The organism is Lacinutrix sp. YIN62 (assembly GCF_057219185.1).
The window spans coordinates 1-57,140 of record NZ_JBXVVH010000006.1; the positions used below are offsets into that span (position 1 = coordinate 1).

At 32.3% G+C, this 57,140-nt stretch carries 58 protein-coding genes, 1 tRNA gene and 3 pseudogenes (1 of these 62 running past the window's edge); 18 read left to right on the plus strand and 44 right to left on the minus strand.

The window, feature by feature from the left end; genetic code table 11:
* The first annotated feature begins 201 nt into the window (after positions 1–201).
* The gene (locus tag AC2D8I_RS05200) at positions 202–681 is read left to right on the plus strand and encodes a hypothetical protein (RefSeq protein WP_484704936.1); all 480 of its coding nucleotides are present in this window, start codon (positions 202–204) and stop codon (positions 679–681) included.
* A gap of 48 nt (positions 682–729) precedes the next feature.
* Here the strand turns inward: AC2D8I_RS05200 and AC2D8I_RS05205 are convergent.
* Positions 730–1,133, minus strand: a pseudogene (locus AC2D8I_RS05205) (transposase); the annotation flags it as partial.
* Positions 1,134–1,780: 647 nt separating this feature from the next.
* Between AC2D8I_RS05205 and AC2D8I_RS05210 the strand changes: the two are divergent.
* Complete coding sequence (locus tag AC2D8I_RS05210) at positions 1,781–2,092, plus strand: hypothetical protein (RefSeq protein WP_484704937.1); 312 nt, start codon at positions 1,781–1,783, stop codon at positions 2,090–2,092.
* On the opposite strand, the pseudogene AC2D8I_RS05215 reads toward AC2D8I_RS05210, so the two are convergent.
* Positions 2,078–2,371 (minus strand): annotated as a pseudogene (locus tag AC2D8I_RS05215) (transposase); the annotation flags it as partial. The gene AC2D8I_RS05210 and the pseudogene AC2D8I_RS05215 sit on opposite strands and share 15 nt — an antisense overlap.
* 432 nt (positions 2,372–2,803) lie before the next feature.
* Here AC2D8I_RS05215 and AC2D8I_RS05220 point away from each other — a divergent pair.
* Positions 2,804–2,980, plus strand: a complete 177-nt coding sequence (locus tag AC2D8I_RS05220) for a hypothetical protein (RefSeq protein WP_484704938.1) — start codon at positions 2,804–2,806, stop codon at positions 2,978–2,980.
* A 223-nt stretch (positions 2,981–3,203) separates the two neighbouring features.
* Here AC2D8I_RS05220 and AC2D8I_RS05225 read toward each other — a convergent pair whose 3' ends face one another.
* From AC2D8I_RS05225 to AC2D8I_RS05245, 5 genes are read right to left on the minus strand one after another with little or no spacing between them, the layout of a single operon-like run.
* Positions 3,204–3,905, minus strand: a complete 702-nt coding sequence (locus tag AC2D8I_RS05225) for a DUF4369 domain-containing protein (RefSeq protein ID WP_484704939.1) — start codon at positions 3,903–3,905, stop codon at positions 3,204–3,206.
* 52 nt (positions 3,906–3,957) lie between these two features.
* A complete protein-coding gene (locus AC2D8I_RS05230; RefSeq protein ID WP_484704940.1) occupies positions 3,958–5,268 on the minus strand; it encodes a DUF819 family protein in 1,311 nt (436 codons plus the stop codon).
* Positions 5,269–5,327: 59 nt separating this feature from the next.
* Entirely contained in the window at positions 5,328–5,513 is a 186-nt protein-coding gene (locus AC2D8I_RS05235; RefSeq protein WP_484704941.1) for a type II toxin-antitoxin system antitoxin, read from the minus strand.
* Positions 5,514–5,537: 24 nt separating this feature from the next.
* The gene (locus tag AC2D8I_RS05240; RefSeq protein WP_484704942.1) at positions 5,538–5,708 is read right to left on the minus strand and encodes a DUF4177 domain-containing protein; all 171 of its coding nucleotides are present in this window, start codon (positions 5,706–5,708) and stop codon (positions 5,538–5,540) included.
* Positions 5,709–5,719: 11 nt separating this feature from the next.
* Positions 5,720–6,580 (minus strand): SPFH domain-containing protein, encoded by an 861-nt coding sequence (locus AC2D8I_RS05245; RefSeq protein WP_484704943.1) that lies wholly within the window; start codon positions 6,578–6,580, stop codon positions 5,720–5,722.
* A 608-nt stretch (positions 6,581–7,188) separates the two neighbouring features.
* Here AC2D8I_RS05245 and AC2D8I_RS05250 point away from each other — a divergent pair.
* On the plus strand, positions 7,189–8,004 hold the full coding sequence (locus tag AC2D8I_RS05250) for a DUF6503 family protein (RefSeq protein WP_484704944.1): 816 nt from the start codon (positions 7,189–7,191) through the stop codon (positions 8,002–8,004).
* A 235-nt stretch (positions 8,005–8,239) separates the two neighbouring features.
* Here AC2D8I_RS05250 and AC2D8I_RS05255 read toward each other — a convergent pair whose 3' ends face one another.
* The 3 genes from AC2D8I_RS05255 to AC2D8I_RS05265 all read right to left on the minus strand — a co-directional run bounded on the left by AC2D8I_RS05255 (position 8,240) and on the right by AC2D8I_RS05265 (position 13,708).
* A complete protein-coding gene (locus AC2D8I_RS05255) occupies positions 8,240–9,538 on the minus strand; it encodes an amidohydrolase family protein (RefSeq protein WP_484704945.1) in 1,299 nt (432 codons plus the stop codon).
* 34 nt (positions 9,539–9,572) lie between these two features.
* A complete protein-coding gene (locus AC2D8I_RS05260) occupies positions 9,573–12,551 on the minus strand; it encodes an amidohydrolase family protein (protein WP_484704946.1) in 2,979 nt (992 codons plus the stop codon).
* A gap of 86 nt (positions 12,552–12,637) precedes the next feature.
* On the minus strand, positions 12,638–13,708 hold the full coding sequence (locus AC2D8I_RS05265; protein ID WP_484704947.1) for a DUF3810 domain-containing protein: 1,071 nt from the start codon (positions 13,706–13,708) through the stop codon (positions 12,638–12,640).
* Positions 13,709–13,899: 191 nt separating this feature from the next.
* Here AC2D8I_RS05265 and AC2D8I_RS05270 point away from each other — a divergent pair, with 191 nt between their 5' ends.
* Positions 13,900–15,363 carry an aminoacyl-histidine dipeptidase gene (locus AC2D8I_RS05270; protein WP_484704948.1) on the plus strand — a complete coding sequence of 488 codons (1,464 nt, stop codon included), beginning with the start codon at positions 13,900–13,902 and terminating at the stop codon, positions 15,361–15,363.
* A 129-nt stretch (positions 15,364–15,492) separates the two neighbouring features.
* On the opposite strand, the gene AC2D8I_RS05275 is transcribed toward AC2D8I_RS05270, so the two are convergent.
* Genes AC2D8I_RS05275 through AC2D8I_RS05285 form a run of 3 tightly spaced genes read right to left on the minus strand, consistent with a single transcriptional unit; the run spans position 15,493 to position 18,185 of the window.
* The gene (locus tag AC2D8I_RS05275) at positions 15,493–16,623 is read right to left on the minus strand and encodes a peptidylprolyl isomerase (RefSeq protein WP_484704949.1); all 1,131 of its coding nucleotides are present in this window, start codon (positions 16,621–16,623) and stop codon (positions 15,493–15,495) included.
* A 10-nt stretch (positions 16,624–16,633) separates the two neighbouring features.
* Positions 16,634–17,173 (minus strand): gliding motility-associated peptidyl-prolyl isomerase GldI, encoded by a 540-nt coding sequence (gene gldI / locus AC2D8I_RS05280; RefSeq protein WP_484704950.1) that lies wholly within the window; start codon positions 17,171–17,173, stop codon positions 16,634–16,636.
* Positions 17,166–18,185, minus strand: coding sequence for a DHH family phosphoesterase (locus AC2D8I_RS05285; RefSeq protein WP_484704951.1), 1,020 nt, complete (start codon positions 18,183–18,185; stop codon positions 17,166–17,168). Before AC2D8I_RS05285 ends, gldI begins: the two co-directional genes overlap by 8 nt.
* Before the next feature lie 178 nt (positions 18,186–18,363).
* On the opposite strand from AC2D8I_RS05285, the gene AC2D8I_RS05290 reads away from it, so the two are divergent.
* Together AC2D8I_RS05290 and AC2D8I_RS05295 are read left to right on the plus strand one after the other, a co-directional pair.
* Positions 18,364–18,783: a nucleoside-diphosphate kinase gene (locus AC2D8I_RS05290; protein ID WP_484704952.1), complete on the plus strand. Its 420-nt coding sequence runs from the start codon at positions 18,364–18,366 to the stop codon at positions 18,781–18,783.
* A 97-nt stretch (positions 18,784–18,880) separates the two neighbouring features.
* Positions 18,881–21,448 (plus strand): M4 family metallopeptidase, encoded by a 2,568-nt coding sequence (locus tag AC2D8I_RS05295; RefSeq protein ID WP_484704953.1) that lies wholly within the window; start codon positions 18,881–18,883, stop codon positions 21,446–21,448.
* 190 nt (positions 21,449–21,638) lie between these two features.
* On the opposite strand, the gene AC2D8I_RS05300 is transcribed toward AC2D8I_RS05295, so the two are convergent.
* From AC2D8I_RS05300 to recF, 5 genes are all read right to left on the minus strand, one after another.
* Positions 21,639–21,830, minus strand: a complete 192-nt coding sequence (locus AC2D8I_RS05300) for a cold-shock protein (protein WP_484704954.1) — start codon at positions 21,828–21,830, stop codon at positions 21,639–21,641.
* Positions 21,831–21,984: 154 nt separating this feature from the next.
* Positions 21,985–22,176: a cold-shock protein gene (locus AC2D8I_RS05305; protein WP_452222424.1), complete on the minus strand. Its 192-nt coding sequence runs from the start codon at positions 22,174–22,176 to the stop codon at positions 21,985–21,987.
* Positions 22,177–22,305: 129 nt separating this feature from the next.
* On the minus strand, positions 22,306–22,602 hold the full coding sequence (locus AC2D8I_RS05310; RefSeq protein ID WP_484704955.1) for a DciA family protein: 297 nt from the start codon (positions 22,600–22,602) through the stop codon (positions 22,306–22,308).
* Positions 22,603–22,606: 4 nt separating this feature from the next.
* The gene (locus AC2D8I_RS05315) at positions 22,607–23,026 is read right to left on the minus strand and encodes a hypothetical protein (RefSeq protein WP_484704956.1); all 420 of its coding nucleotides are present in this window, start codon (positions 23,024–23,026) and stop codon (positions 22,607–22,609) included.
* Complete coding sequence (gene recF / locus AC2D8I_RS05320) at positions 23,026–24,105, minus strand: DNA replication/repair protein RecF (RefSeq protein ID WP_484704957.1); 1,080 nt, start codon at positions 24,103–24,105, stop codon at positions 23,026–23,028. The genes AC2D8I_RS05315 and recF overlap by 1 nt, the downstream gene beginning before the upstream one ends.
* 124 nt (positions 24,106–24,229) lie before the next feature.
* Between recF and AC2D8I_RS05325 the strand changes: the two genes are divergently transcribed.
* Both AC2D8I_RS05325 and ribH read left to right on the plus strand, forming a co-directional pair.
* Positions 24,230–25,000, plus strand: a complete 771-nt coding sequence (locus AC2D8I_RS05325) for a tetratricopeptide repeat protein (protein ID WP_484704958.1) — start codon at positions 24,230–24,232, stop codon at positions 24,998–25,000.
* 27 nt (positions 25,001–25,027) lie between these two features.
* Positions 25,028–25,513, plus strand: coding sequence for a 6,7-dimethyl-8-ribityllumazine synthase (ribH, locus tag AC2D8I_RS05330; protein WP_484704959.1), 486 nt, complete (start codon positions 25,028–25,030; stop codon positions 25,511–25,513).
* A gap of 231 nt (positions 25,514–25,744) precedes the next feature.
* Here the strand turns inward: ribH and AC2D8I_RS05335 are convergent, their stop codons facing one another.
* Entirely contained in the window at positions 25,745–25,888 is a 144-nt protein-coding gene (locus AC2D8I_RS05335) for a hypothetical protein (protein ID WP_484704960.1), read from the minus strand.
* A gap of 48 nt (positions 25,889–25,936) precedes the next feature.
* Here AC2D8I_RS05335 and AC2D8I_RS05340 point away from each other — a divergent pair, with 48 nt between their 5' ends.
* Genes AC2D8I_RS05340 through AC2D8I_RS05360 form a run of 5 tightly spaced genes read left to right on the plus strand, consistent with a single transcriptional unit; the run spans position 25,937 to position 30,769 of the window.
* Positions 25,937–26,218, plus strand: coding sequence for a riboflavin synthase subunit beta (locus AC2D8I_RS05340; protein WP_484704961.1), 282 nt, complete (start codon positions 25,937–25,939; stop codon positions 26,216–26,218).
* Positions 26,219–28,072, plus strand: coding sequence for a DNA mismatch repair endonuclease MutL (gene mutL, locus AC2D8I_RS05345; protein WP_484704962.1), 1,854 nt, complete (start codon positions 26,219–26,221; stop codon positions 28,070–28,072).
* A 6-nt stretch (positions 28,073–28,078) separates the two neighbouring features.
* The gene (locus tag AC2D8I_RS05350) at positions 28,079–28,828 is read left to right on the plus strand and encodes a rhomboid family intramembrane serine protease (RefSeq protein ID WP_484705082.1); all 750 of its coding nucleotides are present in this window, start codon (positions 28,079–28,081) and stop codon (positions 28,826–28,828) included.
* Positions 28,828–29,688: a rhomboid family intramembrane serine protease gene (locus AC2D8I_RS05355; RefSeq protein WP_484704963.1), complete on the plus strand. Its 861-nt coding sequence runs from the start codon at positions 28,828–28,830 to the stop codon at positions 29,686–29,688. The genes AC2D8I_RS05350 and AC2D8I_RS05355 overlap by 1 nt, the downstream gene beginning before the upstream one ends.
* 58 nt (positions 29,689–29,746) lie before the next feature.
* Positions 29,747–30,769, plus strand: a complete 1,023-nt coding sequence (locus AC2D8I_RS05360) for an endonuclease/exonuclease/phosphatase family protein (protein WP_484704964.1) — start codon at positions 29,747–29,749, stop codon at positions 30,767–30,769.
* Position 30,770: 1 nt separating this feature from the next.
* Here AC2D8I_RS05360 and AC2D8I_RS05365 read toward each other — a convergent pair whose 3' ends face one another.
* From AC2D8I_RS05365 to AC2D8I_RS05435, 15 genes are all read right to left on the minus strand, one after another.
* Positions 30,771–31,091 carry a DUF6122 family protein gene (locus tag AC2D8I_RS05365; protein WP_484704965.1) on the minus strand — a complete coding sequence of 107 codons (321 nt, stop codon included), beginning with the start codon at positions 31,089–31,091 and terminating at the stop codon, positions 30,771–30,773.
* On the minus strand, positions 31,092–31,709 hold the full coding sequence (locus AC2D8I_RS05370; protein ID WP_484704966.1) for a WbqC family protein: 618 nt from the start codon (positions 31,707–31,709) through the stop codon (positions 31,092–31,094).
* A 19-nt stretch (positions 31,710–31,728) separates the two neighbouring features.
* A complete protein-coding gene (gene lepB, locus AC2D8I_RS05375; RefSeq protein WP_484704967.1) occupies positions 31,729–33,456 on the minus strand; it encodes a signal peptidase I in 1,728 nt (575 codons plus the stop codon).
* 67 nt (positions 33,457–33,523) lie between these two features.
* Positions 33,524–34,228: a 4-hydroxy-tetrahydrodipicolinate reductase gene (gene dapB, locus AC2D8I_RS05380; protein ID WP_484704968.1), complete on the minus strand. Its 705-nt coding sequence runs from the start codon at positions 34,226–34,228 to the stop codon at positions 33,524–33,526.
* Between the two features lie 62 nt (positions 34,229–34,290).
* Positions 34,291–34,887, minus strand: a complete 597-nt coding sequence (locus tag AC2D8I_RS05385) for a DUF5683 domain-containing protein (RefSeq protein WP_484705083.1) — start codon at positions 34,885–34,887, stop codon at positions 34,291–34,293.
* Positions 34,877–35,788, minus strand: a complete 912-nt coding sequence (locus tag AC2D8I_RS05390) for a ParB/RepB/Spo0J family partition protein (protein ID WP_484704969.1) — start codon at positions 35,786–35,788, stop codon at positions 34,877–34,879. The genes AC2D8I_RS05385 and AC2D8I_RS05390 overlap by 11 nt, the downstream gene beginning before the upstream one ends.
* Before the next feature lie 2 nt (positions 35,789–35,790).
* A complete protein-coding gene (locus AC2D8I_RS05395; protein ID WP_484704970.1) occupies positions 35,791–36,555 on the minus strand; it encodes a ParA family protein in 765 nt (254 codons plus the stop codon).
* Between the two features lie 426 nt (positions 36,556–36,981).
* Positions 36,982–38,409 (minus strand): hypothetical protein, encoded by a 1,428-nt coding sequence (locus AC2D8I_RS05400; RefSeq protein WP_484704971.1) that lies wholly within the window; start codon positions 38,407–38,409, stop codon positions 36,982–36,984.
* Positions 38,410–38,645: 236 nt separating this feature from the next.
* The gene (gene scpA / locus AC2D8I_RS05405; RefSeq protein WP_484705084.1) at positions 38,646–40,778 is read right to left on the minus strand and encodes a methylmalonyl-CoA mutase; all 2,133 of its coding nucleotides are present in this window, start codon (positions 40,776–40,778) and stop codon (positions 38,646–38,648) included.
* 1 nt (position 40,779) lies between these two features.
* Complete coding sequence (locus tag AC2D8I_RS05410) at positions 40,780–41,466, minus strand: hypothetical protein (protein WP_484704972.1); 687 nt, start codon at positions 41,464–41,466, stop codon at positions 40,780–40,782.
* Positions 41,467–41,489: 23 nt separating this feature from the next.
* Positions 41,490–42,851, minus strand: coding sequence for a methylmalonyl-CoA mutase subunit beta (locus AC2D8I_RS05415; RefSeq protein ID WP_484704973.1), 1,362 nt, complete (start codon positions 42,849–42,851; stop codon positions 41,490–41,492).
* On the minus strand, positions 42,844–43,146 hold the full coding sequence (locus tag AC2D8I_RS05420; protein WP_484704974.1) for an FtsB family cell division protein: 303 nt from the start codon (positions 43,144–43,146) through the stop codon (positions 42,844–42,846). Before AC2D8I_RS05420 ends, AC2D8I_RS05415 begins: the two co-directional genes overlap by 8 nt.
* On the minus strand, positions 43,146–43,754 hold the full coding sequence (gene udk / locus AC2D8I_RS05425) for a uridine kinase (protein WP_484704975.1): 609 nt from the start codon (positions 43,752–43,754) through the stop codon (positions 43,146–43,148). Before udk ends, AC2D8I_RS05420 begins: the two co-directional genes overlap by 1 nt.
* Before the next feature lie 49 nt (positions 43,755–43,803).
* Entirely contained in the window at positions 43,804–44,223 is a 420-nt protein-coding gene (locus AC2D8I_RS05430; protein WP_484704976.1) for a c-type cytochrome, read from the minus strand.
* Positions 44,224–44,226: 3 nt separating this feature from the next.
* Complete coding sequence (locus AC2D8I_RS05435; RefSeq protein WP_484704977.1) at positions 44,227–45,330, minus strand: PQQ-dependent sugar dehydrogenase; 1,104 nt, start codon at positions 45,328–45,330, stop codon at positions 44,227–44,229.
* A gap of 111 nt (positions 45,331–45,441) precedes the next feature.
* Between AC2D8I_RS05435 and AC2D8I_RS05440 the strand changes: the two genes are divergently transcribed.
* A tRNA-Pro gene (locus tag AC2D8I_RS05440) sits at positions 45,442–45,516 on the plus strand.
* 360 nt (positions 45,517–45,876) lie between these two features.
* On the opposite strand, the gene AC2D8I_RS05445 is transcribed toward AC2D8I_RS05440, so the two are convergent.
* From AC2D8I_RS05445 to AC2D8I_RS05475, 7 genes are all read right to left on the minus strand, one after another.
* Positions 45,877–46,707, minus strand: a complete 831-nt coding sequence (locus AC2D8I_RS05445) for a carbonic anhydrase (RefSeq protein ID WP_484704978.1) — start codon at positions 46,705–46,707, stop codon at positions 45,877–45,879.
* A 24-nt stretch (positions 46,708–46,731) separates the two neighbouring features.
* On the minus strand, positions 46,732–48,135 hold the full coding sequence (gad, locus tag AC2D8I_RS05450) for a glutamate decarboxylase (protein ID WP_484704979.1): 1,404 nt from the start codon (positions 48,133–48,135) through the stop codon (positions 46,732–46,734).
* Between the two features lie 15 nt (positions 48,136–48,150).
* Positions 48,151–49,572 (minus strand): APC family permease, encoded by a 1,422-nt coding sequence (locus AC2D8I_RS05455; protein WP_484704980.1) that lies wholly within the window; start codon positions 49,570–49,572, stop codon positions 48,151–48,153.
* Positions 49,573–49,626: 54 nt separating this feature from the next.
* Entirely contained in the window at positions 49,627–49,956 is a 330-nt protein-coding gene (locus AC2D8I_RS05460) for a hypothetical protein (RefSeq protein ID WP_484704981.1), read from the minus strand.
* Between the two features lie 12 nt (positions 49,957–49,968).
* The gene (locus AC2D8I_RS05465; RefSeq protein WP_484704982.1) at positions 49,969–50,196 is read right to left on the minus strand and encodes a hypothetical protein; all 228 of its coding nucleotides are present in this window, start codon (positions 50,194–50,196) and stop codon (positions 49,969–49,971) included.
* A 71-nt stretch (positions 50,197–50,267) separates the two neighbouring features.
* Complete coding sequence (locus tag AC2D8I_RS05470) at positions 50,268–50,495, minus strand: universal stress protein (protein ID WP_484704983.1); 228 nt, start codon at positions 50,493–50,495, stop codon at positions 50,268–50,270.
* A 212-nt stretch (positions 50,496–50,707) separates the two neighbouring features.
* Positions 50,708–50,902, minus strand: a complete 195-nt coding sequence (locus AC2D8I_RS05475) for a hypothetical protein (RefSeq protein WP_484704984.1) — start codon at positions 50,900–50,902, stop codon at positions 50,708–50,710.
* Between the two features lie 184 nt (positions 50,903–51,086).
* On the opposite strand from AC2D8I_RS05475, the gene AC2D8I_RS05480 reads away from it, so the two are divergent.
* Both AC2D8I_RS05480 and AC2D8I_RS05485 read left to right on the plus strand, forming a co-directional pair.
* Positions 51,087–52,523, plus strand: a complete 1,437-nt coding sequence (locus tag AC2D8I_RS05480; protein WP_484704985.1) for a hypothetical protein — start codon at positions 51,087–51,089, stop codon at positions 52,521–52,523.
* A 7-nt stretch (positions 52,524–52,530) separates the two neighbouring features.
* Entirely contained in the window at positions 52,531–52,998 is a 468-nt protein-coding gene (locus AC2D8I_RS05485) for a hypothetical protein (RefSeq protein WP_484704986.1), read from the plus strand.
* Positions 52,999–53,421: 423 nt separating this feature from the next.
* On the opposite strand, the pseudogene AC2D8I_RS05490 reads toward AC2D8I_RS05485, so the two are convergent.
* The 3 genes and pseudogenes from AC2D8I_RS05490 to AC2D8I_RS05500 form a co-directional block, all read right to left on the minus strand.
* Positions 53,422–54,244, minus strand: a pseudogene (locus AC2D8I_RS05490) (IS3 family transposase).
* Between the two features lie 85 nt (positions 54,245–54,329).
* Positions 54,330–55,040, minus strand: a complete 711-nt coding sequence (locus tag AC2D8I_RS05495; RefSeq protein WP_484704987.1) for a LytR/AlgR family response regulator transcription factor — start codon at positions 55,038–55,040, stop codon at positions 54,330–54,332.
* Complete coding sequence (locus tag AC2D8I_RS05500; protein ID WP_484704988.1) at positions 55,033–56,100, minus strand: sensor histidine kinase; 1,068 nt, start codon at positions 56,098–56,100, stop codon at positions 55,033–55,035. The genes AC2D8I_RS05495 and AC2D8I_RS05500 overlap by 8 nt, the downstream gene beginning before the upstream one ends.
* Before the next feature lie 248 nt (positions 56,101–56,348).
* Here AC2D8I_RS05500 and AC2D8I_RS05505 point away from each other — a divergent pair, with 248 nt between their 5' ends.
* Positions 56,349–57,140: the 5' portion of an MBL fold metallo-hydrolase gene (locus AC2D8I_RS05505; RefSeq protein WP_484704989.1), read on the plus strand. Its footprint extends 180 nt past the window's final position; only the first 792 of its 972 coding nucleotides appear in the window; its start codon is at positions 56,349–56,351; the stop codon falls past the right edge of the window.

The following is a 57,140-nucleotide window of genomic DNA, read 5'->3' on the forward strand; positions in this document are numbered from 1 at the left end:
GACTTATACTAAACCAATTTTTAGCTATATTTGAAAACAGGATTAGGATATAAATAACCTAACCCTGAAATTTTGAACTTACACACTTTTTAGGATAGTGTCAATGGTTGGTATGGATTTAATAATTTCAACCCAGCTAATAACACTTTTAATTACCAAGTAAAAATGGTATATAATATTAAACCTTAAAAAATGAATACTATGAAATCTTTAATTTTAATTTTAACATTTATCACTTTGTTTAGTTGTAATTCAGATGATGACAATGAACAATTTAACTATGACGTTGGTTTTGAATTTAGTGTAAAAGATACTCAAGGAAATGATTTACTTGATACACAAAATCCAAATTCATTTAATCATTCTGAAATAAAACTGTATTATAAAATAAATGGAGAAATAACAGAAGTTTATAATAGCAGTTTAGATAACCCAAGAAATTACTTGATTTATGAACACGAAAGTGAATATAGAATAAGAGTTTTTGTGAATAATTCAGAAACTGAAGAATTGCCTGAAACTTATATTCACTGGAATGATACCGAAATTGACACAATTATTTCTGAAATTACAAGAACAAGTAACTTGGTTAGAATCGATAAAATTTGGTTAAATGACATTGATAATTCAATTTGGGATTCTTCTAATAATACAGAACCTTATTATGAAATAATTAAATAAAAAACTACAGGTAACAAAGCACTGAGGTAAAAACCAAATAAAACGCAATTAATTACACCTCAAAACATTGCTATATTTATCGTTATAAGGCACCCCATTTTTAACAATAGAAAACGCTTGTTTTAGTAACTTATTACACACTGCTATTAAAGCCAGCTTTTTCCTTTTGCCACTATTCTATCGAAAAGGGCTTTACATGCTCGGTTATATTTACAGGCATTAAAAGGGCACATAAATAATAAATTTCTAAGTTTTGGGTTCCCCATTTTACTAATTCGCGGGCGTCCTTTTACACGGCTTCCACTTTGTCTTATTATTGGAGTTAATCCAGCATAACTACATAACGCTTTTGAACTTTCAAAACGATGAAAACCATCTGTAAAAACCAATAACATTAAAGCCGTTTTGTTGCCTATTCCTGGAATACTTTGTAATAAAGTTAATGATGATTGTCTGTGCTTTAGTTCTTTATGATTATGTGTCTAATTTAATAAAATGCTAACTTAAGTCGTATAAAATTAATGTGGGTTTTTGTGGTTTAGCCCGAAGTTTTGGTTTATTTATAAAGTCCGTTTAAACTTATTTATCTATTTTTAGGTCGACAAAAATAAAAACACAAAATAAGTATAAGCTCAGTAGCTCGGTTGACAAAATAAAGTTTGTTTACCTCCCACACTAATCTTATACAAAAACGTTGTACACAATTTGAGAAATGAACAGAATTGACAAAATTGGAATAGCATTATTGATTCTTGGATTTTTAATTCCTTTTTTCATTTACTTTGGTTTTATAATCGGACTTCCAATTTATATTATTGGAATTATAACACTTCTGTTTGGGAATTTAAAAATCAAACAAAAATTGTTTTGGATTTTAATACCGGCAATTTTGTTTATTCCGGTTTCAAAAGCATATCATTCTATTTGATTTTATTATGCAGACATCCAGAAATTCGACATAATACTACCAGCAGAATTTAAAGGAACTGCTATAATAATAGACAATACAGACTTTGGTCAAACTTTCGAAAAAAAAAATAGGCGTGAACAAATTATATTTGATGAAAACGGAATTGCATTTTATCCAACCGAATTAGAAATGGATAGATCAAGGTTTAGAGTTTTTACTAAACAAAAAAATGGAGAATTAAAACAAATATTATTGAGTTCGGAGAGTTCTGACAAAAACACTCTTTTGGCTTACGGAGAAAGTAGTTTTAAAAAAACTATAGAATCTGAAATCAAACATATTCCTTATGATTTTGTGAGAATTGGAGAGAATTTTAAAGAACAGAGTGGTTCGGAAAAAAGATGCGAACTGATTGAAAAAATAAAAGAAGGGAAATTAAAAACTGTGTACAACAAAGAACTGTGGATAAAAACAAGTGAAAACTCATTAATTTTTCACTAACGTACTTCTGTAAGTCTCATCATATATTAATCCTGATTTAGCAATTGCGAAGGCCTGTTTTAAAAGTTTATTACACACTGCTATTAAAGCCAGTTTTTTACTCTTTCCTTTGGCTACAATTCTCTCATATAACTCTCTGCAAGCTTTGTTACATTTACAAGCATTAAAAGAGCACATAAATAATAAATTACGTAGCTTTTGATTTCCTACTTTACTAATTCTTGGTCGTGAGTTTAGACTACTCACACTTTTTCTTATTACTGGTGTAAGTCCTGCATATTATTAGGTATATATCGGCTGCTTTAAAAGGAAGACATATTGTAATTGAAGACATAGGAAGCAGTATTTGGAAAGTATTTTATAGAAACGTATTCTTGAGTTTCTTTGATGAAAAGCAACTTAGAAATAAACAACAATCAACAAGGTTAGAAACTAATTTAGTGTAAACTCTAATCTTTAACTGATGTAAATTATAAGGTTGTATAATTGTATTCGGTTTAATATTATAAACTGAATAGTTATTTTAGTACGGGACATGCAGATGCTTAGTTAATGTTTACTTCATAGATACTCCCTATTAAAGCCCTATTAAAGCCCTATATAGTTGCGGTTAATTGCGGTTAGTTAACCTTTTTAGCTAAAACCCTATGTAGTTTAGCCCCAAAATAGATCGGAGTGGTATTTTAAATTTCAAACTAATATATTAGAGAGATGAAATACAAGAAATGGACCTTAGAACAAAAGTTAGAAATACTAAGCAGTTCTGAAGAAATAGGAGTCGTAGAAATTACCGTAAATACGGAGTCAGTACAGGTACTTTTTATAGTTGGGGAAAGAACTCTGATAGCCAAGGAAACACTGTCTTTGGTAACATCAAACAAAATATGAACTTCAAACGTTTTATGTTAAGAGAGAGGGAAAGGCTAATGTGAAAATAGGGCTAATTGCAATGGCTCATAACCTTAAAAAGTATAAACTAACTTTACTTTTTTTAGTTAAGGATTTTAACGCAAATATTCATAGCTAAAATCTATATCTAAAAATAATAAAAAAGATAATCGCCTAAAATTTACTTTTTAGACGATCTCTTTTTATGATATATGCAAATTAGTTACTGTTTTTCGTCAATTTTAATCTTATCTATAAAGCTTTGTAATTTTTCTCCATAGAAAGAAGATTTTATTGCAGGAGTTAAAGAGTTATTAATGGTATCCAGTAGTTTTATGTTTGCATCATATAATTCTGTAAGCGCTAAAAAAGGAGCAACTTCACTGTCCTTATTATAAATGGCAAAATTTACTGTATATAAATATTTACGTTTTTGCATTCCATCATACATTTTTTTTGTTTGATTAGCTAAAACGGTATCATTAGCTTTAATAGCATCAAAGTTTGCTTTAATAAGTTCTAAGTTCTTATCATTAAATTTAGACATCATCGCTAAATGCTTTTCCAAAACCTCTTGCTGTTTAGAGCCTTTAATTTTGGCATCATAAGCAAAGTTTTCTAAAGAAGTGTGTATTTCTGTAATGCCTTTATTAGCAAAGAATGAAATACGTTCATTATCGTTATCATTTTTATCTAGATACAAAAAATATAACTCTGGTGTTTGAATATTACTTTTTAACTCAAACTGAGAAGATCCGTTTAGATTTACAGAATCTAATGTAATAAAAATTGAATCTTTAGCTTTTTTTAAGTAAAGCGTTCCTTTTTTTAAGCCTTTTACATTTCCTTTTACAATGAGTTTATCATTATCGTTTCCACAAGAAAAAATAAGAAATAAACCAAGAAGTACTAATAATTTTTGCATTTGTAGTATTGAAATTAATTTCCGCAAATATGCCATAAATAATTATTAAAAACTAACTAGCGGAAGCCAATTGCATTAAAATAGTACAGCCTATTGCGGCAATGGTCCCTACAGCATATCCAAAGACGGCTAATAAAACACCTACAGTAGCTAATGAAGGGTGAAAAGCAGAAGCTACGATAGGAGCAGAAGCAGCCCCTCCAACATTGGCTTGACTCCCTACTGCTAAGAAAAAATATGGAGCTTTAATTATTTTAGCAACACTAATTAATAGTACAGCATGTACGGTCATCCAGACAAGCCCAATAGCTATTAACCAAACATTATCGAATATAAGTTTTAAATCCATTTTCATGCCTATTGAAGCAACGAGTATATAAATAAAGACACTCCCAAATTTACTAGCTCCAGCGCCTTCGTAATTTTTAGCTTTTGTAAAAGAGAGGAGAATGGCTATAAGGGTTGCTATACTAATCATCCAAAAGAATTTGGAACCTAAGAACGTAAATATATTACGCGTAGTTTGTGATTCTATTCCAGAAACAATTTCATTAAAGAGTGGAGCTAATAGGTTAGAACATAAATGAGCGATACTTACAGTTCCAAAGGCAATGGCTGCCATAATCATTAAATCGGAAAGTGAAGGGTTACGTTTTACCTTAGCAGTAAAAGTAGACATTTTCTCTTTTAAACTTTCAATGGAAGCGGTATCTGCTTTAAGCCAGGCATTAATACGTTTACGCTTACCGATACCTATTAATAATAAGGCCATCCAAATATTAGCAACAACGATGTCTACAAAAACCATTCCGCCATAGAGTTTTTGATTGTAACCATAAATTTCTAACATAGCCGTCTGGTTTGCACCACCTCCAATCCAGCTTCCCGCTAGTGTAGATAAGCCTCTCCATACAGCATCTGGACCTATTCCTCCAACGGTTTCTGGAGAAACTATAGCGATTAATAAAATGGCTATAGGGCCACCAATAACAATACCTATGGTTCCTGTAATAAACATAATAAGTGCACGCCAACCTAAATTAAAAACGGCTTTTAAATCAATACTTAATGTCATTAATACTAATGCTGCTGGTAATAAATAACGACTGGAAACATAGTAAAGGTTAGATTTATGGGTTACAATTTCTCCTGAAGCACTTGTCGTTACCCATTCAGGCGAGATTAATCCCGATGTTGTTAAAAATGCAGGAATCATATAGGCCATAAATAAACCTGGAACAATTTTATAAAATCGAGGCCAGAAACCTGTTTTTATAGATTCAGTATAGAATATAGCTCCTAAAGCTAACATAAGCAGTCCAAATACAATAGTATCGTCTGTAAAAAGAGGTGTGTTTTCCATTTAAATTATTTTTTCAATTGCAAAATACTATAATTAATGGCATAAAAAAAACAACGCTTTTAAGAGTCGCTTTTATCTTTAGTTTTATGGATTGGTTTAGGGGCACGCTTAGCTTGTTTTAAGCTTTGCATTAGCATCCATTCAATTTGACCATTGGTACTACGAAATTCATCCCCAGCCCATTTTTCTATGGCTTTGAGCATGTTTTCATTTATTCGTAATGCAAAGGCTTTCTTTTTTGACATCTTGTTATTTTCTAAAATGGAATTTTATCTGTTTTTATGGCGTTCAAAAATAAGATATGCTATACCACCGTGTTGGTTTGTTGAAATGGTATTTACTACCCATCCTTCTTTAGCATATTTATTTAAAAGGGCTTCTAGTTTTTTTGCCTTGTTTCTAAAACCAAGAACTGGTGTTACGACTTTGTATTCTTTCATTTAAATAAGGATTAATGATTTAAAGTCCCAGTGTTTAACACTGGAGAGGCATCTTTATCTCCACATAAAATAACCATTAAATTACTTACCATTGCGGCTTTGCGCTCTTCATCTAAATCAACAATACTTTTTTTATTAAGTTCTTCTAAAGCCATTTCTACCATACTAACAGCACCTTCTACTATTTTATGTCTTGCGGCAACAATAGCCGTTGCTTGTTGTCGCTTTAGCATTGCATTAGCAATTTCTTGTGCGTATGCTAAGTAACCAATCCTAGCTTCAAGAACTTCAATACCTGCAATAGATAAACGTTCATCTATTTCCTTTTCAAGAGCTTCACTAACTTCATTGACACTAGAGCGTAAAGTGATGTCTTCTTTATGACCTTCATCTGCAAAATTATCGTAAGGGTACATACTCGCTAATTTTCTTACAGCCGCATCAGTTTGTACGCGAACAAAATTCTCATAATTGTCGACATCAAAAGCCGCTTTGTAAGTATTGTGTACACGCCAAACTAATATTGTACTAATCATTATTGGGTTCCCTAATTTATCATTGACTTTTAAGCGTTCACTGTCAAAATTACTGGCTCTAAGTGAGATCTTTTTTTTAGTATAAAAAGGGTTTACCCAATAAAAACCATTTTTTTTAACGGTTCCAACATACTTTCCAAAAAGAAGTAATACTCTAGAGTTATTAGGTTGTACCATAATAAAGCCAGGTGCTATAAATAAAGCTATAATTATTAATAGAATAAATTCAGGATTATTAGTAAAGACTGCAGAGAATATGCTTCCGAAGAATAATAGTAAAAATAGTAATAGTGTTAAATAGCCATTAGCAGGTGTAATGATTTTCTCTTCTTTCATAGGTTTTGATTTAAATTGATATTATGATGATATCATAAAGATATGATTTAATTTTAAGTAAAAAAAATATAATTAAAATTAAGTTTGGTATAATGTTTGGTTTGAAAATCTCATAATTATTAATAGCGAAACATTTAAAGCGGAATTACTTTAAACGATAAGCGCTCATTATCATAATTTTGATTGGTCGGTAAAAAAAAAGCATTTGTATTTACAGGTGCTTTTTCTATTTATTACTGAATTAGGAATTTAAAAAACGAAAAAGCTGTCCTTTAGACTGTTTCTTTGTGAAAAATAGCATTAAAAAATAACATTTGGCACGATGATTGCTTTATGTAATCGTAATTATTAGCGTAGATTAGTTTTTAAAGTGTGGTTACTTTATAATTAGGAGCTATAATTATCATATTTTTGGTTGGTTAGTATGGAAAAGCATCTGTTTTACAGGTGCTTTTTCTATTTATAGTGTTTTTTATTTTTTTTTTTAATCTTATGAGCTAAAATAAAAAGTATTAATTTTTTGTAATGAAAAGATTATATCTTCGTCAAAAGTTCAAACTAAAGTAAAAAGAGTCTAGTGTTATCTGGGACAATAAATTAATTAAATTATGAAAAAATATTTTAGCATTGCAATACTGCTTTTAGTGCTTGTATCTTGTAAAGAAAAGGTGGAAAACGTTAAAGATGAAGCGGTAATTGAGGTCAAGGGAGATTCTGAAAAAACCATAGCGGTTTCAACAATTGAATATCCTGAAAATGTCACTCGTATTTTTGATGCGCATGGAAGTATGGCTAAATGGAATAGGTTAGAAAGCCTTACATTTGAGATTGAAGGTGCAGATGGTAATGAGAAAACCACTACAGATCTTAAGAATAGAAGATCATTGATAGAAACTAAAGATTATACTTTGGGATATAATGGAGAATATATTTGGTTGGATGAACGTAGTGAGAAAGCCTTTAAGAGTAATCCTAAATTTTATTATAATTTAATGTTTTATTTTTATGGAATGCCATTTGTATTGGGAGATGATGGTATTACTTATGAAGATGTAGCGCCATTAACTTTTGAAGGGAAACAATATCCTGGGATTAAAATCACTTACAAATCTGGTATTGGAGCATCTTCAAAAGATGAATATATTTTATATTATGATAAAGACACTAATAAAATGGCCTGGTTAGGGTATACAGTGACTTATTTTTCTAAAGAAAAAAGTAAAGATTTTCATTTTGTTAGATACACCGATTGGCAAACTGTAAATGGATTTGTCCTACCTTCCAAATTAGAATGGTATAAGACTGATGGTTTTACAATAGGAGAGAAGCAAAGTGAAAAGAAATTTGTTAATGTTTCTGTAGCTAAAACTAAGCTTAATGATGCCATTTTTAAAAAACGAGATGATGCTATAGTTATAGAATAAAAAACTTATAGGGTATAGTAACGTTGCAAAAGCTTTTAAGTCTCTTTTTTAATTATTCTATGTATAATAAATATAGGCATAGAAAATTCACGATATAAAAGGTAGACATACTAAGCCAACCCAATAATAAAGGGATTAGTTGTTGAATAAAGCTAAGGACGATTTATAATTATAAAAAAGGCTTCAGTAATTACTGAAGCTTTTTTATTTCATTTTTAAATAAGGGTTTTTAATACTAATTTTTGTACTTTTTAGAATACCGCTCATATAACTCTACTTGATGAGTGGCTAAACTAATATCTCTTCCTTCGATATATGCTTTAACAAGTTTATTTGTTCTCATATCTAAAGCATCTCCTTCACTAATAAACAGTGTGGCCATTTTACCAACTTCAATAGAACCGACCTTATCGTCTATACCTAGAATTTTAGCTGTATTCAATGTTATTAGACTTAAAGCCTCTTCTTTTGTTAAGCCATAAGCGACACAGGTGCCTGCAAGAAAGGGGAGGTTACGTGTGTTCATACGCTCCATTTGGCCAGCATTCTCTAAACCTACTAAAACGCCAGATTTTACCAGTTTGTTTGCTAGTTTAAAAGGCACATCGTAATCTTCATCTGTATTGGTAGGAGTGCTATGCACACGTTTTAATAAGACGGGAATATTATGTTGCTTCAATACATCGGAAACCAAAGCGGCCTCATAGCCACCAACAATAACCATATTTTTAATATTATTGGCTATAGAAAAGGCTACAGCATCTGTTATCCCTTTCTCGTTGTTTACGTGAATATATAGTTTTTTAGTTCCTGTTATAAGGCCATGCAATGCCTCAAAGGGAAGGTGTCTAGGAGTCTTTTCTCCTGAGTTGTAAGCTTTTGCTTCTGTAAAATAAGTAGTAAGACTAGTAACCTGTTTTTTGTAATTTTTATTCATCTTTAAAGATGAAGACTCACCTAACCATCTGCGTCCGCGAGAAAAAGGACTTGGCCAATTCATATGAATACCATCATCTTCTTTAATAATCGCATCTTCCCAATTCCAAGCATCTAATTGTACAATAGAAGAACTGCCAGATATGCGTCCGCCACGAGGTGTAATCTGCGCCATTAATACGCCATTGGGACGCATAGATTCTACTACTTTAGATTCCGTATTATAGGCTATAATGCTACGAATGTGTGGATTCATAATACCTATTTCATCATTGTCTCTAGTGGCACGAACAGCATCGATTTCAATTAAACCTAGAGTTGAGTTAGGAGCAATAAATCCAGGGTATATATGTTTTCCTTTAGCATTAATAACTTTTCCTAATCGAGCGATTTTCATGCTTGCATTACCAACAAATGTGATTTTTCCATTATCGAACATAATTAATGAGTTCTCAATGGTTTTTCCATTTCCAAGATGCGCAATCGCGCCTTCAATGGTATAAGCTTGTGTTTGTTTTTTTGCAGGTGTTTGTTGTGCGTTTGCTACTAAAGTGAAAAATAACGCTAGTAATACTATAGGTTGTTTAAAATATTTCATTTCTATAAATGTGTTGTTGTAAATATTTTTGGGGTTAAAAATCGGTGTCACAATGAAAATGCGTTTGTACTTTCTTTTCTATAGGTTTCGTTTTTAGCCCTTTATTTTTTGCTTGAAGCATAAGTGTTGTTAAGTCACTTTTTTCTTTTTTAATAGCTTTCCGCATTTGTGCATCTCTAGTAATGTCAAAATAAGTTACTCCTTCAATTATCGTTTTTTCTGCCTTGGCATAAATAGATAAAGGATTGTCACTCCATAATACAACATCGGCATCTTTACCAACTTTAATGCTGCCAACACGATCGTCTATGTGTAGCAGCTTTGCAGGGTTTAGGGTTACAAATTTCCAAGCGTCTTCTTCACTAATATTACCATATTTTATAGATTTTGCAGCTTCTTGATTTAAACGTCTAGACATTTCCGCATCATCACTATTAATAGCAACTGTAATTCCTGCATTATGCATTATTGCCGCATTGTATGGAATAGCATCGTTAACTTCGTATTTGTAGGCCCACCAATCACTAAAAGTAGAGCCACCAACGCCATGTTTTTTCATTTTGTCTGCAACTTTGTACCCTTCTAAAATATGAGTAAAGGTGTTTATATTAAAGTTGAATTGCTCAGCAACCTTCATTAGCATATTAATTTCACTTTGAATATAGGAATGACAGCTAATAAAACGTTCCTTATTTATAATTTCAGCAAGAGTTTCTAGCTCTAGGTCTTTACGGTATGGGGAATTGCTTTTCTTTAAAGCATCGTATTCTTTAGCACGTTGAAAATAATCTATATACAATTGTTCTACACCCATTCTTGTTTGCGGAAAACGTGTTTTAGCATTGTCGCCCCAATTACTTTGCTTTACGTTTTCTCCTAAGGCAAATTTTATGAATTTTGGAGCATTTTTAAATAATAGATTATTAGCAGATTCACCCCATTTTAATTTTATGATGGCAGAACGTCCTCCAATTGGGTTTGCCGAACCGTGAAGTATTTGAATGGATGTTACACCACCAGCCAAATTTCTGTAAATATTTATGTCTTCAGGGTTTATAACGTCTTCTATCGTTACTTCGGCAGTAGAATTATGCCCAGATTCATTGATAGAGCTTGCTGCTATATGTGAATGCTCATCAATAATTCCTGCTGTAAGGTGTTTGCCTTTTCCATCGACAATAGTAGTCTTACCTGAGGGGGAGATCTCATGTCCTATTTTTGCAATTTTACCATTTTTAATTAAGACATCGGTGTTTTTTAAAATACCTTCCTTTTCATTAGTCCAAACGGTTACATTTTTAAACAATACCGTTTCTTGTTGCGGTAATGTTTCAAATCCATACGCCATATTAGGGTAAGTAACAGGAAATAATTGTTTGTGTTTTGAGGTATTTTTTTTCGTTTCTTTTTTTCTCTTTTTAGCGGCTTTCGTTTCTTTTTTTAAGGCATAAAAAGCGCTTTCATTTCCGTTAGGAAAATAAACCTTACCCTTCAAGTTTTTGTTATCTATTACTTTGTAAGCAATTCTAATAAACTCTTGTTTTGTTGTGTCTAAAGATGCTAATGTTAAGTGTATCCAATCCTCTTGACGTTTAATCTTAGTACCTAAAGTCATATTGCCACATTTTACTTTAGTTTTTAGTTTTTGTAACGTTCCAGAAATAGATAAGTCGTAAGTTTTATTATCTAGTTTAAAGCTGTAATCTCCTCGAGTGTCTATTATATTCATAGGAGAAATCTCATTTTTAACCCCAACGATCCAGTTTTGGTAAATTGTAGTTCCTTTTTCAAAAATGTCGCCAGAACTAATTAAGAAATTAGCATAAGCTCCCATTTTTAACGTTCCTATTTCATCACTTTTACCTATAATACCAGCAGGAATGGTTGTTAAAGCTGCTAAGGCTGTTTCTTTTGCTAAACCAGCATCTATAGCTTTAAGTATATTGGGAATAAAGTTTTTTGTTTTCTTTAACTTATAGGTGGAAAATGCAAAAGGGATATTATTTTCAGCCAATATTTTAGGATTATATGGTCTTTGATTCCATTCACGTAAATCAGCAAGGTCTACAGATTTTGCCAAGAAGGGATCTTCCATATCATACGCGTCTGGAAAATTTAAAGGGATTATAAACTTCGCGTTGGTTGCTTTTATAGCTTTAATATATTCATATTCATCGCCACCACTAACAAAGGTATATTGCGTGTTAAATTGGTCGCCTATTTTATCTAATCGAAGTACGTTTAGCTTATTCCCTGCATCTACAATTTGAGCTAAGGGTTTATTTTTTATAAATGCTTCTAAAGCTCTATCTTTTTGTTTAATATGGCCTTTTGCATACCAGTCTGCATCAAAATTTACTTGCCGTAATAAAGCTAATGTTCCCATAAGCGATGAGGGGTAAGATTGTCTAGAGGTAATGCTTTTTTTAGTGCCGTAATATTGTCCAATATTCTCGTCTAGAATATGATTATTATTCGCTCCTTCTGTGTTTAATGAGATTAAAGTACCGGTGCCTCTAATAATACCATCTGTAATATGACTGTTTACAACTCCAAATCCCAATTTTTGTAATTCTTTAGCGCTTTGTGAGTTAAAATTGAAATAATCTATAGCATTTTGATCTGACCTAATGTGATCATTCCAATAATAACCTTCTCGACTGGCATCGTATTGAGGAACTCGTGAAGTATTAGCGGGTCTTTTGGGTTTGGAGATTCCAAATGAAGAATAGATGTCTATGAAAGAAGGGTAGATGCTTTTACCCGAGAGATTTATAGTTACACTATTGTTTGGGATTGTTATAGCAACTCCAGAGGCGACAACTCTACCATCTTTAATTAATAATGTCCCTTTTTCTATGACTTGGGTTGGGGAAATATAAATTTTAGCATTTATAAATGCTGTATAATTAGAGTGGTTAGTTTTAACACCATCGTTTTTAGGAATGTTCTCTTGAGCAAATAGCATAAAACCACACAAGAGATAGGTGAACATAAAATACTTTTTAATCATAAGTTAGTTTAATATGGGATTATAAATTTAAAGATAGTAATATGAGTGAATTAAAAATATATTACCGTTATATTTAACATTGTTATTCAGTTAAAGTGATGCGTTTGAATATAATTAACCAATAAAGCAACAACATAGTTGTAACTTTTCATACCATCTTCTTGATTATTTGCCTGTAGATAAGAGCTGTACGTCTCTTTAAAAATAGGTTCTAAAGGGTTTTGATAGTCTTCCCAGAATTCACGTACTTCTTGGTAGTTTTTTAAGATACCTTCATTTATGGTTGGTAGAAGCTTTGAATAGGCTTGTTTGTCTCGTTTGTATATTTCATGCAAACAATGCCGCAATCCAAAGGTGTATCCAGAATACCTAAAATAAATGTTATTATGATTTGTGGTGACTAAATACCCTATAAAATTGGCCTCGTTTTCTGCCGCATAGCCTAATTGATGAGCGACTTCATGAGATGCAGTAGAAGGGTATTTAAAAGCGGGAATTAGATCATCTATTTGTGCTTCATTAGTTAGTGGATTTAAGTAACCACTGAAGCCCATATAGGATAACGGTAAACTAAAAAGAGATTGTTTTATGCTTTTTGGAGTGTACTCAAATTGAGGGAATTTTTCTTTTAAAGTAGCATAACCTTCAGGGACACGTTTTAAAATATCAGATTTAGAATACGGGAATTCTACTTTTAAGGTGCTGTCTTTCGTAAGCTTCAATTGAATAGCATTAGATTTGGCAATAAGTTTTTTGGTGACAGAGATTAGAGTTTCTGTGGTGTAATCTGGACTTAGGTCTAATGTTTTATAAAGTGGAAGTCTATAGTAATTCATTCCCCATACCATATGAAAAGTAATATAAAGTATAGAAAGTGCAGAGCATACATCTATTAACCAATTTTTAAAATCTCTTATAACCCGTTTCCTATTTACAATAAACCATCGCAAGACAAAGAGGATACCCAGGGCATAAATAAAATCTCCAAAGGAAAATGGCAGCCAACCTAATGAAAATCTAAAGAGTTTTGAGATATATGGATAAATGCCAGAACTATAGTAGGTTTCAATAAATTCGGGGAATAAGGCCAGTAATTTTACTGTTATTATTGCGGGAATAAGCGATACAGCAATTATAAGCTTTTTGTTTTTTAGCATATTCCAAAAATAAATAAAATATGCCGTTTATTTAGTTGTCTGTTATGAAAGATATTGCATTTGTTCTAATGATATACGCACTTTGATTTAAAAGGAATATTTGATTTGTTATTTGACTATTAATCTATTTTAAATGCAGAACTTTTTTAATATCAATTTGTATTTTTGCAATTCAAAAAAACAACAAGTCAATGAATTCAGAAATAAGAGCATTAGAGCCACAAGAACTTTGGAATAAATTTGCAGATTTAAACGCTGTACCAAGAGCTTCTAAAAAAGAAGAACGCGTTATAGCGTTTATGAAAGATTTTGGATCTAAATTAGGTTTGGAAACCATAGAGGATGAAGTGGGGAATGTTATTATAAAAAAACCTGCAACAAAAGGGATGGAAGATAGGGTGACCATTGTTATGCAATCGCATTTAGATATGGTTCATCAAAAAAATGCAGCTACCAATTTTAATTTTGATACGCAAGGCATAGATATGTATATCGATGGGGATTGGGTAAAAGCTAAAGGAACGACTTTAGGAGCAGATAACGGTTTGGGAGTTGCTACAATTATGGCTGTTTTAGAAAGTACAGAAATTGCACACCCAGCAATAGAAGCGTTATTTACTATTGATGAAGAAACTGGAATGACAGGGGCAATGGGGCTTAAAGGTGGTTTGTTAGAAGGCGGTATTCTTTTAAATTTAGATACAGAAGAAGATGATGAAATAGGCGTTGGTTGTGCTGGAGGTATAGATGTCACAGCAACACGAACGTATAAAGAAGAGGAAACACCAGAGTTTAAAATAGGATATAAAATTATAGTAAAAGGATTGCAAGGAGGGCATTCAGGGATGGATATCCACAAGGGCTTAGGAAATGCCAATAAAATAATGAACCGTTTACTTTTTGATGGTTTTGAAAACTTTGGATTGCGTATTTCTGAGATCGATGGTGGTAGTTTACGTAATGCTATTCCTAGAGAAAGTAATGCTATAGTAGCCATAGATGCTGTACATGAAGTTGCGTTTAATAATGAAATGGAGGAGCTTGCAAACATTATTAAAACGGAATTAAAAACTATGGAGCCAGATTTAGAGATTGAACTTCTAAAAACGGAAACACCTAAGCAAATAATGGATTTAGGAGTTCAGGAAGGTGTGACACGCGCTTTGTATTCTGCATTGAATGGAGTGTATAGAATGAGTGCCGACATCCCAGAACTGGTTGAAACGTCTAATAATATTGCACGTGTAATTCTTAAGGACGGAGCGTTAAAAATAGGGTGTTTAACACGCTCATCGGTAGAGAGCTCTAAAATAGATTTGGCAAACATGTTAAGAGCAACTTTTGAGCTTACAGGTTGTGAGGTTGAGTGTTCTGGAGATTACCCTGGTTGGACACCCAATATGGAATCTTCCATTTTAAAAGTGCTTAGTGAGTTGTATGAGGAAATGAACGGAGAAAAAGCACACGTAGCAGCTTGTCATGCTGGATTAGAGTGTGGTATTTTAGGAACGCATTACCCAGAAATGGAAATGATTAGTTTTGGGCCCACAATAAAAGGGGCGCATTCACCAGATGAGCGTGCAAATATTCCATCGGCACGTAAGTATTGGGAATTTGTGTTGGAAATTTTAAAACGTATTCCGAAAAAGAGTTAAACACTAGTTGTTTTTACATGAGTTTCGTGTTGTATAACACTAAAGGAAATAAAAAAAGCCTTCATACTAAATAGAGTTATGAAGGCTTTTTTTTTGTTCCTTTTTAAGCATATTATAAGAGCGGAACGATTATTTTACTATATCAACAAGTTTTAAATCAAAGATAAGATTAGAGTTTGGAGGAATTGGTCCACCACCTCTTTCTCCGTATCCTAAAGAAGATGGGATGTATACTCTTATTTTGTCTCCAACATTCATCGTTAGCATTGCTTCTCTAAAGCCAGGAACCAAACGAGCTGTTGTGTTGTAAATCATCGGGAAAGGTTGGTAGCCGCCTTGATTAGCGCGACGCTCATCATATACGCCGTACTCTTTAGCTATTTCAGACCAGCTAGTATCAAATAAGGTTCCGTTTTCTAAATATCCAGCATAATTAATTAATACTTTATTTTCAGTAGTAGGTTTTACTCCAGAACCTTCTTCTAGTTTTGTAATCGCTATTCCTGAAGGTAAAACTGTTGCTTTTTCTTTTAACGCTTTATTTGTTTTTAAGAAAGCGGCTTTAGATTTTTCTAGTAAAGCTTTAGCTTCCTTATTTTTTGCTTCTAATTCAATAAAGTAATCGTCGAATACTTTTGGAGCATCAAATTTTTTCGCAGTAGCCCCTTTTCTAATAATATTCAAGGACTCTATAACAACATCATCAACGGGTTTATCTCTAGCTCCTGTTTTTACATTAGAAATACTATCTTGAATATCTAATCCTAGAACGAGTTCTCCAAAAACAGTGTGTTTAGAGTCTAGATTAGGGGTAGGGATTTCTGTAATGAAAAATTGAGAACCATTAGTTGCTGGTCCAGAATTAGCCATAGACAATATACCTGGCTTGCTATGTTTCATTTCATTGATTTCATCTTTAAATTTATATCCAGGATTTCCTGCTCCAGAAGCCGTTGGGTCTCCACCTTGGATCATAAATTTATCAATAACACGATGAAATGTTGTTCCGTCGTAAAACTTTTTACCAATATAGGCGGTATCTACTTTTGTATTTGTTCCTTCTGCAAGAGAGATAAAATTAGCAACGGTTACTGGCGCTTTTTCATAATTAAGTTTGGCCACCATTGTTCCTTTATTAGTAATGAATTCTGCATATAACCCATCTTCTAGATCAGGGTAATTGTCTTGGCATGATGCCGAGCTAAGGGATATTAATAATGCAATAGCAAAAATTTTCATAGTGTGTTTTAATTTATTCATTGTGTTAATTTTATTTTTGGGTGATGGCGTTTACAGTTACTGTACTTATAATAGGAATGTTTGTCCCTATTTTATGTTCATCTCCATAATAACCATAGGCTTTTTGAGACGGGAAAATAAAGGTTGCTGTTTCTCCAGCTTTCATAAGTTTCAACCCTTCTCTTAAACCTGTAAATAATTCTTCTTTGTCCATCGCGTAGTTACGCGTTTTTAATTCTTCTTTGGTATAGATGGTATTTCCGTTTAAGTCAGTAATATTAAAATTAAAATTTATAATATCGCCAAAACGTGGGGTTCTTAAACTGTCAGAATCTATTTTCGTGATGAAAGTATACCAAAAACCATTTTCTGAGGCAATGTATTTATTATCTGTAGATTTACTTATAATCTCACTAATATATTGTTTTTCTTTTTCATGCAATTTTTTATTACGTGCTATAGACTCATTAATAAAAGCGCCCGATTTTACGGTTATAGGCTTTCGTGCTTCTGGAGTTTGACAACCAACAGCAAAAAGAGATAAAAGGCAGAGTAATACTAATCTATACATTTTTTAAAGCTTCATTATATTGTGGTAATATACTAATAAATTTTTCTACGGTTGTTTCTAAAGACGTTTCACTTTTTCCTCCAGCAGCGTTGGTATGTCCCCCGCCTTCAAAATGAGATCTTGATAATTCATTTACAGAGAAATCGCTTTTGGAACGCAACGATATTTTTATGATTTTATTTTGTTTGTCTTCAATAAAAATGGCCGCTAAAACGATATTATTTAGTGATAGTGCATAATTAACAAAACCTTCTGTATCGCCTTTTTTATAATCGAATTGTTGCAATTCATTTTGAGATAAGGTAATGTATGCTGTTCTGGATTCAGGAATAACCTTTAAATTGCTTAATGCACGACCTAATAATTGTAAACGATTGTAACTATTAGTGTCATATACATTATTATGTATTTGTGTGTTATTGGCACCTTTGTCTATTAGTTCAGCAATAATTCTATGAGTAGTACTGGTGGTTGATCTGTATCTAAACGAACCTGTATCAGTCATTATGCCAATATACAAGCAAGTGGCTAAATCTTTATCAATGTAATCTAAAGCATCCAGTTTGTCTAAAAAATGATATACCATTTCACAGGTGGAGCTCATCGTAATATCACTAAACATATAATCTGGATAATCATCTGGTTGTTGGTGATGATCTATCATGATTTTTATAGCGTTACTATTTTTTAAGACTGTTTCCATATTTCCAGTTCTATGAAAGGCATTAAAGTCTAAAGTAAACATGATGTCTGCATCATTAATTAGGGCCTCGCTTTCTTCTTGTTTCGTTTCAAATTTTAAAATAGAATCTTGTTTTGGAATCCATTTCAAAAAATCTGGAAAATCATTTGGAGCTATAATTACAGCGTTATGGTTCAATTTTAAAAGGTAATGTAATAACCCTAATGTTGAGCCAATGGCATCACCATCAGGATTTTTATGAGGGATTATTACAATTTTTTTTTGTGTAGAAAGCAATTTTTTAAGCTCTACAATATCTTGTGTATTCATAGGCGACGAAGATACAATTTTTTAATAATGGATTATATGAGTAATTTAAAGAAAAGCATTACTTTTGCGCAAACTTTGTAAAACAGGTCTGTTAATGAGTTAATGATCTGTTTTATTTTAGTTTAACTAGACTAGTATTTAATAGAGTAACATTAATATTTAGAATAAAATAAAAAAGATGGCAACAAATAGAACATTTACAATGCTTAAGCCTGATGCAGTTGAAAAAGGAAACATAGGCGCAATATTAGAAAAAATAAATGCTTCAGGATTTAGAATTGTAGCAATGAAATTAACACAGATGACAACATCTGATGCTGAAACTTTTTACGCAGTTCATAAAGAAAGACCTTTCTTTGGAGAATTAGTAGAGTATATGACACGTGGTCCTATTGTTGCTGCGATTTTAGAAAAAGAAAATGCAGTGGAAGATTTTAGAACTTTAATAGGAGCTACAAATCCAGCAGATGCAGCTGAAGGAACTATACGTAAGCTGTATGCAGCTTCTATTGGTGAAAATGCAGTGCATGGTAGTGATAGTGATGAGAATGCTGCTATTGAAGGCGCTTTTCACTTTTCTGGAAGAGAAATGTTTTAAGAAAATAGTTTTTATAATAAAAAGCCTGAATTTTAACAAATTCAGGCTTTTTTTATGAAGAATAAACGCCTACCTTAGTATAACTTTAACTTTTATTATGATGAAAAAATACAATCGTTTACTCTTTTGTGCCTTGTTATCAAGTTCATTCTTGTTTGCACAGAAAGTACAAAAATCAATTTCTCAATTTCAGGATAAAACACATGCTAAGGTAACCGTAAATAATAATTACGGGACAGCAGAATTTATTCGGTTTCCATTAAATAGTGCTTTAAAAGTACAAGGAAGCTCTCTTTATGAGAAAGCAATACATTTTTTAAATGCAAATAAAGAGATATATCAAATTAACGCAACAACAAGTCAATTTGAATTTAAAAAAGAAGTAACAGATAATTACGGTTTAAAATCGCTATCAGTAGCTCAAAAACACAATGGAGTTCCTGTATATGATGGTAAATTAAGGTTTCATTTTAATCTTCAAAATGAGTTAACCTCTGTTAATGGTAATTACATTCCAAATATTAAAATTAATGTAACGCCTACCTTAAGTGGTGCTGAGGCTAATGCAATAGCGGTTCAAACCATAGGAAATCAAAATCTAAACAACTCTGGAGCTCCATTATTCGTGAACAAAAGTACATTGTATGTGTTCCCTAAAGGTTTGGCTCAAGGATACATAAGTACTAATTACTTAGTATATGAAGTGGAAGTGCGAAACAATAATGATGTTAGAGAATATGTGTTTGTTAATGCTCACAATGGAACCATAGTGGAGCAGTTTACGGGAATGGCGCATGCTTTAGATCGTATTATATATGAAGGTAATACAGGAAATACGGTTTGGACAGAAGGAGATCCTTTTCCTGGAGCTTTAACTATATGGCAACAAAATGAAGTCGTTGCTTCAGGTCACGTGTATAATTTTTTTAATAATGCTTTTGGTTATGTCTCTTATGATAATGCAGATGCAGCAATGAGAACGATAAATAACAATCCTAATATTGCTTGCCCTAACGCAACATGGAATGGTGCTACAGCAAATTATTGCAATGGAACAGCTGCAGACGATGTTATCGCTCATGAATGGGGACACGCATACACAGAATATACAAGTGGATTAATTTATCAATGGCAATCTGGAGCTATTAACGAATCTTACTCCGATATTTGGGGAGAAACAATCGATTTACTAAATGGTTATGAGGATGCAGATGAGGACAACTCATTGCGAACAAGCTGTAATAGTTCAAACCGTTGGATCGTAGGAGAAGATGCTACTTCTATCGCAGGAGGTCAGGGACTTAGAGATATGTGGGATCCAAATTGTAAGGGTGATCCTGGTAAGGTTACAGATGGGCAATATTGGTGCTCTACAGTGGATTCTGGCGGGGTACATTCGAATTCTGGAGTTCCAAATCATGCTTATGCCCTATTAGTCGATGGAGGAAGTTATAACGGGCAAGTTGTAAACGCTTTAGGTTTTACAAAAGCTGCTCACATTTTTTGGAGAGCACAAAGTCAATATTTAACAGCTACAAGTGATTTTTCTGCGTTAGCAGATGCTTTAGAAGCTTCAGCAACAGACTTGGTGGGGATAAATTTGGAAGGGTTATCCTCAGAAGGAGCTACAGGACCATCAGGAGAAATGATTACTAACAGTGATTTAACAGCTGTAACAGCTGCTATTTTGGCTGTAGAATTAAGAACCAATCCCGATGCTTGCGGTTTTGAAACCATTCTTTCTCCAATTGCAGATTTGTGTGGTGCTTCTACAAGTAATCCTGTGTTTTCTGAAGATTGGGAAACAGGAATGGATGGTTGGTCACTTGAGCAACTACCAAGTAATGCCGCTACATGGCAACCTAGAGATTGGACTATATCTAGTGATTTACCTGTAAATAGAGTAGGGAACGCTATTTTTGGAGCAGATCCCATTATAGGAAATTGTACTAGTGATTTGGAGAATGGGATCATACGTTTAATTAGTCCAGTGATTACGATGCCAGCATTTTCTAATGGGAATTTTGAAATGGCTTTTAATCATTATGTAGCAATGGAGTTTCAATGGGATGGAGCTAATATAAAGGCGAGTGTAGATGGTGGTGCTTGGCAAGTTATTCCTGCCGCAGCTTTTACTGAGAATCCATATAATACAGCATTGAATAGTTTAGCTGGAGATGGTAATGACAATCCAATGGAAGGAGAACCTGTTTTTTCGGGAACCGATGGTGGTTCACTTACAAGTACTTGGGGTACAAGTGTTATCGATTTATCTGTTATTGGTGTTGGAGCAAATTCAACAGTTCAATTTAGATTTGAATTAGGAACAGATGGATGTAATGGTAATGAAGGTTGGTATATAGATGAAATAATGATCTATAATTGTTTGGATACATTATCGGTTTCTGAGTTTGAGGATATAGAAAACTTAATAAGAATTTATCCTAACCCTTCTAATGGTATTTTTAATATTGAAAGACGTAATAATGTAGAGCTTATTAATGCAGAAATATATGATATTAATGGGCGTTTGATTAAGTCCTTAGACTTATCTAATATGGATATAAATAAAACAATAAATTTATCGGGCGTGACTTCTGGTATGTATTTTATGACCGTTACTTCTAAGGATGCTAAGGGAATTGTAAAACTTATTAAAAAATAATAAGATTGTCTTAATAAGGATATAGTGCTTTAAAATAGCGCTATAGAATTAATGAGTTAAAGGTAGCGATTTTATATCGCTACCTTTTTTGTTTTATATGCTTGAAGAGGAAATTAATCGGATATAAAAAAAGCCTATACATGTTGAGTATAGGCTTTAATTTAAAAAAGTTTAATAGAAATATATATACTTATACTACTTTTACATTTACTGCGTTTAATCCTTTTTTACCTTCTTGTAAATCGAATTCAACTTCATCGCCTTCACGAATTTCGTCGATTAAACCCGAAATGTGTACAAAATGGTCTTTGTCTACACCTTCTTCAGTGATAAAACCAAATCCTTTGGTGTCATTGAAGAATTTTACTGTGCCTTTGTTCATTGTAATAAATTTTAAATTAATTGTTTAATTGCCGCAAAGATAAGCGCAATATTTAACAAAAGGGGATTCTATATCAAATAATTAAGAAAATAAAAAAAGCCTATCACATTTTGATAGGCTATTTTTGTAAATAGTTAAATAGAATATATATAAATTATACTACTTTTACGTTTACTGCATTCATACCTTTTCTTCCTTCTTGAAGGTCGAATTCTACTGCGTCTCCTTCACGAACTTCGTCAATTAAACCAGAGATGTGCACGAAATGGTCTTTGTCTGATCCTTCTTCTGTTATAAAACCGAAACCTTTAGAATCATTGAAAAATTTTACTGTACCTTGAGCCATTTTAAAAAAATTTAAATTTATTGAACCCAAATATAATATAATATTCTAACAATTTCTTTTTTTATTTTTTTATTTTCACAAAGAATTAAACAAAAAAAAAGAAAAAATTAATAAAATTAATAAAAGAGGTTATTGAAGGATTAGTTTTTTAATAAGCTCTTTACCAAGCTCTTCATTTAGCATACGTATTATTTTGTCTTTACCATAATTTAATTCTTCTCTTAAAACACTAGAGTCTAATTGCACATATAATGTTTCATTTTTTAACTCAATAGCTTTCGTATAGTTGTTAATGCCATTCCCCATTAATGCTGTCCATGCGTCTCTAACATTAACTTTATCAAGACCTTTTTCTAATTTATTAGTTTCTACAAAGCTTTTCAAAGCATCTGAAATGCTTAATAAATCGTTGTTACGTTTAGCCATTGTTTTATTGTACGTTTATAGGAATAAATCTTTTATACAAATATACATCGTTATTTTGGTTTACGACTTTTAATTCCTGCTCAGAAGCATATAAAAGCATTTCTTTCCATGTCGAAAAAGGGGTTTTATAATAAATGTTTAAACTGTCATTTTCTAATTTTAAGGTTATATACTCAGTCGCGTTTGACGTTTGGTAAGTACCATTAAAAAGGGGTTTCATTTTTTTTCTAAAACCTATAAGGCTATCATTTATATTAATGTAATCTATAGTTGTGTTTACCGTATAGTCCCATTTTAGCCCGTTAGCACGTGTGACTTTTTCGATTTCCCAGTAGCCATTTATATGTGGTATAAATGTTTTAGGGTTTTTGGTGCAACTAGCAATGCTTAGAAAAAGCAGGAATAGAACTATAAACTGTTTCATTATAAATTAAAAATTTCATAGGATTGATGTACTTGCTTTACCGTATTTTCTGTTCGTTCTGCATGTGTGTCACTAATAAATAACTGTCCGAAATTTTCATTATCTACTAGTTTTATAATTTGGGTAACTCTTTGTTCATCTAATTTATCAAAAATATCGTCTAATAGCAGAATGGGATTGACCCCACTTTGCTGCTTTATGAAATCAAATTGCGCCAGCTTTAAAGCGACTAAAAACGATTTTTGTTGCCCTTGACTACCAAATTTTTTAATAGGATGCTCTTCTTTATTAAAAAGCAAATCGTCTTTATGAATGCCAACACTAGTATATTGTAAGGCTTTATCTTTGTTAATATTCTGTTTAAGCAAGGTGTTTAAATCGATATTAGATAAATCACTTTTATACGCTATGTCAACCACTTCATTATTGTTACTTATAGCACTATAGCGCGCTTTAAAAATAGGAACAAATGCTTTTAGAAATTCATTCCGTTTTGTGAATATACGGGTGCCAAAATCGGTCAATTGGTTGTTGTATATTTCTAGCGTATCCTGGTTAAATGTATTATTTAGAGCAAAAAACTTTAGCAGCGAATTACGTTGTGCTAAAATTTTATTGTATTTTATTAAATCTGCTAGATATGTTTTATCACTTTGTGAAATTACATTGTCTATAAACTTTCTGCGGATATCACTTCCTTCACTAATTAAATCACGATCAGCCGGAGAAATAATTACTAAAGGTAAAAAGCCAATGTGTTCACTAAATTTTTCATATGCTTTACCATTGCGTTTAATTATTTTTTTTTGACCGCGTTTTAAGCTAACAACTATCTTTTCAATTTTATCTGCTTTCTTATAATCACCATTAACGACAAAAAAATCTTCGTTATGCTTTATGTTTTGAGAAGCAATAGGATTGAAATAGCCTTTTCCGAAGGACAAGTGATAAATGGCATCTAAAATATTTGTTTTGCCTACGCCATTATTTCCTACAAAGCAGTTTATAGTATCATTAAAAGTAAAAGATTTACTCTCGAAGTTTTTATAGTTTAATAAAGAAAGTGATTTTAAAATCATATAGAATCAACAAAAAATAACCTAAAGTTTTATTACAAGTATATAGGACTTGCAAAATAACAAATAAATTACCTTTTATATATGGATAAAAATTATATTTTTGCGATGCATAAATATACAATTCATGGCAACTTACAAGAAAAGAGGTTATAAACCAAAAACGAAAGAAGAAGTAATAGTAGAAACTGAGGAAAACTCAACAACTGCAGAGGTATTTAATACATTAGATGAAACGGCTTCTAAGACAGAGGATTTTGTAGCAGAGAACCAAAAATATATATTCATAATCATTGGTGTAGTTGCTGCATTAGTTTTAGGATATATGGGATATAATCAATTTGTAACTAAACCGGCAGAAGAGGAAGCTATTAACGAAATGTATAATGCTCAAAAGCACTTTAATGAAGCTGTGAGTGGTGTCGCTTCAGATTCTTTATATACATTAGCTTTGAATGGAAGTGATGGTAAATTAGGAATGTTAGATATTATTGATAACTATAATGGTACCGCTGCTGCTAATTTAGCGAATTATTATGTAGGATTAGCGTATTTAAATCTTAAGGATTATAAGAATGCGGTATCGTATTTAGATGCTTTTTCTATTGAAGATGAGGTGCATGCCGCTAAAGCAAAAGGGCTTATTGGAGATGCTTTTATGCAATTAGATCAAAAAGAAGATGCTTTGAAATATTATAAGAAAGCTGCGCAAATGCGAACGAATGATTATACGGCTCCTATTTACTTGCAAAAAGCAGGGATCACGGCTTTAGAATTAGGTTTAGCAAGCGAAGCTCTAGGGTTCTTTAATACAATAAAAGAGAATTATCCAAATACAACCGAAGCTTCTAATGTTGAGGTGTTTATAGGAGAAGCACAAGCGATGACAAATAAATAAAGCTTCCGTTTTTTCGGAACGTAACTTATGGCTACAGAAAATAACAATTTATCAGTATATGATAAAGCAGCAATCCCAAACGCGAAAGACTTTCGGTTTGGGATTGTTGTTTCAGAATGGAATGACGATATTACAGAAGGTTTGTATAATGGCGCATATAATACGCTTATAGAACATAATGTAAATCCTGAAAATATTAAGCGTTGGAATGTTCCAGGGAGTTATGAACTTATCTATGGAAGTAAAAGAATGCAAGAGCAAAAAGTAGATGCAGTTATAGCAATAGGTAGCGTTATTCAAGGCGAAACAAAACATTTCGATTTTGTTTGCGAAGCGGTATCTCAAGGGATTAAAGATTTAAATATCTCACACGATACACCTGTTATTTTTTGTGTTCTAACCGATAATAACTTGCAACAAGCAATTGATCGTTCTGGGGGAAAGCATGGAAATAAGGGAACCGAAGCAGCAGTAGCAGCCATAAAAATGGCAAACCTTAGAAAAAACGCTTAATTTGTATTACTCTTAATACATTTTCTATTGGAATTTTAAATGTATTATTTTAATATATTAGGATATTAGAAAGCATCACGACTTCAGAACTTTAATTTTGTTAACAATTTTTAGCACTACCAATTCTTAAATCTATGGGATTTTAAGTATTTTTGAGTGTTAACAACCGTTTTTCATAGTATTTATGTTCAAAAATCGAAAAAATCGAAGTTTTAATTATAGCCCTCGATATTACACTGAAGAGAAAAAGACTTCTAATCTAAAAGAAAGTTTTAAAAACTCTTCAAACTCAAAATATTTTGAAGGAAAACGAAAGCGAAAAGCATCTACATTGCCATTATTACTTATTGTTTTGGCCTTGATAATTGCGTTCATGTATTATTTAGAAACTAAATTAAGATAAATTGAAGAGCTATGGGTTTTATGAAACTTAGAAAGAATAAACGATTTAGTTATACACCGCGGTATTATAAAAAAGGTGCAGAAGGAAGTCCTTTTGAAATAAAACACAAGTTTGATGATTACAGAACCTCTGTTGGTGATAATAAAAATATAAAACAGAAATTCAATTCGGCTTGGGATGAGTTTGTAAATTCTCCAGATAAAGAAGTGAATCGTCGTATTTTAATTATAGGTTTAATATTGGCATTTTTTATTTTATGGTTTTTCGATTTCAATTTGAGTATCTTTTTTAAGAAGCAGTAAATGGCAGATATTATTCAATTATTACCAGATCATGTTGCTAATCAAATTGCAGCAGGAGAAGTAGTACAGAGGCCCGCTTCGGTTGTAAAGGAATTATTAGAGAATGCTATAGATGCAGGAGCAAGTCAAATAAAACTTATAGTTAAGGATGCAGGAAAAACGCTTATTCAAGTTATAGATAACGGTAAAGGGATGAGCGTAACAGATGCGCGTTTGAGTTTTGAACGTCATGCGACTTCAAAAATACGCTCTGCGGGAGATTTATTCCAATTAAATACTAAAGGATTTAGAGGCGAGGCCTTAGCTAGTATTGCTGCTATTGCACATGTAGAGCTTAAGACGAAACAAGAACAAGATGATGTAGGTACAGCAATAGAGATTGAAGGCAGTACTATTATTTCACAAGAAGTTGTTGTTACGCCAAAAGGCACGTCTTTAGCTGTAAAGAATTTGTTTTTTAATATTCCTGCACGGCGGAATTTTTTAAAATCGAATCCTGTAGAAACCCGTCATATCATTGATGAGTTTCATCGTGTAGTTTTGGCACACCCTAATATTAGTTTTATAATGTTTCATAATGGTAGTGAATCTTTTAATCTACCCAAGAGTAATTATAGGCAACGTATTGTTAATGTTTTTGGAGTAAAAACAAACGAAAAATTGGTACCAGTAGAGGAAGATACGGAAGTACTAAACGTTTCTGGATTTATTGGGAAACCAGAATTTGCTAAAAAAACAAGAGGAGAACAGTTCTTTTTTGTTAATGACCGCTATATTAAAAGCGCATATTTAAACCATGCCATAAGTTCTGCTTTTGAAGGGTTATTGAAGGACGGGACTCACGCTAGTTATTTTTTAAACCTAACTGTAGACCCGCAAACTATAGATATAAATATTCACCCTACTAAAACGGAAATAAAGTTTGACGATGAACATACCTTGTATGCTATTTTGCGCTCGGCAGTAAAACATAGTTTAGGACAATTTAATATTGCTCCAGTTTTAGATTTTGATCGCGATGCTAATTTAGATACACCTTACAGCTATAAAGAAACGCAAGCGCCAAAAATTGAAGTAGATAGTAGTTTTAATCCCTTTCAGGAAGAACAAACACAGCATACTACTCCTGTAAGTACACCTACTTATAAAAAAACTCAAGGCAATAGCTGGGAAAGCTTATATGTAGGTTTAGAATCTAAAGGAACTAAAACACAACGCGATTTTAGCGAAGTGCAATTTGAAAGTGATCAGGGTAACACTTCCATTTTTGATGAAACACATCAAGTAGAGCAAAAGCAAACGACATACCAAATACATAATAAGTATATTATTAGTAAGATTAAATCTGGAATGCTAGTAATAGATCAAAATAGAGCGCATCAACGTGTGCTTTATGAAGAGTTTTTACAACATATAACTGTTAAAGAGGCCATGAGCCAGCAATTGTTATTTCCTCTAGAATTACACTTTTCGCCGCAAGAAATAGCAATTATAAATCAATTAAAAACCGATTTGGAACATACGGGTTTTGTTTTTAAGAGTATTAACAATGAATTAGTCGAAATAACGGGTGTTCCAGTAAGTGTCCCAGAAAGTGAAGTTTCTATTATTTTGGAACAGTTAATTAGTGATGTCGAAAATGAAGTTCCAGATAGTAATTTTAGTGCGACAGATTTATTAGCGAAATCTATGGCCAAAAGTTTGGCTATTAAAACAGGGCAAAGTTTAGATAGAGTAGAACAAGAGCACTTGGTAAATACCTTGTTTGCTTGTAAGGAACCTAATGTCTCTCCAACAAATAAAACAACTTTTGTAACCATGACGATTGATGAATTAGATAGAAAATTTGTGTAGATTATGATGAATAGATTAACAGATACAGTAAAACATTTAATAGTAATAAATGTTATAATGTTTATAGGCACAATTACTGTTGGTGGTGGCTCATTATTTTATGAATGGTTCGCGTTGTATTTTCCTAAAAATGAAGCCTTTCAACCATGGCAAATTTTTACGCATATGTTTATGCATGGTGGTTTTGGCCATTTGTTTTTTAATATGTTCGCCTTGTTCATGTTTGGAGTTGCTGTTGAACAATATTTAGGAAACAAAAAGTTTTTATTTTTATACATATCGGCTGGTTTAGGTGCAGTATTGTTTCAGTTAGGGTTTTATTATTATAATTTTATACCAACTTTTGCAGATTTAGAAGCTTCAGGTTTATCTGCGGAAACTATAATAGAAATATTGAAGAGTAATAAAACAAATGGAGCGATTACTCAGATTCAATTAGAACAACTACAATCTATTTATCCTGTTTTTAATGCGTCTATGGTTGGTGCTTCAGGAGCCATAATGGGAATTTTAGTTGCTTTTGGTATGATGAATCCTAATGCAGAATTAATGTTAATTTTTCTTCCTATTCCTATAAAAGCAAAATATTTTATCCCAGGCATCATCGTTTTAGATCTTATTTCTGCTGTTTCTGGACAGTCTTTCTTTAGTCCTAGTAATACAGCTTATATGGCACATATAGGCGGCGCGTTAACGGGCTTTTTTATTATGTGGTATTGGAGAAAAACACAATTCAATAAAAATCGCTGGAATTAATGAGTTTGAATGAAGATATAAAATATAAGTTAGCAAGGCTTAATGTTCTTGAAAAGATAATAGCGGTAAATCTTGCCGTTTTTGTTCTCGTATTGCTGTTAAAACCATTTCTTGGGACATCTATGGGCTGGTTTGAACTTCCCAGTGCATTCAATGCATTTTTATCAAAGCCTTGGACAATAATTAGTTATGCTTTTTTGCATTATGATTTTATCCATTTGTTATTCAATATGCTATGGTTGTATTTTATTGGTAGAATTTTTCTGAACTTATTTTCAGCTAAAATGGCCTTGAACATCTATTTTTTAGGCGCTATTGTTGGTGGATTTACTTTTCAAATGGGCTATAATTTATTACCCAGTGTTTTTTTAAATACAGCGTATTTAATAGGGGCATCTGCTGCAGTACGTGCATTATTTATTTTTTTATGTGCTTATATGCCAAATAAGGAGATTCGAATTTATACTTTTAATTTAAAACTATGGCATTTAGGTGCTTTTTTTGTCACTTTAGACATTATAGGTGTTTTTGGTCGAGTTAATCAAGGTGGTAATTTAGCCCATTTAGGAGGCGCACTCCTCGGGTATGTATATGCAAAGCAATTATTAAAAGGAAATGATATTGGTCGTGGTTTCGAAAGTATTGTAGATACTATTGTGAGTTGGTTTACATTCTCTAAGAAAACAAATATGAAAACGGTTTATAAGGATAAATCTAAGGTCGGCGGATTTACCAAAGGGGAATTTAATCAGTTTAATAACCAGAAGAAAATCGATGTTATTCTAGATAAAATTAGTAAGAGTGGTTATGAGAGTCTTACAGCAGAAGAAAAAGAACTTTTGTTTAAAGCAGGAAAATAATTAGTGAAAATAATTGTATAATAAAAAAGAAGTCCATACTTGCATTGGATGATATGATATGAAAGGATTGAAGTTTTTCGATAAAGTGGTGTTCTTCTTCAACTCTGTTGCAGCTTTTATTTTATTACTATCTTATATCCTTCCTTTTTTGCCACCCATAACTTTTTCAGCACTCTCTGTTTTAGGACTAGGCGTTCCTTTTTTAATAATTCTAAATGCAATATTTTTATTGTATTGGTTAGTTAAAATAAAAAAGCAATTATTACTATCGCTTTTAGTCTTAACATTAGGGTATCTGTCTTTTGGAACTTTATATAAGTTTTCAGAATCTAAGATGGTTAACGATGATGATAACTTTTCGGTAATGAATTACAATGTTAGGTTATTTAATTTATACAATTGGATTCCTGAAGAGCATATAGAGACTAAGCTTGTTGATTTTATAAAAACAGAGGCACCAGATGTTTTGGCATTACAAGAATATCATCCTCACAAAAATATAGATTTATCTTTTTTTAAGTATAAGTATGAAAAACTTTCAGGGCATAAAATAAAATATGGTCAAGCTATTTTTTCGAAATATCCAATTATAGATTCCGGTTCGGTAACGTTTCCTAATACTTCAAATAACGCTATTTATGCAGATATTGTAAAAGGAAAAGATACCATTCGTGTTTATAATATTCATTTAGAGTCATTAAGAATTGATGCTAAAGCAGAAAACTTAACTACTGAAAATTCTGAAAAATTATTTAAAGGAGTAGGCAAGACTTTTAAAATGCAACAGCTACAAGCGGAATTATTTTTAAAGCATAAAGCATTATGTAACCATAAGGTAATAGTCTCTGGGGATTTTAATAATACCGCCTTTTCATATGTTTATAAAACGATTAAAGGAAATTTAAATGATACCTTTGAAACCGCAGGAAATGGTTTCGGAAAAACTTACAATTTTAAATTTTTTCCTATGCGTATTGATTTTATTTTAAGTGATACCGCCTTCAAAATAAATAGTTTTAAAACTTACGATGTCGAATATTCAGACCACTATCCCGTAATGTCTCGGTTAAGTTTATACTAGACTAAAGACTCCACGACATCATCACACAATCTACAGTATCGGCAATTATGTGTATGGTTAACCCCAGACCTAAAAGTCTTGTTTTTTTAGGGAATAATAATAATATGTAAATAAAAGCCATATAATACGAGTGCAAAGGATGAAAACCTATACTACAGCGGTTACTATCAAAAATGGGAGTTGCTAATAAGTGATCTAAGTCTATTAGCATACCTAATAACATAATAAAATAAGCCTGTTGCCACTGTGTTTTATAAAAACGCAAAGCAATGATTAATGGTAGTATAAAATGAATACTATAATGGAATATAGATTGTATCACTTATGGTAATTGTTGGGCTTCTAAATATGATATAGCATTAGTTCCTTCATTAAATAATAGATCTAAAATACTTAAATTACTAATAAAGCCGTGTTTGTCTGAAAAAACTTGAGTATAACCTTGTAAGGTCATAACAGATTCTTTTTTAGCCTTTACTAAGGATCTATAATCTGTTAGATTTACAGGAGATTTTATATATTCTTGGGTTTTGTTAAGTTTTAAATCTAGTTGAAGACAGTCGCATATAACTTCAAACGATTTTAAATTAAAATCTAGAATATTTTCAAACGATTTGGTAAATAATGGTTGGAGGTCATCGGCATAGAATTCAAAAAATGGAGAAGTTCTATAGGCCGATTCTAATGATTTCCAATGCAAACTTTGCCATTTATAATCATTAGCGATTTTTACCTCTTTATACTTTTGTCTATTTTTTTGAGAATAAACAACGGGAACACTTAGTTTTAGCTTGCCGTTGGCAGCATATATATAGGTTCTATTCCTGTAAGTCTGTTTTTGAAAATTATCCTCCATTTCAAAAGTAATTTCCTTAGCCTTTATCATTGTGATAAAGGTTGCAATGTTTGGAAAATAGGTAGGATGGAGGAGTGTATTCATTAGATTAAGTTAAGAAATCTTAAGCTTTCTTTCTTTTACGCCATTTATTAAATCCAAGCCAACCTGCAAGTACTACTAAAAAAGGAATGAAGTAAGATACAGGTTGTCCACTACCATTAACAGTTGTAAAAAGGCGTTCCCAACGTATTTTGTTAAGGCCTTTTCCATTAGTATTCCAACTCATCCATATTAAAACAGGTTTTCCTACAACGTGATTATAAGGCACAAATCCCCAGTATCTAGAATCTATAGAGTTTTGTCTATTATCTCCCATCATCCAGTAATAATCTTGTTTAAAAGTGTAATCTGTAGCAATTTGACCATTAATTAGGATTTGATTACCTCTAACGTTTAAAGTATTACCTTCATATTCTGTAATCGCTCTTTTGTATAGTGGTAAAATGTCGATGTTTAAATTTACGGTTTTCCCTTTTCCTGGAATAAAAATAGGCCCATAATTGTCTGTAGAGTTTTTAAAGGCAGGATCTTGTGGGAATAAATTAGGATTTGCTGTCTTAGAATTAACTTTTGTTACGGCAGACACATTAGCATCTGTTCTTACTAAATCGGCAAGTTCATCCGTCATATTCGCATTTATAGTAGCTCCAACAATTTTTACTTTCAATTGATCGTAAAGTTTTTGAGTCATACCTCCGGTTACTAAGGTGTTTAATGAATCTTTTGATTTTACATCTAATACAATGCCATTTTCTTTTAAATAAAGTTGAAGTTTGGGGTTGTCCCAGAATTCATTCTTAATAGAAAAAATTTGACTTTTGTGTTTTTCAGTAATACCATACTTTCTATACAAAGCTTCTGGATTTGAGTTTGTTTTTATGGTATAGAAAAACTGAAGTTTTGCACGTTCAGGGAGTACATTCTTTTTTCCATTTATATAAACAAATCCGTCTCTTATCTCTAAAGAATCACCCGGAACACCAACACAGCGTTTTACAAGATTGGTTTTTTTATCTATAGGTTTGTAATAGTTACGATCTGGTCTAAAATCGTCCATATTAAGTAGTGTATCAGCTGGCTGATTGAAAACAACAATCTCATTTCTATCTATACTCTCAAAGGCAGGAAGCCTCATGTAAGGTAATTGAAGCTTGTTTAACCATGAAGTTTCACGTTTATTAAAATCGTCACTAAATAGGTAGGATTTTTGTTTCGTTAGTGGTATAGAATCGTGAACCATTGGTAAAGCCACTGTTGTCATAGGAAATCGTGCGCCATAATGAAACTTGCTTACAAATAAAAAGTCTCCAATAAGTAGTGATTTTTCTAAAGAAGAAGATGGGATAACAAATGGTTGAATAAAGTAAGTATGTACAATTGTTGCAGCAACTATAGCAAAGGCTATAGAACTAACCCAATCTCCAAGGCCTGTTTTGGGTTGTAAGCTTCTGTTTTCTATATAATCTACCTCTGCGATATAATTGATATAGAAATTATAAAAACCTAGTGACGCTACAGCAAAAAGAGTGTCAAGTGTTGTGTTTTTACCAAAACTTCTAGCCGTTTCTATCCATACAACAGGGAATAGAATAAGATTCACTATAGGAAGAAACAAAAGGATGGTCCACCACCATGGTCTGTTAATAATTTTCATTAAAATAACAGCGTTATAAACTGGGGCAAAAGCTTCCCAAGCTTGTCTTCCTGCTTTAATATATAGTTTCCATGTTGCTAATCCATGAATAACTTGTATTGCTAAGAAAAATATTAACCATTGACTTCCTGACATAATCTGTATTTTTATATAATTGCTATATGAGCTTTAAGCTCTGCAAATGTTACACTTTTATTTTATGTTAACCAATATTTAACACATCTTTCATTGTAAAAGTCCCTGTTTTTCCTAAAATCCATTCCGCAGCTATTATTGCTCCTAGGGCAAACCCTTCACGATTATGAGCTGTATGTTTAATTGTTATGGTGTCGACCTCACTTTTGTAGTTTATACCATGAGTGCCTGGCACATTCTCTACGCGTTTAGCAGTAATAGGAATACTATCCTCTTTAGTTGCGTTTAATTGCCATGTATTGTAATGAGAATGCACTTTAGCAATATCTTCTGCTAAGGAAATAGCTGTTCCACTAGGCGCGTCTAGTTTTTGAGTATGGTGTATTTCTTCAATACTTACATTGTATTGTTCTAAAGTAGACATCATTTTTGCTAATGTTTTATTTAATTCAAAAAAAACATTGACTCCTAAACTAAAGTTTGATGCATAAATGAACGCCCCTTTATGTGCTTTACATAAAGCAACAATTTTATCATAATCTTTTAACCAACCTGTGGTTCCTGAAATAACGGGTGTGTTTTGATTAATACAATTAGAAATGTTATTAAAAGCAGCATTTGGTACGCTAAAATCTATAGCAACATCTGCTTGAGTGATATCATAATTAGCATTATTACTACCCGCTTTAATGATAATAGAATGGCCACGATCTATGGCAACTTTTTCAATAGTTTTTCCCATTTTTCCGTAACCTAATAATGCTATTTTCATAAGTGATCCATTTATCTTTTTTAGGCGTAAGTATTGTTTAGTGTAATACGAGCTTATTATATCTAATTAAGTTTTAGATTCATTGTTAAACCTATTCTGCCTTTATTATCGTGTTCATTAATAATGTAATGTGGTTTAAGCGACAAGTTATCATCTATATTGTATTGCAGTAAATGCGCATCAACATTTGCATCGACAATATTTAAAGCGTAGAGACCTATGGTTATTAAAAGCGATAATTCTTTGTTTCTACGTAATGTTTTTTGAGATTCCAATAACCCGTCGTCTGTTAATCTGCCTTGAAATTCATCGTCTTGAAAGCCAGCCAATCTCCTCTTATAAGCATTTCGTACTTTCTTATAATCTTTATTATTATTGAGATAAACATAAACACCACCGCCTATAGCAGCCCATACAATGGGAATTTTCCAATATTTTTTATTATAGGCTTGCCCTAACCCTGGTAATACTGCAGAATAAAAAGCGGCACGAGATGGCGATAGCGGATCGATGCGTTTTTTAAATTGTGTAGAATCTATGATAACAGTTGCATCTTCTATTTTTAAAACCTCTGTCTCTCCGTCTTTTTTTTCTTGAGCTAAAGCAGAAAAACTAAAAACGGAAAACACGAAAAATGCTATGATGAATTTATTCAGAATCACCTTGGACTAATTTTGTTATTCGATTAAAATCTTCTTCAGAGTGAAAAGGAATGATTATCTTTCCTTTACCGTTGTTTGAAGTTTTAACGTCTATTTTATGTCCAAAGTATTCTGAGAATGCAGGAATTCCTTTTTTAACATATTTAGGTAATTCTTCCTTAACTTTTTTAGTTGGAACTTTAACTTCTTGTGTTTGATTATAATTCTTAACTAAAGCTTCTGTTTCTCTTACCGAGAGTTTCTTGGATAAAATTATTTCGTAGATTTCTAATTGTATGACTTGATCTTCAATATTTATAATCGCTCGACCATGTCCCATAGATAGAAAACCATCTCGCATTCCTGTTTGAATGATAGGGTCTAATTTTAATAGACGTAAATAATTTGTGATGGTCGATCTTTTTTTACCAACACGTTCACTCATTTGTTCCTGAGTGAGTTGAATTTCATCAATTAAGCGTTGGTACGATAATGCAATTTCTATAGGGTCTAAATCCTGGCGTTGAATATTTTCAACTAAAGCCATTTCTAGACTCTCTTGATCGTTTGCAATACGAATGTATGCAGGAATGCTTTCTAAGCCAATTAATTTTGAAGCTCTAAAACGACGTTCCCCAGAAACTAATTGATAATCGTCAAAGCCTAGTTTTCTAACAGTAATAGGTTGAATAACACCTAATTCTTTTATAGATGTTGCTAATTCGCGTAAGGATTCTTCATTAAAATTAGTCCGTGGTTGAAATGGATTCATTTCAATGCTACCCAATTCTAACTCTACAATATTACCGATAACTTTATCGGCATTTTCATCTTGAACAGATTGTATATCGTTACTAGGATCTTTTAGTAATGCAGATAATCCTCTACCTAAAGCCTGTTTCTTTGTTGCCTTCGCCATTTTTAGGTGTTTTTATTTATAATTTCTTTAGCTAAACTTAAATAATTGGTTGCGCCTTTACTAGCCGCATCATAGCTTATAATACTTTCGCCATAACTAGGGGCCTCACTTAAACGCACATTACGTTGTATAATTGTATCGAATACCATATCGTTAAAGTGTTTTTGAACTTCTTCTACAACTTGATTAGATAGGCGCAGACGTGCATCATACATTGTAAGTAATAAGCCTTCTATATCTAATTCTGGGTTATGAACTTTTTGTACACTTTTAATTGTATTTAATAGCTTTCCTAGACCTTCCAAAGCAAAATACTCACATTGTATAGGAATAATCACAGCATCAGAGGTTGTAAGTGCATTTAAGGTTAGTAGACCTAATGATGGCGCACAATCAATAAGAATATAATCATAAACGTCTTTGATTTCTGCGAGAGCCTTTTTTAACATATACTCACGCTGATCTTTATCGACTAACTCTATTTCAATAGCGACAAGGTCAATGTGTGCTGGAATGAGATCTAAATTAGGCGTAGTCGTTTTTAATATAGCATCACTTGCTGAAACAGTGTGTTCCAACAATTGATAGGAGCCTACTTCTACAGATTCTACATCTATACCTAAGCCCGATGTGGAATTTGCCTGTGGATCTGCATCTATAAGTAATACCTTTTTCTCTAAAACCCCTAAAGAGGCTGCAAGATTTACTGAGGTTGTTGTTTTACCAACACCTCCTTTTTGATTGGCAATTGCTATGATTTTACCCATTGATTGATTTGGTTTTAATTAGTGTAAAAATACAATTATTTATGACTAATAAAAGCGGAATTTGTAAACAGTTAATAAAACTAAATAAGCAATCTAAACCCTGTTTTTTGTTATTAGTATTATAATGGTCTTAAAAATAGCAGATTGTCCTTGTGTTCTATAGTATGGAAAAACTTAAATAAATAGTATGTTGAGATGAGAATTCTAGAGTCTTTATTTGATGTCTACAAGTCTTTGATTTTAAGTTGAAAAATTACGGTTTAACCTTATTAACTCTGAAGAGATTTCTTTTTAGTTATAACATCTTTACCTTTTTACGACTAAGCCTTAAGGTTTTTGTTAGGTGTTATGATTATTAAGTCTGGTTTTTTCGTTGATAGTCGTTTATCGTTATTATAAAATACAATGGATAAAAATTTTGTTTAATTATTTTGTTAGTCTTCTTTTAAATAATCTCATCTGTAACCTTATGGCATCAAATAATTTAAAAAGTCTTATTTTTTTTAAAAATAAAGCTCTAGCTCTTTCAAGGTTAGGGTTTGTAGGGATGGTATTAATGACTTTGTGATTGTCGACTAAATGCTCTATAATTTTTTTATATAGTTTACTTGTAAATTTGTCTCTGTCTTGTCTTTTTGAAGAAAGAAGTAGGTTTAAAAGTGCTCTTGAATTAAAAGGGGACATTAATTCTAAATTCATGGCATGGGCTTCTGTTTTTGCTTTTGCTGTCCAGTTACCCATTTTCTCTTCCCAATAAAATAAGTCTAATAGGTTGTAGTTGTATTTTAATAGATGCTTACTTTGGAATAGCCATTTTTGATATGTATTAATAACAAAAGCATTGTTAGAATAACCATTTAATAAGGTTAATTTTTTTGCTGTTACAGGAGTAATATAATTAAAATAGTTTCTAGCAATTTCACTTATATTTCCATTGATTAAAACTTTTCCTGAAATTATTTTAGGAAAGGATGTCGCTCTTGGATTGTCTATATGTTGAGTATGAGTTAATGAGATATTAGAGGCTTTAGAATCTTTTATAACAAGAAGTTCTTTATTAAATAAACGGGTTATTTTTTGTGCTATCTTAATATCATAATGTTCAGCATTCATATTGTGGTGCTGAGATACAAAATAATTACATTCCGTATCTAAACTAGCAAGAAATAGAAGGCGACTATCAAACCCGCCCGTTACTGGTAATATTATTGAATGTCTGTGTGAAATAGCTTTGATATACCCCTTAAGCATAAGTGCTGCTTTTTTTGCAATGTTGTCTATCGATTGAGGCTTAATTTTAGTAACTGGAAAAAAGCGAACAATTTTTTTATTTAATAGATCAATATAATGATTAGGAGCAAGGTGTTTTATATTAGGGTAAGAAGTGCTTGTACCTACGAATGTTTTTTTTTGATTAAAAAGAGTTGAATTATAATAAGTATGATTTTTAAGAGGTTCCCATTTGTTTAAAAGGACATGAAGTTGAGAGCCAAATTCAGAATAATCCTCTGTGTAATATACTTCTTTTTGAGCACAACAATCATTAAGTAAAATAAGTTCTTTTTGAGTAGCATATATAATAATGTACTCACCGTAATATGTGTCTAGAGTTTTAAAAAAATCATTTTTTGTCTGCTGTTGTATCAATTTGTCTAATAAATCTTGATTTGAGGCCTCTGGAGTTATATAGTCAAATAAATTACCCAGCAGGTGTAATGATAAAGTTGTGTTTTGCGAACAGGTGTATTCTAAGTTGTTGCTATATTGTAACTTGTATTTGTTTATTTTGATAATAGAACAATTGTCATAGTCTATAAGAGTCGAAGAACTCATGTGAAATTGTTTATTTTTCATAGGAATCAAAGTCTGTATGTAACATTATTAAAACAAGATTACTTTGGGTATTTTATTTTGGTCTTAGTTTGTGTTGTGTTTAGACTATAAAATATAGCTTCAGAAAAATGATGTTTTTAAGGGAGAATTATTAGCAAACACCTTTTAGAACTGGTCATTTTTTGGTTAAATTTAAAATCCTACTAATTATAATCATTAATAGGATTTTGTTAAACTTAAAAAGATATTTAAAGTGCTTATTCGTCATCTATCAATATCTTTAATATACTTATGGCAGCATCACTAATTTTGGTTCCTGGGCCAAAAACGGCTACAGCACCTGCGTCAAATAAATATTGATAATCTTGTTTCGGGATCACGCCCCCTACAATAACCATAATATCTTCTCTACCATAGTTTTTAAGTGCATCTATAACTTGTGGGACTAATGTTTTATGCCCAGCGGCTAGAGATGAAACGCCCAAAATATGTACATCGTTTTCTACTGCTTGTTTTGCGGCTTCTTGTGGGGTTTGAAATAAGGGGCCAATATCTACATCAAATCCAACGTCTGCATAACCTGTAGCGACAACTTTTGCCCCACGGTCATGCCCGTCTTGCCCCATTTTCGCTATCATAATACGAGGCCTACGTCCGTCTTGCTCGGCAAAAGTATTGGCAAGGTCTTGTGCTTTTTTAAAACTTTTATCGTCTTTTATCTCTTTACTGTACACGCCTGAAAATGATTTTATTTGTGCTTTGTAGCGTCCAAATTCGGCTTCCAAAGCATCACTTATTTCTCCTAAAGTAGCTCGTTCTCTAGCTGCTTCAACAGCTAAAGATAGTAAGTTTCCTTTATTCGTTTTACTAGCTTGAGTTAAATTAGCTAAAGCTTGTTTTACTTTCTGTGTGTTTCGTTGTGCTTTTATGGTGTTTAAACGCTGTATTTGCTGGTTTCTAACAGTCTGATTGTCGACTTCTAGAATATGTAAAGGGTCTTCCTCTTTTAATACATATTTGTTTACGCCAACAATGGTATCTTGCCCTGAATCTATTCGTGCTTGTTTTCTTGCAGCAGCTTCTTCTATTCGTAGTTTTGGAATTCCAGCTTCTATCGCTTTTGTCATTCCTCCAAGGGATTCTACTTCTTCAATTAAAGTCCATGCTTTGTCTGCAATATCGTTTGTTAATGATTCGACATAATAACTACCAGCCCAGGGATCTACAGTTTTGGTTATATGGGTTTCTTCTTGTAAGAATATTTGAGTATTTCTTGCGATTCTAGCTGAAAAATCTGTTGGTAAAGCTATGGCTTCGTCTAGGGCATTTGTATGTAAGCTTTGCGTACCTCCAAAAGCAGCAGCAGCAGCTTCAATAGTTGTTCTGGCGACATTGTTAAACGGGTCTTGTTCTGTTAAGCTCCAACCACTGGTTTGACAATGTGTTCGTAAGGCTAGTGATTTAGCATTTTTAGGGTTAAACTGTTTTACTAATTTTGCCCATAGCATTCTAGCGGCACGCATTTTAGCAATTTCCATAAAATGATTCATCCCTATGGCCCAAAAGAAAGAAAGGCGAGGGGCAAAGGTGTCTATGTCCATGCCTGCGGCTAGTCCTTTTCTAATGTATTCCAAACCATCAGCTAGAGTATAAGCTAATTCAATATCGCAAGTGGCTCCTGCTTCTTGCATATGATATCCAGAAATACTAATGCTGTTAAATTTAGGCATATTATTACTGGTATATTCAAAAATATCTGAAATAATTTTCATTGAAGGCGTTGGCGGATAGATGTAAGTATTCCTAACCATGAACTCCTTTAAAATATCGTTTTGAATGGTTCCTGCAAGGCGTTCTGGTTTCACCCCTTGTTCTTCAGCGGCAACAATATAAAATGCGAGTATAGGTAAAACAGCGCCATTCATTGTCATCGAAACAGACATTTTATCTAAGGGTATCTGGTCGAATAATATTTTCATATCTTCAACGCTATCTATGGCTACTCCAGCTTTTCCTACGTCTCCAACAACACGTTCGTGATCACTATCGTAACCTCTATGTGTTGCTAAATCGAAAGCAACAGAGAGCCCTTTTTGCCCAGCAGCCAAATTACGTCTATAAAAGGCATTACTGTCTTCAGCAGTACTAAAGCCTGCATATTGGCGAATGGTCCATGGCCTACGCACATACATAGTGCTGTAAGGGCCACGAAGGTTTGGTGCTATTCCTGCAACGAAATCCAAATGTTTAAGATTGGCAATATCTTTTTTAGAATACTTAGATTTAACATCTATATTCTCTGCAGTTTTAAAGTGTTTAGGGGCTATTGGAGGAACACTACTATTGTCTTTAGACTTTAAGCTAATATGTTGAATGTCTTTTCTGTGCATTTTAATGATCGTGATCTGCGTGCTCATCCTTTTTTATCGCAGGTTGTGTAGGTGTTATTTTACTAGGCGTTTTATTAAAATCTACTTTATTTGGAGCTTGTGCTTTTAATGCAGTAGCTTCTATATTCATTAATTTAGAATAATAATATTCTAAAGCTAAAAAAGATTTTAAACTTCCGTCATTTTGCATTTGTCTAGAGAGTGAACGCATAGGTGTTAAAACTAATAACGGTCTCATACTATTAGTCGATAATAGTGCGTTAAAGGTTGTTTTAAAGCTTTTTGATTTTATGTTTTCGGCAATACACTCCATAAGAGGAGATGTGTAATTAAGAGTCGTTTCTTTATTTTGAGTATTCCATATGCTAGCTTCTTTTTTTAACGCTTTAGCAATATTTAAACTGTGTTTTGAAGCAAGCTCTTCAATTTTAAATTTCCCATTTAAAACGCTTCCCATAAATCTAGAATAGGATTTGGGTTTAGATTTTCCTTTTTTATCATAAAAGGCAAGAATGTCTTGCTCAAATGAATAAACAGCTTCTTTATATAAGTCTCCCATAGGAAAATCGCAGGCAAGTAGTTTTGGACTATCCGCATATTTATAATCAAAGGCTACCGTTTCTTTTTTACAACTAGCAGTAGTGATTAATAGTGTGATTGCGAGAAATTTAAAAAAATGTGTTTGCATTATTTGAATTTTTTAAAGATTAGTTATTCAGATTTTAATCGTGTTTGTTCTATATTTTCAGCTAATCGTTTTTCTAAAATAGGTTCGATTAGTGTTTTTCTAATGTCTGTTTTTAAGAACGGATGTAACTCTAAGTTTTCTTTCATCTTATCGTTAACATTGGGGTGTTTATTTGTGCCTAATAACACAATTTCTCCAGAATTGAATTGTTCTTGCTCTTTACAGGCTGTTTCTTTTATTTTATTTTGAATAACCCCAGTTTTTAACTGCTCTAAAAAGCCCCCTGCACTTTCTATAGATTTAAAGATAGTTAATGCTTTTTCGGCTAGCTGCTCGGTTAAGCTTTCTATATAATAACTCCCGTCGGAAGCATTTGTAACGTGACCAAGGTAACTTTCTTTTTTGAGAATAAGCAACTGATTTCTGGAAATACGTTCTCCAAATTCATTGTCTTTATGGTATAAAGCATCATATGGCGCGTTGTAAACCGTATCTGCTCCTCCAAGTATAGCACTCATACATTCAGTAGTTGTACGTAGCATATTCGTGTTGTAGTCGTACAGTGTTTTGTTACGTTTGGTTGGTGAGGCTATTATGTGGCAGTTAGACTTTATTTTGTATTCTGAGGCCAAGGTGCTCCATAGTAAACGTAAGGCTCTTATTTTTGCTATTTCAAAAAAATAGTTGGTGCCAATAGCAACATTAAATACGATATCTTGTTTTAGTTCACCTTTAAAATAATTTAAATATTCATTAGCATGTGCTATCCCATAAGCTAATTGTTGTACTATTGAAGCGCCTGCATTTTGATATAGGTTTACATTTACACTTAGATTACTTTTTAAATCTAAATTGTGTTTTACAAGAGTTTCTAAATGTTTGTGATCTGCCTTGAGGTTGGTATACCAATTCCCTGATTTGGCAAGGTTACCAATAATATCTGTATGGATATAAATAGTTGCCTCATTAGCTATCGTATTTATATGTTTTGTGAATTCAGAATCTATAAATTGTAATTCTAGGTGAAGTGTTGTAGAACTAAGGTCTATGTTTTGCAGTAGATCTTCTATTACGATTGTATCGTTTGGAATGATAAATTTGATGCTTTCTGCTCCTCTATGTATAGCATCTAAAGCTTTTTTGTTTGCATTTTGTGTATGAGCTACAAAAATGGATTGACCAATTTTCCAATCGTTTGCAGGAATATAATGGTGCTCTTTATTAGTGAAATCATCACTATGATAAAATGGTTTAACATTTATATCTTCGTTTGTTTTCCAGATTAAGGTGTTATTGTAATCTGCTCCTTTTAAATCGGCTTGAATTTTTTGCTTCCAAGCTTTGGAGGTTACCGATGTAAAACCGTCAAATAAATTACTACTCATCATCTTTCGTTTTTAGACTGTCTTGGTACTCTATTATGTAAATGTCCTCATTCTCTCGTTTCATATAATATTCTTCACGAGCAAATTTTTCTAAGCCTTTTGAACTGCTTAACTCTTGTATTGCTTTTTGATCTTTTCTAAATTCTTCTTTATAATGTTGAATTTCATTCAGTTTAGCTTCCTTTTCTTTATTAAGGTCTCTATGTAATAATAAAGAGTTGCCATCGAAAAAAAGCATCCAAATGGTAAAAATTATAAATATTATTAAGAATTTATTTTTAAGAAATTTTGGCATTAATTGAGTTTTTCATTTATGATTGTACGTACAATGTTAACTGCTACAGTATTGTATTTGTTGTTAGGAATAATGATATCTGCATACTCTTTAGTGGGTTCTATAAATTGTTGATGCATCGGTTTTAATGTATTTTGATAACGCGATAATACTTCATTAATGTCTCGTCCACGTTCGGCTATATCTCTTTTTAAACGTCTAATTAGGCGCTCATCACTATCTGCGTGCACAAAAATTTTGATATCAAACATTTCTCTCAATATTTTGTTAGTAAGAATCAAAATACCTTCTACTATCATTACTTTTCTAGGCATAGTAGTAATAGTGTCTCCTGTTCTATTGTGTTTTACAAAGGAATATATCGGTTGATTTATAGATTCTCCTTTTTTTAATGTTTTTAAATGTTCTCCTAACAATTCGAAATCGATGGATCTGGGATGATCAAAATTTATTTTTTTACGCTCTTGAAAGGATAGGTGTGTTGTGTCTTGATAATAAGAATCTTGAGATATAATACCAACTTCACCCTCTGGAAGTTCATTTAATATTTGATTTACGACTGTTGTTTTTCCACATCCTGTTCCTCCTGCAATTCCTATTATTAGCATATTTGTTTTATTTTTTAACGGTACAAATTTAGGAATTTGTAATCACTATTTATTGTTGAATTTTTGAAACTTCACTTTCGGTTATAAGTTCTTTGTTTTTGTTGCTCCAACTATTTGTTATGTAATTCATTACGTTTGCTATTTCTTTGTTTGTAAGTCCAGGTTTAGTCATTGTGCCATTATATTTTATACCGTTGACTTCTATAGTGCCATTCAATCCATACTTTAGAGCTTTTATGCTCTCTATACGTTTAGACATTAAAAAATCCGATTTATCTAATGGAGGAAATGTATTGACAAGTCCTTTTCCATCTGCCATGTGGCAATGTCTACAAAAGTTATTGTAGATTTCTTTTCCTTGATTAAAACCTTGAATGCCATTACTATTTTCGGGGAGTTCCTTTTTTTTAGATTGACAATTAAAAAATAAAGTGACAATAGGGATGAGGCTATAATAGTATATTTTCATAGTTTAAAGTCTTTTTAATTTAATGATTCCTAAATTCTCCACGCCTACATAGATGTATCCGTCTGGACCTTGTTTTACTGCGCGTACGCGGCCAATACCCTTTAACAAACGTTCCTCTTTTATTACTTTGTTGTCTTTTAATTGGCAGCGATTTAAATAGTTGAATTTTAAAGAGCCTACAAGCAGATTCCCTTTCCAATCTCCATATTTTTCTGAAGTAATAAAAGCCATTCCGCTAGGGGCTATAGATGGTGTCCAATAATGAAGTGGTTGTTCCATTCCTTTTTTAGCTGTTTTATTTGTGATTTTTGAACCGCTATAATTTTTGCCATATGTAATTTCTGGCCATCCGTAGTTTTTACCTGGTTTTATAATATTTATTTCATCGCCTCCGCGTGGACCGTGTTCATGAGACCATATTGCTTTAGTTTCAGGGTGTATTACCATACCTTGCGGATTTCTATGTCCATAAGAATAAATGGCTATTTTTGCATTGTCTTGATTTATAAAAGGGTTATCCTTAGGAATAGTCCCATTAGTATGTAAGCGATATATTTTACCTCCATCTTTAGTTAAATCTTGTGGATTTACAGCTCTATTACCACGGTCTCCAATAGAAAAAAACAAATATCCTTTTTTATCGAAAACTATTCTAGATCCAAAATGCTGACCTTTTGTAGTATTAGGTACAGCTTTATAGAGCAGTTGTTTTTTTATAAGGCGATTGTCTTTAATTTTGGCTCGCATTATAGCTGTATTTCCACCATCTTCTTTTCCTTTTGGAGCGGCATAAGAAAAGTAAATCCATCCATTATTTTTGTAATCTGGAGGTAACGCAATATCCAATAAACCACCTTGACCTCTTGCATAGATTTCTGGGAGGCCAGAAATTTCTGTTTTTATATTGTTTTTGAAGTGAATGAGTTTGCCTTCTTTTTCTGTTATTAGAATAGAACTATCAGGTAAAAAAGCAAAGCCCCAAGGGATGTTTAACTTAGGAACAATAACTTCATAAGTCGTTTTAGTAGCTAATTGCTTTTCACTTTGAGCACAAGTCGCTAAACTCAAAAATAAGATTAAAAAAAAAGAAAGTGTTTTTAAAGACATCTCTAATAAAAATATTTTTACAATTTACGATAAAAATAGTTTCATACTTTAAATAATAGTGTATATTTGCACTTCCAAAATCGAGAGTGTTTTTGGAAAAGATAATCTATTCGGGGTGTAGCGTAGCCCGGTTATCGCGCCACGTTTGGGACGTGGAGGCCGCAGGTTCGAATCCTGCCACCCCGACTAAAATTAATATTAAAGAAAACTAAAACCTTGTAAATCGTATGATTTACAAGGTTTTTTGGTTTTTAAACTACCCTAAAATTGATGGCTTTCGTCTAAAGATCCTAAAAGGGATTCAACGGTTCTAAATCGAGTGGTCATAAACTTTGAAAGTGCTATTCTTATTAAAGTATTAGTGCTTAAAAACCAACTGAAAACAGGGGTAATATCAACATTATCATATCAATAAACATTTACAATGGGTTCATTAAGGGACATGGTTTACACCAAATAACGTATCTCTAAAGGGGATAATTTAAAATACTAAAAATCCGCTGATGTTTTTCAGCGGATTAAATTATTGGGTAAAGAGGCTTTAGGTTATTCAGACATAATTACCACGCGTCCGTTTATCGGTTGTGCGGGTCTAAAATTACTATTTGGTAATGATTGTCTCATTTTTTCAACCTGTGTAGGAGAAACTGTGATAGGGTTTTTAAATATAATCCAGTTTACACCTTCGGTACAAGGAGGGGTTGTTAATGAGCCTGTATAATAGTAGTAGCCTTTGTCTTTCGGTAAAATACTAGGTAAACTAAAGCTCTTAGCAACTTTTTTTGTTTCCCCTTTTTTAATAGGTAAATACGATTCTAAGAAATTAAAAGGAGCACTTCCTTCTCCTTCTTCTGCCATTACAGCAAACACTAATAATTTTCCTTTTTCACTTTGATGTACTAAGTGGATTACCATAGGGTAGTGAATGCCATTAATAGTGTGCTCTGATGGTTCATGGAAATGAATTTGTTTTAAGTTGTATTGTACATCATTAAAAATATGATGGTCTCCTAATTCAAAGTTAAACTGTACAGAATGCCCATTGTTAATTACATCATAAATCATGGTTTCTTCTTTATAATTTGGATCTGGTTCTCCTAAAGCTTCAGCTTTCGCATTTTTAGTTACAATATTAATTGGAGATTGGTGGTCTCCTGCACAATCGGTATATGATTTATGCCAATGCTCTGGTCCTCCCTTTCCATTATAACTCCAATCATGGCTTTGATGCGTCGGTGTCATGGTTTCTTCTACTAAAGTATCCTTACCATTAGTAATGACAGTTTCATTTACTCTTTCTTCTTGTGATTTTTTATTGCCTTTACAAGAGATTGTAAAAGTTAATATACAGACAAATAGAATTGCTTTTATTTTCATCAGTATTAATTTAAATATTAGTGTTTATTTGTGCCCTCCATGACTATATCCTCCTGTTTCATCGGCAGTCATGGCTACAGATACTGGATGTTTCTCAAAATGTGCTAAAGCACGTTTCATATCTTCAACTAATAAATTTCCCATATCGTAGCTAAATCCATGTTTTACAAGAATGCGTTGTATCACTAAATCGGTTCTGTTTTCTGGCATAGAATAGGCAGGAACCAACCAACCGCGCATACGTAAACGATCTCCAAAATCGTACAATGTAAAGTTTACGTTGGCATCCTCTTTTAGTTTCCAAGATAAAGCTGGCATCCCTCCATGACCAGCGTAGATAATTTCAAAAGGGCCAAGTTTTTCAATTTCCTTTGCAAGGTATTGAGCTGTTTTATAACAGGCTTCATGAATACTTTTATAACCTTCTTTGCCTAAACGAATAAAATTGTAGTATTGAGCAATGATTTCTCCTCCTGGGCGTGAAAAATTTAAAGCGAATGTTGGCATATTGCCTCCTAAATAATTCACATTAAATATCAAATCTTTAGGCAAATCTTTTTCATCTCTCCAAACAATCCAGCCAACCCCTAAAGGTGATAAGCCAAATTTGTGTCCAGATGTATTGATGGACTTCACTCTAGGTAAACGAAAATCCCACACCAAGTCGGGGTCTATAAATGGGGCAATAAAACCGCCACTAGCGCCGTCTACATGAATAGGAATATCAAGTCCTGTTTCTTTTTGAAAAGTATCTAGCGCATCACTTACAGCTTTTACGGGTTCGTATTGACATGTATATGTAACACCTAAAGTTGGGACTACTCCAATCGTATTTTCATCGCAACGCTTTAACACTTCTTCTGGCGTCATAATTAATCGGTCACCTTCCATAGGAATTTCACGAATTTCAATATCCCAGTAGCGACAGAATTTATGCCAACAGATTTGAACAGGGCCCGTAATTAAATTAGGTTTTTCGGTAGATTTCCCGTTGGCTTTTTGACGCGCTCTCCATTTCCATTTTAATGCCATTCCTCCTAACATGGCCGCTTCACTAGAACCCGTTGTTGAGGTCCCAATGGTATTGGCTGCATCAGGTGCATTCCATAAGTCTGCAAGCATGTGTACGCATCTGTTTTCAATTTCGGCAGATTGTGGATATTCGTCCTTGTCAATCATGTTTTTATCAATATTCTCTGCCATTAATTGTTGTACTTGAGGTTCCATCCAAGTGGTACAGAACGTCGCGAGATTTTGTCGAGAATTACCATCGAGTATTAACTCATCATGAATTGCTTGATAGGTTGGTTGTGCTTCCGATTGACTGTTAGGAAATTTGTATTTAGGTAGTATTTTACCCATTTCTGACGATGCATATGTATCATCAATAAGATCTTTTGTTAAATGATCTGTTTTGTGTAATGCCATTTTGATGTGATTTTTTTAATTTGAATCATTATTTTCTTTCCAGTTTTTCTTTTTAATTCTGTTTAATAACAAAGGTGGAATAGCAAAAATAACGATTCCGATAATTAAGAGAATTAGATATAGGGTTGGGGAACTAACAGGTAATGGTGTAGGGGGGATAAAGCCTATAAAGAAACAGGCTATGGTGCATAAAACACCAATGCCGCATACTAGCCAAATACCCAGTTTGCCACCTGGTACTTTGTATGCCCTTGTTATATTAGGTTGTGTGTATCTTAATTTTATAGCAGCTGTAAACATTAATATATACATCATACAATATAGAATAACAGCAATAGCCGTTAAAATTAAAAACATACTATTTACGTTGCTTATTAATAGAAAAGATAGGCCTATTAATGAAATAAAAATAGCTTGTCCAATAAGCATGCGAGTTGGGACTTCTGCTTTATTTTGTTTATGAAAATAACGAGGGAGATTGCCTTCAACTCCTGCAGCCCACAATCCTTTGATTGGACCAACAACCCAGGTACTTACTTGTCCAGCAGCTCCCATAGCTATTAAAAAGGCTATTACTGGAATTAACCATGTAATTTTATATTCTGTTAACAACATTGAAAAGGCTTGAATGGCACCATTTACTGAATTTATTTTTTCTAACGGAATGATAGAACCAATTGCAAATGCACCCAATAAAGTTAGTACAAAACCTATAATTGCTGCTGAAAATAAAGCAATAGGGAAATTTCGTTGTGGATTTACAACCTCTTTGGCATGTGTAGCCGATACTTCTATGCCTACAAAACCAAAAACGAAGTTTAAGAATAAGACCAATGCTGCAGTATTGGTAATGGATGGGATTAAGTTACTTTGAGACAACGATAAGTCTATGTGAAGCGGATTGCCTTTTGCAGCATAAAATACCCCACCAGCAATTAACAAAATTGTAGGTAATAAAACTCCAGCAGATAGAGCAATACTTGAAATTTGACCTGAACGCTTTGTGCCCTTAAAGTTCATAAAGGTAGCTAACCAATAAATAACAAGAATACTCGCAGTTATAAAATAACGATTGTTACCTAATTCAGGATTAAAGGTATAGGCTAATGTCCCTCCAACATAGGTTAGGATACTTGTAATTCCGAAAATGCTTTGTACCCACTGTAACCAAACAGCCATAAAGCCTAATTTGGTTCCGAATGCAGCTTCTACCCAATGAAAAACGCCATTTTGTGGCCAGCCTGTCGCAAGTTCTGCTGAGACCAACGCAATCGGAATTAGAAAGGCAAAAACAGTTACAAAATTGAAAAAAATCATTTGTAGGCCTGTTTCTGCCATGGCAGGCATATTACGCAAAGTCATAAACAATGCTGCTGTCATGAATATTAAAGGAATGACTGTTAGTTTTCCTTTTGTGCTTTTAATTTTTTTGGTCATATTTATAGATTATTCATTGAGAATGCATCTCATTGTGCCAGCAATAACTTTTACCTAAAACGGCTTTATAGGGACTCTATTATTTTCATAAACCATTACAATATCTTTTTCTCCATCATTATTGACTTTAAAATTGAAGGTATAAATTATTTTATCACTTTTAACCATTGTAGATTGATTAGTTGATGAAATAATAGGCTCAATTATAGAGTTTAAACCCCGTTTGTTTTCCCTGTCTGCATCACCTTCTTGTTGTATTAGAAATGGACTGTCTAATTGGTACTCAACCGTAGTGTTATTGTCTTGTTCTGTTAACGGTTCAAAGGAACAACTAACAATTGATAAAATGATTACAATTAGGCTTAAATGTTTTAATATTTTCATAAGGTTAGGTTTTTAATGCGTTGTTATTATTGGTGCCTTAGTGTGTTCTAAAATACTCTGCAAACGGTTTTTACCGAACAATTGGTGCCAAACCGTTGCTTTATGTGGGGGCATGGCTAAAGCATCGATATTGTGTTTTTCTATAAATTCGCGTAAGCCTTCGTTTAAAGTATTACTGGTTACTATATGAAAATCTATAGTCTTATTATTTTTGAAATAAGGCCTCAGGTTATCATCCATTTGTTGCTCTTCATTGAGCAGATTACCTAAATGTACGCAATGGGTTTTAACGTCAAAAGGTTTTATGAAATTTAAAAAATGTTCAATATTCTCTGTTGTATGTTAGTGATGTAATCTATATTTTTTATGTGTATATAGTGATCTTGTTCTGGTACAACTATTACTGGTACTTTCGCATTTCTTAATAATTTTTCGTTAATGTTTTTTATCAGTTTAGACGGGTGATGTTTATCATGAATACCAGAAATAATAAGGTCTATATTATTTGTTTGTACTTCATTAGTAAGCCCTTTCGCCATAGATTAATGGTACTTGAGTATTTATGAGCGCACAACATTTCAGTATTGCTAAAGGCTTGAGTTAATGTGGCCAAATCAAAGTCTCTTTTCTTAATGTGTTTTATAAGGGGATGGTTTTTAAAAGGGTTCATCCAATACTCTTTATTGGCATCATCTAAAATGCGACTTTTTTTTCGTTCACCGGCCGTGTATTGTATTAAAGTGGGACTTTGTTATAATTGCCATTTTGATGGCCTTGTATTGAGGCTATAAAATTGATACCTGATAAATTGGGGTTTATTAGCTATTCCTTCTTGTTCTAATACTAAAGCATTAGTTTTTAATGTTTTCTCCTCCAGTTTTTTGTCTGTTTTGTATGAAGAGAATAGTCGTGTAACAATTAAAAAAGGTAATGTAAATCTTTTCATTTTTAAATTAATTTAAGGTGTTATATTTTAGTGCGGTCTCCTTGTGTGTATGTACAGGAACCCTATGTTTAGAGTCGTTTAACCATTGATTATACAAAAGGTTTTTTGTAGATTCACCCCAAAGTTACAGTATAAAAACGTCAATTATTGATATAAAAAAATGGTCTTTGTGACTAGTAAAAAAATGAGAAGCAATAAATTATTAGACTTAATTAACGCCTTATCAAAATCTGAAAAACATAGATTGAATCAGCAGTTTAAGCAACAACATTATGAAAAAAATAAGTATAAAGAATTGTTTGAAATATTAACCAATTGTGATACCTCTACTTTAAATAAAGAAGTGATTTTTACAAAACTTTATGATACTGCTTACACCGAAGATAAAGACTACTTGTTGCGAAATGTATACAGAAACTTAACTCGGAAGATTGAAGATTTTTTAATTGAAGAATCTTTTTATGAGGCAATCAAAGAGAATCTAAATATTTATAACTACTTGCTTTTAAAATCGTTAGCGCACTTGCGACTTTATAATTTATTTGATAAAAATTTTAAAGACTCTGTAAATCATGCCTTGGCAGATGGGGATTACTTAATAGCTTCATCTATGACTAGTTTACAGGTTAATAACTATATTCATCATGTCGTACCTAAAACCAAAAATTTTGAGACAGCAAACCATTTATTGTCTTTGCAAATGGCGTATTTAAGTTCGTTTTACTTAAATAATAGATATAAATCTGAAATAAAACAAAAGCAAATTGTAACTACATTGGGTGTTGAAAATGGGAACAAAAAAGAACTATTAGATTATATAGATGACAACGAGAGGGATTACGAATCTTATTTAAGATTAAAGTATGACCTCTTTAATAGAACCGTTGAAGATGCTGTTAAGCATTTAAAGAACTGTATTTCTATTTTAGAAAAACTACCAGAAACCTTTAAAGATGTAGAGAAAGAAAAACAATTTTGTAGTTTGTCGTTAGCACATGAGTATGCTTTAAAAGAAGAATATGATAAAGCTAATGCTATTTATGAAGTCTTTTTAAAAGAAAAAACAATAGAAGATACTTTAAAAACGACATTGATTTTTGATTATATATCTAATTTAATCCGACAAGAAAACTATGCTTTAGCATTGGAAAAAGTTCATAGTTTTGAAGCTGATATTAATCTTGCAACACCAGCACTACAATTAAAGTTAAGATTCTTAAAACTAATGTTGTTTGCTTTTTTAAAAGAAGGTGCTTTGCTATACGAGCATGTGCCTTTATGTCATAATTTAGTTGACTATGAGAAGTATATATGTCGTTTTCTTTATAGTATTGTGTCGTACTTGCGTAATGAATATGCAGATGCATATCGCGAATGTTTAAACTTAAAAAACAGCTTACGTTACAAAGGGCCAAAATTTGATGTTAGAGATATTTTAGGCTTTTATTTACGTTTTTATAATCTAAATAATAATAATTTGGATAGCGAAGCGCACCTATTAAAAGGACTAAAAAGGTTACAAAACGATATGAACGTCTATACCAACCATGCTTTGCCAGAATTTAAAGAATACTTGCCCTTTTTATGGTTGAAAAAAGAAGTGAATTTGAAACTAGAATAATTTTAAAATGAAAACAGAGTCTATAAAAGTTATACTGCTTGAGTCCTTAAGAGCAGCAGAGAAAACGATTGAAGCAGATTTGAATAATGATGAAGAATCAAAAGAATGGATACAATATTTGTTGCATTTTTTTAAGTACCTAGGCATAGAAGCAATTGATAAATTAGCCATAGAAGGAAAAGTATATATAAAAGACCAGATTCACGAAAGTATTCACAAGTCTATTGTTGTGCTCTCTAAAGTAGTCTCATCGTTAATGACATTAATGATTGGGTTTTTAATAGTCTGCGTAGGTTTAATTTTTGGTGCGGTTGCTTTGTCTTTATGGTTAGGCCGTTTGGTTGGTAGTTCTGCTTTAGGTTTTTTAATAGCAGGAGGGGTATGGATACTTATTGCTTTTATAATGGTTAAGATGGTATTTAACAAAAAGAAATTGGAGCGTGTTATATCTAAAAAAGTGAAGTTTGACTCTTAAAGTCTTCAAAGAGTAGCTTAACTATTTTTTATTGCTCAAAATAAATTGAAAGTGTAATTTTTTAGTTTTAAAAACATAAAGTCAATGGTGGGCTACCTGCCACCCCGACTGAGAGTGATATCAATCACAATTAAAACCTTGTTAATTATAAGATTAACAAGGTTTTTCTGGTTTTTAAGAAAACGTGAAAATTGATATTGTATGATTTAATGGATCAACCCAAAAGTTTTATGTGAATAGAAATAAGATTATATTTTTTGATCCAAATTATGATCGTTGAGTCAAAAAATAAGCTTGGATCCATATCTAGATATGCTTAAGTTAGTATTGCCTGAATTACTGGTTACTCATTTTGACATTACTAAACATGAAACGCATAAAACCTGAACTAGCAACAAAAAGTTGGATAATTAATTGCGAGATTTAAGCCGCTACATTTTGGTTATACATTTCTAATTCGTTAATAGATTTATAGTCTAAAGTCGAGTGTATTCTTCTTCTATTATACCAAGTTTCAATCCAAGAAAAAACCAGCAATTCAGCTTGTGACCTATAATTGTATTTGTGTTTATACACCCATTGCATTTTTAAGCTTTTAAAAAATGATTCTGCTACGGCATTGTCCCAGCAGTTCCCTTTTCTGCTCATACTTTGTTTTACAAGACCATTGAGCTTTTAAGGGTATTTGTTAAAATATAACTAGCATATTGAGACCCTTTGTCAGAATGAAAAATAAGCTGTTCTGCAATTACATTAGATTTAACAGTCATATACCATGCAGCAATAATAGTGTCTTCTGTGCTCAGCCTACTAATCTTCTATTAAATAAATCAATAATAACCGTTAAATACATCCACCCTTGTTTGGGTTTTATATAAGTAATATTCGAAATCCATACCTGATTAGTTCGGGATATTTTAAACTTATGATGTTTTATAAATCTAAACCTTGCTTGTCGCTCTTGGAGAAAATGCTCATCATCTTTTTTAATATTTCATATTCTTCTGATATATTTTTAACAGCTTCTTTAATAGGGCTACTTCTTTTTGTTCATCTGTCAATTTTGGATTCCCTCGACCTGGAAAACTGTTCTTTCCATAATCTTGTGATTCTTTTCGCCAACGGTGTAACGCTGAATATGGAATGTTCAATTCTTCACATATCTGTTTTGTGTTGCCTCGGGCATAACTTAATTCTACTGCTTTTTCTTAAAGGACGAACTGTAATTTATGTATTGTTTTTTCATGATTCAAAAGTTATATTATGTAACTCTAAATCTCGCAACTTAATGTCCAATCTAATATAGTAAGTCCAGTTTTTAAAAGTGTATTTTAATGCAGGCTTTTTATAAACTTTTCCTTGTAGGTTCTACCAATAGGAAGCGCCTTTTTTAAATGTTTTATAAATACTTGATTTCTAGATATTTTTTCAATCATATTTATGTTTATAATATACGATTTATGGGTTTGGCAAAATAAATTGGAATCTAATTCATTTAGCCAATAGCGTAAAGGCTTAGCGCTTAAATGAACTTTGTCTTGCGTAACAACTTCTGTATAATCAGAGTCTGATCTAATATAGTTTATTTTAGCAATAGTAATTTTAATTAAATCGTAACCAGATTTTATAAAAAGAGATTGATGATTTGTGGTTGGTTGTTTTGTTGTTAACGTTTTTGTTGGTTTTATTATAGGGTTGTATTGCACTTTTGATATCGCTTGTACAAAGCGTTGAAAAGAAAATGGTTTTAATAAATAATCGATTACATTATATTCGTAACTTTCTAATGCATAGTTTGAAAAAGCAGTGGTTAGTATAACTTGTGGGTGATTAGGGATTGATTTTAAAAAATCAATCCCTGAAATTTTAGGTAAATGTATATCTAAAAATAAGAGATCAACCGAATTCTTTTGCAAAAATGCGATGGTATCTATAGCGTTAGAAAAAGTAGCTTTTAAGTTTAACGTTCCCAAATCTGCTATATATTTTTGTAGAATACGCTGCGCAGGAGACTGATCTTCAATAATTACACAACTAATCATTTTTTATAGGTTTTAATTGTAGCGTTAAATTTACGCAATATGTATTGTTAGCATTGTTAATTTGTAGAATATAACCCTTTGGATACAAAATATCTAATCGTTTTTTAACATTAGCTAAACCAATACCTTTACTAAGGTTATCTGTATTTGTAGTGACCATAAAGCTGTTGTTGCAATTAAATTGTAATAACCCTGTATGAGAGACCTCGAGGGAAATGTCTATACAAATATTATCCGACTGACTAGAGGTGCTATGTTTAAAAGCATTTTCAATGAACATCATTAAAATTAACGGTGCGATTTTGTAATTGGTAGATCCGTTAGAATTCGTGAAATTAACTATGCCTCGATTTTCAATTTGTAATTGACTCAAATTGATAAAACTCTCTAAATGATTCATTTCTTTTTGCAATGGGACATAGTTTTCTTTACAATCATATAAGATATATCTTAATACCGAAGAAAGCTCTAAAATAATGGTAGGCGTTTTCGGTGACTTCTCTATGGCATATGCATATAGATTATTAAGATTATTAAATAAAAAATGAGGGTTTATTTGTGATTTTAAAAATTGTAATTCGCTCTCTTTCATGATAGATTGTAGGGTAATTATTTCTTTTTGTTTGGTGTTTAAGTCCCAAGCAAATTTAAAGCCCACTAGAATCACAATAATAGGCAATACCTCTGTTAAGGTAAAAAATACTCCAGGGAAATAATTTGCTCTTATGGGATAATAAAGTGGTTCTAAAACAAGCTCGTCGACAAGTATCGTTATCGCAAGCAAGCTAATAATAGCTAAAAAAAAAGGAACTAATTTATTTTTATAATATAGTTTAGGTAGTAGTAAGTACTGAATAATATAAGCCGTAATAGTATAGTTTAAAAAGAAAGGTAAATCGGATAAGCAAGTGTTATTTTTAGGATTATCTCTGTCAAAAGAATAAAATAAAAAGAGTAGAATTAGTAATACTAGTTGAAACAAAAGTTCCTTACTATGTTTTATAAAATATAGCGATATCCTGTTCATCTTATAAAAATACATTTTTAATTTAATCTTCATTTCTTTTATCTCTTATCGTAAGTTACTTTCCTGTAAAAAGCATGTTTATGTGTCTTAACGACATTTTTAAAACGAGGAGTTGATGATGGGATAACTTTTGTCGTTCGCCTATTTTTTTTATAACAGGGGCGTTATTTATTGATATTTACATCATTGTTTTTGATTATGAGTTATTTGTGTCGCTATTAAAAATTAAGCTTATAAAACAAAAAATAGTCCTTATTTAAATCATTAAAAAAATAAACGAAATGAAATCATTTATTAAAAGAAGAGTAACAGTAGTTTTAACAGTAAGTCTATTTACCTTTTTGGTATCATGTAATAGTGATGATACAGATTCATCGAGCGCAACCATAGATTTTGGAACAGCACCTAACGCTTCAATAGTTAGCACAGGGGAAGTAGAATTAATTACAGAAAAAAAGGTGCGTTATCATATTTTAGAGTTTCATTCGGGAACAACGTATACATCTACAATTGTAGAAACCGGAACAACAGCGACACTTATAGATGTTGGTCCACAGACAGCCGTTGGAGGAGAAATTCGTGCTTATGCTAATGCAATAGGCAAACCTTTGTCTGTTATCATTACCCATAATCATCCAGATCATTATGAAAATATAGGGAATTTTACAGATGTGCCTGTATATGCTCAAACAGAAGCAGCAGCTGATTTGATGTCAAATATGGATTTTACAGATTTGTACTCTGCATCTATAAATATCGTTAGCGATGCTGTGGAAATAGGGGATCTTGAATTTGAATTAGGCAACATTACGAGCGCAGAAACTTCAGATAATGGATATGTGTTTATTCCAGAGTTAAAATCCTTGTTTATAGGGGATTTAGTGGCTAATGGGACTCATCCTTTTCTTCGTGAATATACACCGTTGGACAATGTTGATGAATTGGATAACTGGATTACTGGCCTGAACGCGTTAAATAATCAATTTGGAAATTACAAGCATATTTTTCTTGGTCATGTAGGCACAAGAACAGATGTTTCAGAAGTTATTGAAGAGAACATAGAGTACTTAACT

What these genes read in the sequence shown, in the direction of transcription:
- AC2D8I_RS05250 (WP_484704944.1), top strand. Translation starts at nt 7,189, where the DNA reads ATGAAAAAATATTTTAGCATTGCAATACTGCTTTTAGTGCTTGTATCT.
- AC2D8I_RS05265 (WP_484704947.1), bottom strand. Translation starts at nt 13,708, where the DNA reads ATGCTAAAAAACAAAAAGCTTATAATTGCTGTATCGCTTATTCCCGCA.
- AC2D8I_RS05430 (WP_484704976.1), bottom strand. Translation starts at nt 44,223, where the DNA reads ATGAAAATATACTATTATAGCCTCATCCCTATTGTCACTTTATTTTTT.
- AC2D8I_RS05435 (WP_484704977.1), bottom strand. Translation starts at nt 45,330, where the DNA reads ATGTCTTTAAAAACACTTTCTTTTTTTTTAATCTTATTTTTGAGTTTA.
- AC2D8I_RS05260 (WP_484704946.1), bottom strand. Translation starts at nt 12,551, where the DNA reads ATGATTAAAAAGTATTTTATGTTCACCTATCTCTTGTGTGGTTTTATG.
- AC2D8I_RS05475 (WP_484704984.1), bottom strand. Translation starts at nt 50,902, where the DNA reads ATGAAAAGATTTACATTACCTTTTTTAATTGTTACACGACTATTCTCT.
- AC2D8I_RS05245 (WP_484704943.1), bottom strand. Translation starts at nt 6,580, where the DNA reads ATGAAAGAAGAGAAAATCATTACACCTGCTAATGGCTATTTAACACTA.
- scpA (WP_484705084.1), bottom strand. Translation starts at nt 40,778, where the DNA reads ATGCACAGAAAAGACATTCAACATATTAGCTTAAAGTCTAAAGACAAT.
- AC2D8I_RS05455 (WP_484704980.1), bottom strand. Translation starts at nt 49,572, where the DNA reads ATGACCAAAAAAATTAAAAGCACAAAAGGAAAACTAACAGTCATTCCT.
- AC2D8I_RS05240 (WP_484704942.1), bottom strand. Translation starts at nt 5,708, where the DNA reads ATGAAAGAATACAAAGTCGTAACACCAGTTCTTGGTTTTAGAAACAAG.
- AC2D8I_RS05270 (WP_484704948.1), top strand. Translation starts at nt 13,900, where the DNA reads ATGAATTCAGAAATAAGAGCATTAGAGCCACAAGAACTTTGGAATAAA.
- AC2D8I_RS05350 (WP_484705082.1), top strand. Translation starts at nt 28,079, where the DNA reads ATGAATAGATTAACAGATACAGTAAAACATTTAATAGTAATAAATGTT.
- AC2D8I_RS05460 (WP_484704981.1), bottom strand. Translation starts at nt 49,956, where the DNA reads ATGAAAATATTAAAACATTTAAGCCTAATTGTAATCATTTTATCAATT.
- AC2D8I_RS05300 (WP_484704954.1), bottom strand. Translation starts at nt 21,830, where the DNA reads ATGAACAAAGGCACAGTAAAATTCTTCAATGACACCAAAGGATTTGGT.
- AC2D8I_RS05445 (WP_484704978.1), bottom strand. Translation starts at nt 46,707, where the DNA reads ATGAAAATAAAAGCAATTCTATTTGTCTGTATATTAACTTTTACAATC.
- recF (WP_484704957.1), bottom strand. Translation starts at nt 24,105, where the DNA reads ATGATTTTAAAATCACTTTCTTTATTAAACTATAAAAACTTCGAGAGT.
- AC2D8I_RS05390 (WP_484704969.1), bottom strand. Translation starts at nt 35,788, where the DNA reads ATGGCGAAGGCAACAAAGAAACAGGCTTTAGGTAGAGGATTATCTGCA.
- AC2D8I_RS05230 (WP_484704940.1), bottom strand. Translation starts at nt 5,268, where the DNA reads ATGGAAAACACACCTCTTTTTACAGACGATACTATTGTATTTGGACTG.
- ribH (WP_484704959.1), top strand. Translation starts at nt 25,028, where the DNA reads ATGGCTACAGAAAATAACAATTTATCAGTATATGATAAAGCAGCAATC.
- gad (WP_484704979.1), bottom strand. Translation starts at nt 48,135, where the DNA reads ATGGCATTACACAAAACAGATCATTTAACAAAAGATCTTATTGATGAT.
- AC2D8I_RS05370 (WP_484704966.1), bottom strand. Translation starts at nt 31,709, where the DNA reads ATGAATACACTCCTCCATCCTACCTATTTTCCAAACATTGCAACCTTT.
- AC2D8I_RS05275 (WP_484704949.1), bottom strand. Translation starts at nt 16,623, where the DNA reads ATGAATAAATTAAAACACACTATGAAAATTTTTGCTATTGCATTATTA.
- AC2D8I_RS05335 (WP_484704960.1), bottom strand. Translation starts at nt 25,888, where the DNA reads ATGAACGCAATTATCAAGGCCAAAACAATAAGTAATAATGGCAATGTA.
- AC2D8I_RS05400 (WP_484704971.1), bottom strand. Translation starts at nt 38,409, where the DNA reads ATGAAAAATAAACAATTTCACATGAGTTCTTCGACTCTTATAGACTAT.
- AC2D8I_RS05410 (WP_484704972.1), bottom strand. Translation starts at nt 41,466, where the DNA reads ATGCAAACACATTTTTTTAAATTTCTCGCAATCACACTATTAATCACT.
- gldI (WP_484704950.1), bottom strand. Translation starts at nt 17,173, where the DNA reads ATGTATAGATTAGTATTACTCTGCCTTTTATCTCTTTTTGCTGTTGGT.
- AC2D8I_RS05465 (WP_484704982.1), bottom strand. Translation starts at nt 50,196, where the DNA reads ATGGATGATAACCTGAGGCCTTATTTCAAAAATAATAAGACTATAGAT.
- AC2D8I_RS05420 (WP_484704974.1), bottom strand. Translation starts at nt 43,146, where the DNA reads ATGCCAAAATTTCTTAAAAATAAATTCTTAATAATATTTATAATTTTT.
- AC2D8I_RS05495 (WP_484704987.1), bottom strand. Translation starts at nt 55,040, where the DNA reads ATGATTAGTTGTGTAATTATTGAAGATCAGTCTCCTGCGCAGCGTATT.
- udk (WP_484704975.1), bottom strand. Translation starts at nt 43,754, where the DNA reads ATGCTAATAATAGGAATTGCAGGAGGAACAGGATGTGGAAAAACAACA.
- AC2D8I_RS05220 (WP_484704938.1), top strand. Translation starts at nt 2,804, where the DNA reads ATGAAATACAAGAAATGGACCTTAGAACAAAAGTTAGAAATACTAAGC.
- AC2D8I_RS05285 (WP_484704951.1), bottom strand. Translation starts at nt 18,185, where the DNA reads ATGAATACACAAGATATTGTAGAGCTTAAAAAATTGCTTTCTACACAA.
- AC2D8I_RS05480 (WP_484704985.1), top strand. Translation starts at nt 51,087, where the DNA reads ATGAGAAGCAATAAATTATTAGACTTAATTAACGCCTTATCAAAATCT.
- AC2D8I_RS05290 (WP_484704952.1), top strand. Translation starts at nt 18,364, where the DNA reads ATGGCAACAAATAGAACATTTACAATGCTTAAGCCTGATGCAGTTGAA.
- AC2D8I_RS05415 (WP_484704973.1), bottom strand. Translation starts at nt 42,851, where the DNA reads ATGAGTAGTAATTTATTTGACGGTTTTACATCGGTAACCTCCAAAGCT.
- AC2D8I_RS05340 (WP_484704961.1), top strand. Translation starts at nt 25,937, where the DNA reads ATGAAACTTAGAAAGAATAAACGATTTAGTTATACACCGCGGTATTAT.
- AC2D8I_RS05355 (WP_484704963.1), top strand. Translation starts at nt 28,828, where the DNA reads ATGAGTTTGAATGAAGATATAAAATATAAGTTAGCAAGGCTTAATGTT.
- AC2D8I_RS05210 (WP_484704937.1), top strand. Translation starts at nt 1,781, where the DNA reads ATGGATAGATCAAGGTTTAGAGTTTTTACTAAACAAAAAAATGGAGAA.
- lepB (WP_484704967.1), bottom strand. Translation starts at nt 33,456, where the DNA reads ATGTCAGGAAGTCAATGGTTAATATTTTTCTTAGCAATACAAGTTATT.
- AC2D8I_RS05310 (WP_484704955.1), bottom strand. Translation starts at nt 22,602, where the DNA reads ATGGCTAAACGTAACAACGATTTATTAAGCATTTCAGATGCTTTGAAA.
- AC2D8I_RS05255 (WP_484704945.1), bottom strand. Translation starts at nt 9,538, where the DNA reads ATGAAATATTTTAAACAACCTATAGTATTACTAGCGTTATTTTTCACT.
- AC2D8I_RS05295 (WP_484704953.1), top strand. Translation starts at nt 18,881, where the DNA reads ATGATGAAAAAATACAATCGTTTACTCTTTTGTGCCTTGTTATCAAGT.
- AC2D8I_RS05360 (WP_484704964.1), top strand. Translation starts at nt 29,747, where the DNA reads ATGAAAGGATTGAAGTTTTTCGATAAAGTGGTGTTCTTCTTCAACTCT.
- mutL (WP_484704962.1), top strand. Translation starts at nt 26,219, where the DNA reads ATGGCAGATATTATTCAATTATTACCAGATCATGTTGCTAATCAAATT.
- AC2D8I_RS05305 (WP_452222424.1), bottom strand. Translation starts at nt 22,176, where the DNA reads ATGGCTCAAGGTACAGTAAAATTTTTCAATGATTCTAAAGGTTTCGGT.
- dapB (WP_484704968.1), bottom strand. Translation starts at nt 34,228, where the DNA reads ATGAAAATAGCATTATTAGGTTACGGAAAAATGGGAAAAACTATTGAA.
- AC2D8I_RS05235 (WP_484704941.1), bottom strand. Translation starts at nt 5,513, where the DNA reads ATGTCAAAAAAGAAAGCCTTTGCATTACGAATAAATGAAAACATGCTC.
- AC2D8I_RS05500 (WP_484704988.1), bottom strand. Translation starts at nt 56,100, where the DNA reads ATGAAGATTAAATTAAAAATGTATTTTTATAAGATGAACAGGATATCG.
- AC2D8I_RS05315 (WP_484704956.1), bottom strand. Translation starts at nt 23,026, where the DNA reads ATGAAACAGTTTATAGTTCTATTCCTGCTTTTTCTAAGCATTGCTAGT.
- AC2D8I_RS05200 (WP_484704936.1), top strand. Translation starts at nt 202, where the DNA reads ATGAAATCTTTAATTTTAATTTTAACATTTATCACTTTGTTTAGTTGT.
- AC2D8I_RS05395 (WP_484704970.1), bottom strand. Translation starts at nt 36,555, where the DNA reads ATGGGTAAAATCATAGCAATTGCCAATCAAAAAGGAGGTGTTGGTAAA.
- AC2D8I_RS05325 (WP_484704958.1), top strand. Translation starts at nt 24,230, where the DNA reads ATGGCAACTTACAAGAAAAGAGGTTATAAACCAAAAACGAAAGAAGAA.
- AC2D8I_RS05225 (WP_484704939.1), bottom strand. Translation starts at nt 3,905, where the DNA reads ATGCAAAAATTATTAGTACTTCTTGGTTTATTTCTTATTTTTTCTTGT.
- AC2D8I_RS05470 (WP_484704983.1), bottom strand. Translation starts at nt 50,495, where the DNA reads ATGGCGAAAGGGCTTACTAATGAAGTACAAACAAATAATATAGACCTT.
- AC2D8I_RS05485 (WP_484704986.1), top strand. Translation starts at nt 52,531, where the DNA reads ATGAAAACAGAGTCTATAAAAGTTATACTGCTTGAGTCCTTAAGAGCA.